This window comes from Actinoplanes sp. NPDC021490 (genome assembly GCF_055562135.1).
The window spans coordinates 54,596-109,999 of sequence record NZ_JBVHFW010000011.1; the positions used below are offsets into that span (position 1 = coordinate 54,596).

Sequence of the window (55,404 nt, forward strand, 5' to 3'; positions counted from 1 at the left end):
TGATCCGATAGCGGCGTATCGGTCACGCTACGTACATGGCCGGGAATGCGGGCACAACGTGCGCTTCTTTCCGCCCGATCCATCGGTATAGTGGCCCGGTCCCACGTTTCCGCGGCGCGGCTTTCCTTCGAACCCGTCGCGGTGCGTAATCTTTTCCGGATGCGGGAGGACGTAGGCGAGGTGACCGCTAGCCTGCATCGCCCGGTTACCGACAGCAGCCGGAGCAAACCCGTGCCGTACGACAGCTTCGAGTGGCAGCAGGAGCCGCCACCGAGCAACGGCGTACCCCGATCCGCGTGGAACCGGCAGCACAAGCGCCTGTCGCGCTGGCACCGGCCGTACACGCTGGCTCTGCTCTTCCTCGATCTCATCTCGGTCGTCCTGGCCAGCCATCTGGCCGCGACGTACATCGAGAAGTCCCGCTCGGGTTTCTACGGCAAGAGCCTGTTCTTCCTGCACAACGAAGAGCTGTTCATCTTCTTCGCGTACGTCGTGCTGCCGCTCGGCTGGATGATCCTGCTCTGGGCCAACGGCACCTACGACCGGCGATATCTGGGCCTGGGCAGCGAAGAGTTCAAACGCGTCGTGCGCACCTCGGTCACCGTGGTGGCCTGCGTGTCGCTGCTCGCGTTCGCCACCAAGGCCCCGCTCTCGCGTGGCACGGTCGCCGCGGTCTCGCTGATGGCCGTGGCCTTCCTGATCACCGGCCGCGTCGGCGCCCGGCAGGTGCTGCACTTCGCCCGCCGCAAGACCGGCCATGGCGCCCACCGGATGGTTCTGGTCGGCACGCTGCCCGAGGCGCTCGAGGTCTACACCGCGGTCACCCGCAGCCCGGCCGCCGGCCTGATCCCGGTGGCCATCCACATCACCGACGGGTACGCGGCCGCCCGCGGCATCGAGACGCCCGTGCCGGTCTACGCCGCCCGTGACGTGCTGTCGCTGGTGCGCGAGGTCGGCGCCGACACCATCGCGGTCTGCGGGTCGGCCAGCGCCGAGCCCGGCGAACTGCGCCGCCTGGCCTGGCAGCTCGAGGGCACCGGCGTCGACCTGGTCGTCGCTCCGCAGCTCACCGACATCGCCGGCCCCCGGGTGCACATCCGCCCGATCGAGGGCCTGCCGCTGCTGCATGTCGAGGAACCGACCCTGTCGGGCCCCGGCTGGCTGGTGAAAAACCTGATCGACCGGGTCGCCGCCGCCCTCGGCCTGCTGGTGATCAGCCCGATCCTGATGGCCATCGCGATCGGCATCAAGCTCTCCGACCCCGGCCCGGTCTTCTTCCGCCAGCCCCGCGTCGGCCACGAGGGCCGCACGTTCCGGGTGTGGAAGTTCCGGACGATGTATGTCGACGCCGAGGAACGCAAGCGCACGCTGGAGGAGCTCAACGAGTCCGACGGCATGCTCTTCAAGATGAAGAACGACCCGCGGATCTTCGCGTTCGGCGCCAAGCTGCGGGCCACCTCGCTCGACGAGCTGCCCCAGCTGATCAACGTGCTCAAGGGCGAGATGTCGCTGGTCGGCCCGCGCCCGCTGCCCGCCGACGACGGCGACTACCTGGGCGACGTGCGGCGCCGGCTGCTGGTGCGCCCGGGCATCACCGGCCTGTGGCAGGTGTCGGGCCGTTCCGACCTGTCGTGGGACGAGGCCGTACGCCTGGACCTGTACTACGTCGACAACTGGTCCCTGACGTACGACCTCGGCATCCTCTGGCGAACGATCTTCGTGGTGCTCAAGCGCAAGGGCGCCTACTAGCTATACGGGCAGGTGCTGCGCCACTCCTGGATCGCCGAGCCGGACGGGTTCGGGCACAGGAACTGGTCGTAACGGGTGTCGTCGTCGATGAAGCGCTTGAGCCACGAGATGCTGTACTTCGCGACCGTCACGTTCGTCGAGGTCGGCGCCGAGTGCGAGGCGTTGTTGAGTTCCAGGTACGCCTTGTCCGAGGCCGCCGGCAGGCTGGTGTAGAACGGCTCGGAGTGTGAGCTCACGGGGGCCACGGTGTCGTTCTCGGCCCCGATGATCAGCGTGGGCACCCGGTCGCTCGACCAGCTCTTGGTGCCGTGCCACGGGGTGAGCGGGACGGCCGCCTGCAGGGACGGGCGGCTCACCGAGGCCGACAGGCTGCCTCCGCCGCCCATCGAATGCCCCATGACGCCGAGCCGGGCGGCGTCGATGCGCGTACGGACGCTGCTCGTGCGGGTCAGGTAGTCGAGCGCGGCCAGCAGCTGGCTGCCCCGGCTGGCCGGCTGGTCGAGCGTGCTCAGCGTGTCGATCGTGATGACCACGAAGCCCTGCGACGCGATCCGGGGACCGAGCCACGCGACGCTGGACTGCGAGGCGGTGAAGCCGGGCGAGATGGCGACCGCGCCGAACGTGCCCGCCGTGGTGCTGGTCGGGTAGTAGATCGTGCCGCCGCCGAACCCGCTGACCGCGGAGCGGGCGACGGAGGTCTGCGCGGTCGCGAAGGAGCCGCGGGAGGCCTCGATGCTGCTGGTGGTGGGGGCGGGACCGCGCTCGTACGGGTTGGCCGCGAGGGTGGATGCGGCGAGTTGGTGGTCGGCGGCCAAGGCGGGGGATGCGGACGATGCTCCGGCCAGGCTGATCGCCAGGACGGCGGCGGCCAGACCGGCACGGAGCGAGGGAACGGATCTGATCATGGAACTCTCCCTGGGTGTGGGTGAGCCTCGTATTGATGGTTGTCACATTGTTGATCGGTCTGTTACCGGCCGGTAATACCAATTGACACCCTGCCAATACGTTATGGCCGCTGGACGCCGGCTTGCGAACCGGCCACTATCTCCTGCGTGACCGGACAGGTGGGCAGCGTGCTGGCGGTCGTGGCTGTGCTGGCCGCGCTGGCCGCCGCGGTGGTGGCCGTCGTACGCCTGCGGGCCCGCCGCGGTATCGCCACCGCCATGCAGCGGGCCACCTACGACGTGCTGCACACGGCCGCGCTGGCCGCCGACCCGCTGCGCGCCGGCCTCAGCCCCGGAACCGCCGCCAAGGCCGTCCGCCCGCTGCGCACACTCGTCGGCGCGGCCGGGCTGACGATCACCGACGGGGACAGCTGCCTCGCCTTCGACGGCCGGGGAAGCCACCACAGCGAGCAGTTCACCGCGGCCGCCGTACGGGCCCTCGACACTCAGCGCTCGATCGTGCTCTCCGCCTCCGACCTGCCCTGCGACCGGGTCGACTGCGTCGTGCGGGGCGCCGTGGTGGCGCCGCTTCCCAACCCCGACGGGCGGGCCGCCGCCGCGATGGTGGCGGTGGCCGACGACCAGCCCGCCCCCGGTCTCGTGCAGGCCACCCTGGAGGCCGCCCGCTGGGCCGGGTCGCAGCTGGCGCTGTCCGAGCTCGACTCGTCGCGCGAGCGGCTGGCCAAGGCCGAGGTGCGGGCGCTGCGGGCCCAGATCAGCCCGCACTTCATCTACAACGCGCTCACCGCGATCGGCTCGTTCGTGCGCACCGACCCCGAGCGGGCCCGTGAGCTGATCCTCGAGTTCGCCGAGTTCACGCGCTACTCGTTCCGCGCCCACGGCGACTTCACCACGCTGGCCGAGGAACTGCGCTCGATCGACCGCTATCTCACGATCGAACGCGCCCGCTTCGGCGACCGGCTGCAGGTCCGCCTGCAGATCGCCCCCGAGGTGCTGCCGGTCGGCCTGCCCTTCCTGTGCCTGCAGCCGCTGGTCGAGAACGCCGTCCGCCACGGTCTGTCGCGCAAGCCGGGCGTCGGTATGGTGAGCATCGAAGCCCGGGATTCCGGAGCCGAATGCCACATCACGGTGGAGGACGACGGGGTCGGCATGGATCCGGCGGTGTTCGCCGCGGGCATGCCCGAGACAGACGACGGGCAGCACGTGGGCCTGGCAAATGTGGACGAGCGACTGAGGTCGGTCTTCGGCGACCATTTCGGCCTGGTGGTCGAGACGGCGCCCGGAGCCGGTACGAAGGTGAGCATGCGAGTGCCGAAGTTCCACCCCGGAGTACGCGCATGACCATGCGAGCGCGCGCCGCCCGCCGACGCCCGGGAGCCCGGGCGTGAGCCTTGTCGTGCTGGCCGTGGATGACGAGCCGCCCGCCCTGGACGAGCTGGCCTACCTGCTCAACGCGGACGGCCGGGTCGCACACGTGCACCGGGCGGGCGACGCCACCGAGGCCCTGCGCGTCCTGCGCGACACCGAGGTCGACGCCGTCTTCCTGGACATCCGCATGCCCGGCCTCGACGGCATGGAACTGGCCCGCATCCTGCGCCGTTTCGCCCGCCCCCCGGCCATCGTCTTCGTCACCGCCTACGACGACGGCGCCGTCGACGCCTTCGACCTGGGCGTCACCGACTACGTCCGCAAGCCCGTCCGAGCCGAACGCCTGGGCGAGTCCCTGCGCCGCGTGGCCGGCACCCGCCCGGCGCCCACTCCCGCCGCTCCGACCCCACCGGCCGACGAGCCCACCATCCCGGTCGAGCTGGCCGGCACGACCCGCATGCTCCCCCGCTCGTCGGTCCGCTGGGTCGAAGCACAGGGCGACTACGCCCGCCTGCACACCTCCGACGCCTCCCACCTGGTCCGCGTCTCCCTGGCCACCCTGGCCGAACGCTGGGCCGACGCCGGTTTCGTGCGCATCCACCGTTCCTACCTGGTGCAGATCCGCCTGATCGCCGAACTACGCCTGACCGGCTCCGGCTACGTGGTCTCGGTCGACGGCATCGAGCTGCCAGTCAGCCGCCGCCACACCCGAGAGCTGAAGGACCGCCTGATCAGAGCCGTAAAACACGACTGGACCCGCTAGCCGTCCACACGGTTTTCCACAGCCCAACCGAGTTCTCCACAGACTTATCCACAGGCAGGGGTCACGATCCACTTTTTTGACTTAGGTCTGTTCCTACATTGACCTGAAGGCACTATGGTTTAGGCGTCTGAGCACTCCACTCGTCAGCAAGTGCCCCTATGGTGAATCCAGGATCCTGGCTGGACCCGGGTCGGCGGCATGATCTGTCGAGCGGGCTACCGGAGGGGCGGTGTGAATCTTGAACACCAACGTTCACCAGGGCCTTCATGGAGAAGGTTTCATCTATGCCTTGGCCGGCGCGGCCGGTCTCACCACGACAAAGATGAACCTCGACCATGATGGCGTCGACTGGCAGATCGCAACGTCGGGACCTCGGGGCACACAGCGGTCACCACGGCTGGAATGCCAGGTGAAATCCAAATCGAATCCAGACTTCCGCGAAGGCCACTATCGGGTCCGCCTACCCATCAACAACTACAACAAGATCGCTGGGACCGGATTTCAGGTGCCCCGCTTCCTGTTCACCGTTGTCGTTCCGGCCCAAGCGTCCGGCTATGCCAGGTGTGAACACGAAGCGATGACGCTCGGAACGGCCGGATATTGGCTGTCAATGGCCGATCTTCCGGTCGAGCCCACCACGGCGGACGATCCGAAGAGCGTTGTTCTGGCGGTTCCCAGGCAGAATCTGCTGACGACGGACACCTTGCATGCCCTGATCATCGGCGACCTGGAGGGGGCAACGACATGATCGATGTCCATGTCACCGATCGACATGCCCTCGCATCTCGGTCTCCGTTCGAGCTCGCCATGTACCTGCGGTCGAGGGGTTGGGAGTCGCGCGAGCGCAACGGCCTCGGCGTCCAATGGGTCAAGACTGTCGACGGGGAGGAGTTCGAGGCGGTCCAGCCCAGCGAGCCTGACCTTCGCGACTACAGCCTTCGAGTACTCGACGCTCTGCGAGTACTCGCGATAGTGGAAGACCGTTCGGAATTGGACGTCCTGCGTGACATCTCGAATGTATCCATGGATGTTCATACTATTCGCGCGTTCCCTGCTGAGAGCCCGCCCGGGATGATCGGTCTGGAGGATGGGGTCCAGGCTTTCGAGAGCCTCCGGAATCTCATTCTCGCCGCGGCCTATTCCGTCAGCGTCGAACAGGCGAGGGCGGTGCAACCGGCCAGAAAACCCACCGAGGTGTTGAAGCTTCTCAGGGACGTTTTGATCGGACCGGCAACCGAAGGCAGCTATGTCATAACCGCACACACGCCGATTCCGCCTCGCTTGACGCCGGGGCCCACCCCACTCTTCAACGGTGATCAGGTTGACGCTCTCGAGCCGCTGGAGCCCTTCGAGAGGCGGGTGTCGCTCCGCATCTATGACGCGGTCCATGCGGCCCACAACGCGGCCAACGACGCGCTGACCAGTGCCGACGGCCTGGACGCCTTCACCGCGGCAGTAACTCGCGGCGTCAGCGCCAACCTGTGTGAAGCCCTGGTCGGGCTCGGCGGGGACACGGGACACGCGTTCGAGCTGGACCTTTCCCTGGCAGCCTCACGGCCTCTTGCGCGACGGCAACTCAAGCCCATCCGCTTCCGCCACGACCACTTCCCGGTGCTGGAAGCAGCCGCCCAAGAGCTACGGGAAAGGGTGGCCGAGGACGCTGTGTCAGTGATCGGCAACGTCGTACGGCTCCATCGGGAAGGATCAGGACCGGGCGAAATCAGCGTCGCCGGAACAGTCGAGGGCGATGATCGCCTACGGCGGATCTGGATGGACCTGCCCGAAGACGATTATTTGCAGGCGACGCGGGCGCACGAACAGATGCTCAACGTCTTCGTGCGAGGCGACCTGATCCGGCGGGGTAACCGCCTCGTCCTGAGAAATCCGGGTGGGTTCCAGGTCGTGCCCGACAGCGGCGGCGACTAGCCGGCCTTCTCGGCCTGAGCTGTGCAGCCGACAGCGGGTCGGGCGAGGACGACCTCCACAGGTCGTTCACAAAGTCGCCGCCACGCCTGCACCCATGGTCAATAGGCTCATCGCCGTACGGTCGGTGGGTCACGGGGGGCCACCGGCCGCCTGGGTGGAGAGGGTGCGGGCGTGGAGACGGAGCGGCGCGTTCTTGTTGTCGAGGATGAGCGGACCATCGCGGAAGCGGTTGCGGCCCGGCTGCGGGCCGAAGGGTTTCTGGTCGAGGTGGCCGGGGACGGTCCGGGGGCGGTTGAAGCCGCCCGCCGTACGCCGCCCGACGCGATCGTTCTCGATGTCATGCTGCCCGGCTTCGACGGCCTCGAGGTCTGCCGCCGCATCCAGGCCGAGCGGCCGGTCCCGATTCTGATGCTGACCGCCCGCGACGACGAGACCGATCTGCTCGTCGGCCTGGCCGTCGGCGCCGACGACTACATGGTCAAGCCGTTCTCGATGCGGGAACTGGCCGCCCGGGTGCACGCGCTGCTGCGGCGGGCTCAGAAGATCACCGTGGCGCCGAAGGGGCCGCCGACGTTGCGGTTCGGCGACCTCGAGATCAACCAGGCCGAGCGGCGAGTTCTGCGGGCCGGTGTCGAAGCCCACCTGACGCCGACCGAGTTCGACCTGCTCGTGCACCTGGCCGCCCACCCCCGTACGGTGCTCCCCCGCGAACGGCTGCTGGCCGACGTCTGGGGCTGGGCCGACGCGTCCGGCACCCGCACGGTCGACAGCCACATCAAGGGACTGCGCCGCAAGCTCGGCTCCGACCTGATCCGTACGGTCCACGGCGTGGGGTACGCGCTGGAGGTCGAGCGATGAGGGAACGCATCGTACGGGCGCTGCAGTGGCTGCCCCGGCCGCTCGACCCGGTCCGGTCGATCAAGATGAAGATCGTCATGGTGCTGCTGGCGGGCGGTCTCAGCGGTCTCATCTGGTTCTATCTGTGGCTGGGCTGGTTCCCGATCTGGACGGGCGTCACCGCCACCATCATCGGCGTGACGATCGTGCAGTTCCTGGCCCGGGGCATGACGTCGCCGCTGCGGGAGATGACCGCGGCCGCCCGGGCGATGGCCGAAGGCGACTACGACCGCCGGGTCCGCGCCACCTCGGCCGACGAGGTGGGCGAGCTGGCCGCCGCCTTCAACCACATGGCGGCCGACCTGGCCGCCGCCGACCGGCAGCGACGCGAGCTGATCGCCAACGTCTCGCACGAACTGCGTACGCCCATCACCGCCCTGCAGGGCCTGCTCGAGAACATCGTCGACGGGGTGGCCAAGGCCGAACCCGAGATGATGCAGACCGCGCTGGCCCAGACCGAGCGGCTCGGCCGGCTGGTCACCGAGCTGCTCGACCTGTCCCGCATCGACGCGGGCGTGGCCCCGCTCAGACGCCATCCGATCGACGTGGCCTCGTTCCTGGACGGCGTCGTCCGCGAGGCCGAGGTCAACGCGGCGGGCAGCGGCCGCGACGTCCGGTTCAAGGTTTCCGCGCCCGAGATCGTCGTGCCCGGCGACCGGGAGCGGCTGCACCAGGTCTTCGCCAACCTGCTCGACAACGCGGCCCGGCACAGCCCGCCCGGCGGCACCGTGCAGGTCCGCGCCGAGCGCCGCGACGATCACGTGCTGATCGCCGTGGCCGACGAGGGCGAGGGCATCCCGCCCGAGGAACGCGACCGGGTGTTCGAGCGGTTCACCCGCGGCGAACGGCCGGGCGGTGGCGGCACCGGTCTGGGGCTGGCGATCGCCCGCTGGGTGGTGCAACTGCACCACGGCACGATCGCCGCGGTCGACCCCGAGCGCCCAGGCTGCCAGATCAATGTGGAGCTTCCGCGCGCCCTGAAGTAAGCCGCCGAAAACCCCGCAACCCGGAATTGAGGTACGTCGTGACGATGCCCCCTGCCCAAAAAACGATGAGCCAGGCCGCATCCGCCCCACCGACGCCGGCCCGGCAAGGCCCGTGGCCGTCGACCGCCCCGTGGGGCCGGTTCTGGTCCGGCCCCGGCCGCCCGGCCTCGATGATCACGGTTGCGGCGGTCGCGGGGGCCGCCGCCGTCGCGGCTCTCTGCCTTCCGATCGACAGCCCGGGCGTGGGCTGGCTGCTCACCGCGATCGCGGCGGTCGCGGCCGTCTCCGTGGCCGGCGTCGCCCGCGTCACCGGCGGCCCGGCGCCCCTGGTCAACCGGCCGGTTCCCCGGTTCCGGGCCGAGCAGCTCGGCTGGGCCGCGGCCACGATCGCCCTGCTCGCCGTGGGCACGTTCCGTTCGGCGGGCTGGCTGTTCGCCCTGTGCGTGGTGGTGGCGACCCTCACCGCGGCGCTCGCCCTGGCCGGCGGGCGCTCGATGCGCAGCATCTTCGTGGCGTACGCGATGCCGTACCTCGCCGCCTTCCGAGCCGTCCCGTGGCTGGCCCGCGGCCTGTCCCGCCCGGGTGACGAGCGGCTGGGCAACGGCCGCGTCCGCATCGTGGCCACCGCCGTCGTCTCGGCAATCCTGCTCTTCGCGTTCGGTGCGCTGCTGGCCTCGGCCGACAGCACCTTCGCCGATGCCCTCGAGCGGCTCGTGCCCGACCTGGGTGTCGACACCGTGTTCCGGTGGATCTTCCTGGGCGGTTTCGCGGCCATGGGCATCGGCGGCGCCGCGTTCCTGCGGGTCGCCCCGCCCGACGTCTCCCGGCTGGACCGCACCGAGGGCCGCAAGGTGCACCGCTGGGAATGGGCCGTTCCACTCGGCCTGCTGACCGTCCTCTTCGGCCTGTTCGTCGCCGTTCAGGCGCTCACGCTGTTCCGGGGGGACTTCCGCGTGCAGGAGTACGCCGACGAGGCGCGCAGCGGGTTCTGGCAGCTCAGCTGGGTTGTCGGCCTGACCCTGCTGGTGCTGGCCGGTGCGGCTCGCTGGGCGCCGCGGGCCGAATCGGCCGACCGCCGGCTGATCCGGATCATCCTGGGCGCGCTGACCGGCTTCACGCTGGTGATCGCCGCGACCGCGGTCCACCGCATCGTCCTCTACACCGCCGAGTACGGCCTGACCCGCCTGCGCCTGCTGGTCTTCTGCTGCGAGTTGTGGTTCGTGTTCGTGCTGCTGCTGGTCCTGATCGCGGGTCGCCGGATCCGGGCGCCGTGGCTGCCCCGGGTGGCCATCGCGGCCGGTGTCGCGGCCCTGATCGGCCTGGCCGTGGCCAACCCGGACGGGATGATCGCCGAACGCAACGTCCAGCCGCACGGTGACCGCCCGGTTGACCTGAGCTATCTGGGTGACCTCTCGCCCGACGCCGTGCCCGCGCTCACCGAGTCGGGCAGGCTGACCAACAACCAGCTCCTCTGCGTGCTCGGGCGGCTCAACACCGGTTCGATGAGCATGTCGGACGACTGGCGTAGCTGGAACGTCGGCCTGGCCCGGGCCCGGGTCCTGATCGCCACCCACGGCAACCCCACGTACGACTGCACCCCTTGACATCCTGCCGTCGGCGGCCAGACTCCGGGCATGGCCGCCGACGACCGGAGCACGCCGAGCACGGGGGAAGATCCAACAGTTCCCCGGCGTACGCGTGTGGTCCTCGGTGAGGCGGCGGCCCGCAGGCGGCCCGCCGACCGGGCCGGCACCGACCTCGCGGAGCAGACGCCCGTCGGCGAGGCGCTGGTCAAGGGGCTGATGCGGGCCCAGCTGGCGCTCGCGTTGCGGCTGGCGCTGGTGGTCGTCACCGGCCTGGGCGCCCTGCCGCTGCTGTTCGCGGTGGCCCCGGGCGTGGGCGGCATCAAGATCTTCGGTGTGTATCTGCCGTGGCTGCTGCTCGGCCTGCTGTCGTTCCCGTTCCTGATCGGCGTGGGCTGGGCCTACGTCCGCTGGGCCGAACGCAACGAGCAGGACTTCGTCGCGCTGATCCGCCGGCCCGAGCCGTGATGAACCCGTACCTCGTCCCCGGTCTGGTCGTCGTGGTGCTGGTGACCGTCGGCATCGGGGTGTACGGCCTGCGGTTCGCCCGCACCACCTCGGATTTCCTGGTCGCGTCGCGTTCGGTCAGCCCGGCCTGGAACGCCGCGGCGATCAGCGGCGAATACCTCTCGGCGGCCTCGTTCCTGGGCGTGGCCGGGCTGATCCTGCGCTACGGCGTCGACGTGCTCTGGTACCCGGTCGGTTTCGCCGCGGGCTATCTGGCGCTGCTGCTGTTCGTGGCCGCGCCGCTGCGCCGGTCGGGCGCCTTCACGCTGCCCGATTTCTGCCAGGTACGCCTCGGCTCCCCCTTGCTGCGCCGGCTGGCCAGCATGTTCGTGGTGTTCATCGGCTGTCTCTACCTCGTGCCCCAGTTGCAGGGCGCGGGCCTGACCTTCACCACGGTCACCGGCGGCTCGTACGCCTGGGGCGCCCTGCTCGTCGGCGCCGTGGTGACCGCCAACGTGGCCCTCGGCGGCATGCGCGCGATCACGTTCGTGCAGGCCTTCCAGTACTGGCTCAAGCTCACCGCGCTCGCCGTCCCGGTGATCTTCCTGGCGCTGCAGTGGCAGTCGGACGGCCGCCCACCGGTGACCCCCGACGTCGGCGCGACCTTCCCGGTGGCGACCACGGTCGTGCTCGAGCAGGACGCGCTGGTCGACGGCGTTCCCCTGGAGAAGGGCCAGCAGCTCAGCTATGACGCCGGCGCCCCGGTGCCCGAGGTGAGCACTGTGGACGCCCACTTCGGCGCCGACTGGCTGCTCCCGGGCGGCGACGGTTCCCTGTTCGCCACGTATTCGCTCATTCTGGCCACGTTCCTGGGCACCATGGGTCTGCCGCACGTGCTCGTCCGGTTCTACACCAACCCGGACGGCGCCTCGGCCCGCCGGACCACGCTGGTCGTGCTCGGCCTGGTCGGCACGTTTTACCTGCTTCCGACCCTGTACGGCGTCCTCGGGCGGATCTATACCCCGCAGCTGCTGATGACCGGTCGCACCGACGCCGTGGTGCTGTTGCTGCCCGAGGCCGCGCTGGGCGGCGGCCACCTCGGCCAGTTGCTCGGCGCCCTGGTCACCGCGGGTGCGCTGGCCGCCTTCCTCTCCACCTCGTCGGGCCTGCTCACGAGCGTGGCCGGGGTCGTCTTCACCGATGTGCTGCGGGCCGGCCGCGGCGGCTCGATCCGGGACTTCCGCCTGGCCACGGTTCTGGCCGCCTCGGTTCCGGTGCTGCTGTCGCTGTACGTCTCCAACATGGACGTCTCCCGCGTGGTCGGCCTGGCCTTCGCGGTCGCCGCCTCGAGCTTCTGCCCGCTGCTCGTGCTCGGCATCTGGTGGCGCCGGCTGACCGACGTCGGCGCGGTGGCCGGTCTCGTGGCCGGTGGCGGCGCCTCGATCGCGGCCGTGCTGATCACCGTGCTCGGCCCGCCGCTGGACGGCTGGCTGGCCGACGCCGTCGGTCAGCCCGCCGCGTGGACCGTCCCGCTGGCCTTCCTGGTGATGATCAGCGGTTCCCTGCTGACCAGCCGGCGCGTCCCGCCCGACGTCGGCGCGACCATGCTGCGGCTGCACGCCCCGGAGGCCCTGCGGCTCTGATTGCGCTGGTCACGGCCGGGGGCAAGCCGATAGGTTGCTCACCATGACGGTGCCGGCTCCACGCGAGGGGGACCAGGCCGCGGCGATGTCGCTCCGCGGTTTGGTCAAGCGGTTCGACACCAAGCTCGCGGTCTCCGGGGTCAGCCTCGAAGTGCCCGCCGGTTCCTTCTACGGGTTGCTCGGGCCGAACGGCGCCGGCAAGACCACGACGCTTTCGATGGCCGTCGGGCTGCTGCGGCCCGACGCCGGGCACGCCGTCCTGCTGGGGTCGGACGTGTGGGCCGATCCGGCCGCGGCCAAGGCCCGTCTGGGGGTGCTGCCCGACGGCGTACGCCTTTTCGACCGGCTGACCGGCCCCGAGCTGCTGGCCTATCACGGGTTGCTCCGCGGCATGGACGCGGCGACCGTCGACCAGCGGGCCCGCGAGTTGCTCGATGTGCTCGAGCTCGGCACCGGCAACCGCACGCTGGTCGTCGACTACTCGGCCGGCATGCGCAAGAAGATCGGGCTGGCCTGCGCGCTGCTGCACGCGCCGCGGCTGCTCGTGCTGGACGAGCCGTTCGAGGCCGTCGACCCGGTCTCGGCCGCCCGCATCCGCGACATTCTGCAGCGGTACGTCACCGGCGGCGGCACGGTCATCTTTTCCAGTCACGTGATGGAGGTGGTCGAGCGGCTCTGCTCGCACGTCGCGATCCTCTCCGACGGCGTCCTGCGGATGCACGGCACGCTGGAGGCCGTACGCGGAAACCGGTCTTTGGAAGAGGTGTTCGTGCAGGTCGTCGGGGGTCGGGTCAGCACCGGCTCGGAGCTCGCGTGGCTGTGACGGCGGCCCCCGGCGTCGGCCGGTTCGTGCGGCTCAAGCTGCGGCTGATGATCAACGGCATGCGTGGCCGCCCGGCCCGGGTCGTGCTGTTCGTGCTCGGCGCGGTGATGGCCGGTTTCATGGCGATCGCCGGTTATGCGATCTTCGCGATCCCGGGGGTGGCCGGTGACGAGCGGGCCGCCGGGATGCTGCTCCAGCTCGGGGGCTCGGCCCTTGTGGTGGGCTGGCTGGTGCTTCCGCTCATCTTCTTCGGGGTCGACGAGTCGCTCGACCCGGCCCGGTTCGCGCTGTTTCCGCTGCCCCGCCGCACCCTGATCACCGGGCTGTTCGCGGCCTCGCTGGCCGGTCTGCCCGCGCTGTCCACACTGGCCGCCACGGCCGGGATGGTCAGCACCGCGGCCGACCTGGGCGGCACCGGCGCCGCGCTGGCCCAGCTGGCCGGCATCCTCGGCGGCCTGCTGATCTGCGTTGCTTTGAGCCGCGCGGTGACCAGCGCGTTCGCCACCGGTCTGCGCTCGCGCCGGTCGCGCGACCTGGCCGTGGTCATGTTCGCCGTGCTGGCCGCGCTGCTCGGTCCGCTGCAGCTGGCCCTGCTGGCCGGGGCCGAGCGGGCCGACTGGAACGCGTTCGCCGTGCTGGCCGACGTGCTGGGCTGGACGCCGTTGGGCGCGCCCTATTCGGTGGGGCTCGACGTGGCCGACGGACGCCTGTGGGCCGTACCGCTGAAGCTTCTGATCGTCGCCGGGACCATCGCCGGGCTGCTCTGGTGGTGGAGCGCGACGCTGGAGAGCGCGATGGTCGGCACCGAGAGCCGGGGGCGCACCGGCAATGAAGGGGACATCGCCTCGCCGACCGATCTGCTGCTCGGACGGCGGCTGCCGCGCACCCGGTTCGGCGCGCTGGTCGCCCGCGAGACCCGGTATTGGTGGCGCGAGACCCGGCGGCGGGCCGCGCTGATCACGTTCTTCGTGGCCGGGCTGTTCCTGCCGATCTCGATCTCGCTGAGCGGTGGACCGGCGGGGCCGATGGCGGTCTTCGTCGGCGCGATCGCGGCGATCGCGATGGCCAACCAGTTCGGGTACGAGGGCAGCGCGTACGCGGCCAACATCACCGCCGGCGTTCCGGGCCGGGTCGAGATCCACTCCCGGGCGACGGCCCACGCGCTGTTCGTGCTGCCGCTGTTGCTGCTGGTCGCCGTGGTGGTGGGCGCGGTGTCGGGGCGGCCCGAACGGATCGCGGGTGACCTGGGGCTGCTGATCGCCACCTACGGCACGGGCCTCGGGCTGGTGCTGCCGATGTCGGTGCGGGCGGCCTATTCGCTGCCCGAGTCGACCAGCCCGTTCGCCGTCTCGTCGGGCGGCGGGATGGCCAAGGGCCTGCTCACCATCGCGGTCATGTTCGGCACGCTGATCGCCACCGTGCCGCTGCAGATCCTGGCGTACGCGCTGGGCGACGTGTGGTTGTGGATCGGGTTGCCGGCCGGGGCGGCGTTCGGCTGCGGGGCGTACCTGATCGGCTCGGGTGTGGCTGGCGACTGGCTCGACCGGCGCATGCCCGATCTGCTGGCCGCCGTGACCGCGGGTCGCTGACGCGTCTCACCGGGCCGGGCGCAGGCCATCCCGGCGTACGAAAATGCGGCGTCTCTGCAACGCGGCGCCGCCCGGGCCGAGCACATAGCCTTCGAGCCACAGCCACCCGTCGTAGGTGCTGCGCTGGTCGACCCGGATCAGGCGGAAGGTCAACGCCCGTCCGCCGTCGAACTGGACGCTCGCCTCACCGTCGATGTGCAGCACCACTCCCGGGTCCAGCTGCACTTGCGAATGCACGGGCGACCTCCTTCCGGACGAAGATAATTGTTGATCAACGCAGAGGGATAGCTATGTGCACCTTCTGTAACCAAAGCGAGAATGGTGCCCGTGACGATTCATTCCACTGACCCCTTCGCCACCCCGGACGAGGAGAAGTCCGCGGTGCGGCGGTTGCGCGGGCGCCTGGCCGCCCCGGTCACGCTCTGGACCACCGCCGGACCGGCCGGACTCACGGTGTCGTCGGCGCTCGTCGCGGACGGTGACCCCGGCCGGATGCTCGGGCTGATCGACGACGAGAGCGACTTCTGGGAGGCGGCGGAGCGGAGCCGCCGGTTCGCGGTGGTCGCGCTGACCCCGGCCGACCGGCAGCTGGCCGACCGGTTCGCCGGCCTGATGCCCGCGCCCGGCGGCCTGTTCGCCGGCGACGACTGGGCCGACACCGACTACGGCCCGGTGCCCTCGGGCGCCCGCACGTGGGCGGGCTGCCGGCTCGAGTCCTCGCGGGTCGTGGGCTGGGCATTGCTCGTCGAGGCGGTGATCGAGCGGGTCGAGGCCGGACCCTCGGCCGACCCGCTGATCCACTATCGCGGTCGATATCACACGCTGGGTGGTTGACCTTCGACCCGCTCAGCGCAGTCAGACGGCCACTTGGCGCAGGGGCTGACCGGTCGGTCTCAGGTGGCCCGAGTTCTTCATAGGTTGCCGGAAAGTCCGCCCTCACCTTCGAAGGTGGTGAACCCCGGTGACTACCGAAGTGCCCTCGTCCTCCTCCACGGAGGGGTACCAGGCCGTCCAGCAATCCGAGGAATTCGGCCGGCTGCGTCATGCCGTACGCAGTTTCGTCTTCCCGATGACGGTCGCGTTCTTCCTCTGGTATGCCCTCTACGTCCTGCTCTCCGCGTACGCACGCGGTTTCATGAGCGCGAAGATCGTCGGCAACATCAACGTCGCGCTCGTCTTCGGCCTGCTTCAGTTCGTCTCGACGTTCCTCATCGCCTGGTACTACTCGCGCTACGCGGCCCGCAAGATCGACCCGCTGGCCGAGAAGATCCACGCCGAATTGAGCACCGGTGACAAGAAGGTCGAGGACTGATGGAACCCCACTTCCTTGCGGCCGAGGTCTCCACCTCCACCTCCCGCGGCCTCACCATCACGCTGTTCCTGGTGTTCGTGGCCATCACGCTGGCCATCACGATCTGGGCCAGCCGGCAGACCAAGACGGCCACCGACTTCTACGCCGGCGGCCGCCAGTTCTCCGGTTTCCAGAACGGCATGGCCATCGGCGGCGACTACATGTCGGCGGCGTCCTTCCTCGGCATCGCCGGCCTGATCGCCCTGTACGGCTACGACGGCTTCCTCTACTCCATCGGCTTCCTGGTCGCCTGGCTCGTCGCGCTGCTGCTGGTGGCCGAGTACCTGCGGAACTCGGGCCGCTACACGATGGCCGACGTGCTGGCCTTCCGGATGCGTCAGCGCCCCGTGCGTACGGCGGCCAGCGCCTCCACCATCGTGGTGTCGATCTTCTATCTGATCGCGCAGATGGTCGGCGCCGGCGCCCTGGTGTCGCTGCTGCTGGGCATCAAGGCCGACACCACGTTCCTCGGTATGGACGCGGGCACGGCCAAGGTCGCCACGATCATCATGGTCGGCGCCCTGATGATCGTCTACGTCATCGTCGGCGGCATGAAGGGCACCACGTACGTCCAGATCGTCAAGGCGTTCATGCTGATGACCGGCGCCCTGGTGATGACGCTGCTGGTGCTCGCGCACTACAAGTTCAACCTGTCGCAGCTGCTCGGTGACGCCGCCGCGCAGTCGGGCAAGGGGGACGCCTTCCTCGAGCCGGGCCTGCGCTACGGCGTCGAGTCGGCCAGCGCGTCGGCCACCTTCTACAGCAAGATGGACCTGCTCTCGCTGGGCATCGCGCTGGTGCTCGGCACGGCCGGCCTGCCGCACATCCTGACCCGGTTCTACACCGTGCCGACCAGCAAGATCGCCCGTAAGAGCGTGCTCTGGGCGATCGGCATCATCGGCACGTTCTACCTGTTCACCCTGGCCCTCGGCTTCGGCGCGGCGGCCCTGGTGGGTGGCGCGAACATCACCGCGCAGGACAAGGCGGGCAACACGGCCGCACCGCAGCTGGCTCAGGTGCTCGGCATCGACTACTTCGGTGGCGAAACGGGCGGCGCGGTCCTGCTGGCCATCATCGCGGCGGTCGCGTTCGCCACGATCCTGGCCGTGGTGGCCGGCCTGACCCTGGCCTCCTCGTCGAGCGTGGCGCACGACTTCTACGCCAACGTGATGCGCCGCGGCGAGGCGTCGGAGCGCGACGAGGTTCGGGTCGCCCGGATCTCGGCGCTGGTCATCGGCGCGGTGGCGATCGCCCTGTCGATCTTCGCCCAGAGCCTGAACGTGGCCTTCCTGGTCGCGCTCGCGTTCGCGGTGGCGGCCTCGGCCAACCTGCCGGCGATCCTCTACAGCCTGTTCTGGCGGCGGTTCAACACCTCGGGCGCGCTGTGGTCGATCTACGGCGGTCTGATCGCGGCCGTGGTCCTGGTGTTCTTCTCGCCGGTGGTCTCCGGCTCGGCAACCGCCATGTTCCCGGACAGCGACTGGCACTTCTTCCCGCTGTCCAACCCGGGCATCATCTCGATCCCGATCGGCTTCCTGTGCGGCTGGATCGGCACGGTGATCTCGAAGGAGGACGACACCGCGAAGTACACCGAGCTCGAGGTCCGGTCGCTGACCGGGCACGGCGCGCACTAAGTCTGGATTAATTCGACATGCGGGGCCGGCCATCGCCGGCCCCGCATTTTTCCTGCTGAGGGTTCTCCCGACTTCGTGCCGTGTCGGTTTGATGGCAGGGCGTTCGGGCGTGGGGTACGTAATCTGGTTTCATGTCAGCGCCTACGTCCCCTTACGGGAGTTCCGGTTCCGGTCGAGCCTCTGTCCCGTCGTCGGGCCGGGCCTCCGCCCGCCCTGCGGGTGCATACCGAGGCAACGCGTCGCCTCAGCGCGACGACTGGCCTCCCCGTGGGGGCGCGGGCGGCGGAGGCGGCGGCGGCACCCCTCCCGGCGATCCCGGCCGCGGCACCTCTTATCGCGGACGCCGTCCCAAGCCCCGCTGGGGACGGATCGCCCTGCTGGCCGGCCTGGCTGTCCTGATCATCGCGATCATCGCGGGCATCTCGCTCTACGGTTACGCCTCGGGGCTCGACAAGGACCTCAAGCGCACCGACGCCTTCAGCGGCATCAACCCGGACCGGCCGGCCAAGCCCATCGAGGGCGCGCAGAACATCCTGCTGGTGGGCAGCGACTCGCGCGACCCCGACTCCAAGGACGACGGCGCCGGCAAGTGGCGGGCCGACACGCTGATCCTCATGCACGTCCCCGAGGACCACAAATCCGCGCAGCTCATCTCGATCCCGCGTGACCTGTGGGTCGTCGTGCCGCGCAGCAACGAGGCCGAGTGCGGCGACGGCGGCCGGGCCAAGATCAACGCGGCGTTCGCCTTCGGTGGCCTGCCCCGCGCCGTGCACACGGTCGAGTGCCTGACCGACGTCAAGGTCGACCACGTCATGGCGATCGACTTCGGCGGCTTCAAGGAGGTCACCGACGCGCTCGGCGGCGTCGACCTCAAGGTCGAGCAGACCGTCACGTCGATCCACAAGCCGTACCGGGTGTTCAAGAAGGGCACCATGCACATGAACGGCGAGCAGGCCCTCGACTGGGTGCGTCAGCGCAAGCAGTTCGCCCGGGGTGACTTCGCCCGCATGCAGCACCAGCAGGAGTTCCTGAAGGCGCTGATGGACAAGGCGGCCAGCGGCGGCACGATCACCAACCCGGCCAAGCTCAACTCGTTCCTCAAGGCGGTCACCGCGGCTGTCACGGTCGACAACGATTTCTCGCTGACCGACATGGCGACCGAGATGCGCGGCGTCCGCGGCAACAACCTCACCTTCATCACCAGCCCCAACAAGGGCAGCGAGAACATCGACGGCCAGTCGGTGGTGGTCTCCGACAAAGAGAAGGCGCTCGCCCTCTTCAAGGCGGTGGCGGCCGACAAGATGGACACCTGGATGGCGTCCAACCTCAAGAAGGGGTCGGCGGCCACGGCCGGCAACTGAGCCCCGTACGCTTGGGAACGTGTTCGGACCCCAAGTGCCCAGCGTGACCCCCGCCGACGTCGGCGACGACGCTTATCTGCTCGACGTGCGAGAGCCCGACGAGTGGACGGCGGGGCACGCACCCGGCGCCCACCACCTGCCGATGATGGAGATCCCGGCCCGCATGGCCGAGGTCCCGACCGACCGGGAGGTGGTGGTCGTCTGCCGTTCCGGCGGCCGCTCCGGCCAGGTCGTCTCCTATCTGATGGGCAACGGCTGGGACAACGTGCGCAACCTCGACGGCGGCATGCAGTCGTGGGCGTTCGCCGGCCGTGAGGTCGTCAGCGAGAACGGGCAGCAAGCACAAGTTCTGTGAACGACTACCGCCCGCTCGTCTTCGCGCACCGCGGAGGCGCCGACGCCCTGCCCGAACACACGCTCGCCGCCTATCTGCGCGCCCTGGAGGACGGCGTGGACGGGCTGGAGTGCGACGTGCGGCTCACCCGCGACGGCCACCTGGTCTGCGTGCACGACGGCCGGCTCGGCCGCACCAGCAACGGCCGCGGCCGGGTCAGCACCAAGACGCTGGCCGAGCTCGACTCGCTCGACTTCGGCTCGTGGCACCCGGGATATCCGGCCGACGAGGAGCCGCTGCCGGAGTTCTCGCGCCTGCTCACGCTCGACCGGCTGCTGGCGGCGGTGCGTGACAGCGGACGGGCCGTCAAGCTACTCATCGAGACCAAGCATCCGTCACGCTACGGAGCCGAGGTCGAGCGCCGGCTCGTGAAGCTGCTGCGCCGCTACGGTCTGGCCGACCCGAAACCCGACGATCCCGTCCAGGTGACCGTGATGTCGTTCGCCGCGCTGGCGCTGCGACGCGTACGGGCTCAGGCGCCGGGACTGCCCACGGTCTATCTGCTCGAGATCCTGCCGCCCGGGATCGGCCGGGGGCGTCTGCCGTTCAGCGCCCGCATCGCCGGGCCGGGGGTCACGCTCGTGCGGTCCCGCCCGGGGTTGATCCCGGCCATCCGGGCCGCGGGGCACAAGGCGTACGTGTGGACGGTCAACGACAAGGCCGATCTCGACATGGTCCTCGAGCACCGGGTCGACGGCGTCATCACCGACCGGCCCAAGTTCGTGCTGGACCATCTGGCTTCCGTCCACCAAAGGGACTGAGCCGCCTGTTTGTGACGTCCGACACTATCGGGGACCGAGGAAGCGAGGCAGACTCGCAGTCATGCCGGAGCGTCCCGACTACACCGCGCTGACGCGCGGGCAGATCGCGGTCCTCGACCGGATAAACGCGGGCGAGGCCGAGCTGCCCGTGCTGCAGCAGATCGTCCGGCTCGCTCAGGAGACGCTGGGCGGCCGCGGCGCCGGCTTCGCCGAATACGCCGCCGACCACGGCCGCATCGTCGCCGCCACCGGAGCGTGCACGCCCGCAATCGGCCGCCGGGTCGACCGCGCCGACACCCGCCTGCGCGACGGCCGCACGCTGCTCATCCCGCTCGACTCGCTCAACGACGAGTTCGCCAAGCAGGTGCAGGGCGGCGACGTGCATCGCATGCTGGGCGCGCGATGCGAGGTCGGCGAGACGATCGTGGGGTCGCTGCACGTCTATTTCGGGGACAGCGACGACGAGCCCGGGCCCGAGCATCACGCCGTCCTCGAGCTGCTCGCGGGTTACGCCGGGCGGCTCTACGCGGCCCGCGACGGTCTGACCGCGCACACCGGCGAACAGGTCCGCCGCCAGGAAAATCGCGATCTCTGGGTGGCGGTGACCAGCCACGAGCTGCGCACCCCGGTCACGGTGATCAAGGGGTATGCGGACACGCTGTCGAACCATTGGGACACGCTCGGCGATCTCGGCCGCCAGGAAGCGGTGCGGATCATCAACACCCGCGCCGGCGAACTGGCCCGGCTGGTCGACCGGCTGCTCTCGGCGGCCAGCGAGGACGGTGACGTCGGCGCGTCCCCCGCCGGCCCGTTCGACCTGCCCGAGGCGCTGCGCAACGCGGTCGAAGAGCTGCCGGCCGACCTCCGCCGCCGGATCGTGCTCGACAACCTGCCGGGTGAGCTGCCGAAGGCGTACGGGGAAAGGGATTCGATCGCGACGATCCTGACCGAGCTGGCCACCAACGCCGAGAAGCACTCCCCGCCGGGGTCGATCGTCGAGCTGTGCGCGGGCGCCGACGAGGAGACGCTGCGTTTCCGCCTCTCCGACCGGGGCGCGGGCATCCGGCCCGAGCACGTCGAGCGGGCGTTCGAGCGTTACTGGCAGGCCGAGGGCGGCGACCGGCGGCACCACCCGGGGGCGGGTCTGGGGCTCTATCTCGTACGCCGGCTGGTCGAACGCCAGCACGGCTGGGTGTCGTTGCGTCCCCGGGAGGGTGGCGGCACCACCGCCGAGGTCCGTCTTCCGCGCGCCTGACCCTCCCCCTTCCGCGCTCATGGTGCGGGCTTCCGCGCTCATAGTGCGGGGCGGAGTGTCCCTTTCGGGCGCGCACCGCCTAGGCTGTCTCGCCGTGAGCAAGCGTCGCAACCAACGCCCGTCCGCACCCAAGCGCGAAAAGGTGCGGGACATCTTCGTGGCCCGGCCCTTCGAGGGGCTGACCGACGAACCGGAGTGGATCGCGCTGCGCGAGCTGGTGCCCGCCGCGTCGGCGCCGCTCACCCTCCGGCCCGAGATCATCGAGGAGTACGGGGACCGTCCGGTCACCCTCTCGACGGTGCTGCCCATGGCCTGGCCGGCGATGACGCGCCAGGACGGCCGGGTCTTCATCGGCCTGCAGCGGCACGTGCAGTCGGGCGACGTCTCCCGCGACCTCGCGGTGGCCATCCTCAGCGCGCTGCGCACCGACCCGGGCGACACGGTCTCCGTGCCGGCCCTGCCGGGTCAGGGTCCCCGCCTGCAGGACGTGCTGGTCGACGGCCCGCTCGAGATCACCATGCACGACGGCTTCGAGTACTGGCTCGACGCCGAGCAGGCCGAGGACCCGACGGTGAAGGCGTCCCTCGAACGGGCGAACGCCTCGATCTATCCGACTCTGCGGTTGTCCGCGGGCCGGGCGGCGTACTGGTGCCGGGTCGCCCCCGACAAGGGTCACGTGCGCTGGGTGCTCCCCGACGGCGAGGACCGCGCGCTCGACACGCTGGCCCGCCTGTCCGCCTCGGGCGACCTGCTGCTGGGCGAGCAGACCAAGTTCGCCGGCATGTTCCGGGCGCACGGCCTGCTGGTGCCGGTGTGGGACATCCCGGGCGAGCCCGAGGGCGCCGACTGGGAGGCGCCGCTGGCCGACTTCGCCAAGCGGTATGCCGACACGCTCGCCGAGACGGGCCCGCTCGACGCGGACGCCCGCCGGGCCAAGCAGGGCTTGATCGGCCGGCAGCTCACCCTCCGATAAATGGCGCGCTGTTACATGGCCTCGCTCCGCTCGGCGTGCAGTGCGCCCTTTGAGGTCGGGCGCACTGCGGGTAGGGCCCTGAACAGGAGCAATAGGTGCTGGACGAGCGGTTTCAGGCGGGTGAGTTGGACCGGTCGGTCTGGGTGCCTTGGTATCTGCCGCACTGGAGTTCGCGAGCGGCCTCGGCGGCGACGTACGGGGTCGGGGGCGGGGAACTGCGGCTCAGCATCCCCGCCGACCAGCCGCTGTGGGCCGAAGGCGTGCACGAGACGCCGCTGCGGGTGTCGGGCATTCAGAGCGCGAACTTCTCGGGGCCTGTCGGCAGCACCGTGGGCGGTCAGCCGTTCCGGCCCGGGCAGCGGGTGCTCGAGGAGCAGGGCGAGTTCTGGGGTTACACGCCGCTCTACGGCGACCTGGAGATCCGGATGCGCGGCACGATCACGCCGCGGTCGATGGTCGCCTTCTGGCTCTCCGGCATCGAGGACACCCCCGAGCGGTCCGGCGAGATCTGCGTGATGGAGGTCTTCGGCTCGGCCCCGCAGGCGGTCGGGATGGGGTTGCACCGCTTTCGCGATCCGCGGCTCGCCGAGGACTGGGCGACGGTCACCCTGCCGATCGACGTTTCCGCCTTCCACACGTACGCGGTGAGCTGGCGCCCCGATTCGCTGGTGTTCTCGGTCGACGGCGAGGTGGTCAAGCGGGTCGGCCAGGCCCCCGACTACCCCGTCCAGCTCGAGATCGCCGTCTTCGACTTCCCCGGCCGGGCCGATCAGGTCGAGGGGCCTGTGCCGGTGCCCGAGCTGGTCGTGTCACACGTCAGCGGCCGCCCGGCCGAGTGAGACCCGTTCGATCGGGCAGCTCATGCAGCGCGGCCCGCCCCGGCCGCTGCCCAGTTCCGAGCCGCTGATCCGCACGACCTCGATGCCGGCCCGTTCGAGCTGGGCGTTGGTCTCGACGTTCCGCTCGTACGCGACACAGAGCCGCGGCGCGATGGCCAGCGTGTTGTTCCCGTCGTCCCACTGCTCACGCTCGGCGGTGACCGGATCGAGGCCGGTGTCGATGATCCGCAGCCGGTCGATGCCCATCGCCTCGGCCGCCGCCTCCAGGAAGGGCCGCGGCGCGGTGGCCCGAGGCTCACCGTCGGCGTCCGCGGTCACCGTGTACGCCCGCAGCGTGTCCGCGACGTTCGGATACATCACCACGGCGTCCACGTCGACCATCGTGCACACGGTGTCGAGGTGCATGGTGGCGCGTTCCTGCGCGATCGGCACGGCCAGGATGGTGCGGGCCAGGCCGGCCGCGAACACCCGCCGGGCCAGCCGCTCGGCCCCGGCCGGGGTGGTGCGCTCGCCGACCCCGATGGCCAGCACCCCGGGCGCCAGCAGCAGCACGTCGCCGCCCTCGAGCAGTTCGAGCGAGGGGTCGTAGAGCAGGTCGGTGCCGGCAAAGCGGGGGTGGTATCGGTAGATCGCCCGGGTCAGCGTCGTCTCGCGGCTGCGGGCGGGCATGGCCAGGCTGGTGACCGCCACCCGGTCGCCCACCCAGACCGACGAGTCGCGGGTGAACAGCAGGTTGGGCAGCGGGTCGATGACGAAGTCGAGGCGGTTCATCATCTCGTAGACCAGACCGCCCGGCCCCGGCTTGAGCTCCTCGTGCGCCAGCCCGGCCATGAGCACCCCGGCCAGCCGGCGCGGATCCTGGTCGGCCAGATAGCGGCCCACGCTGTCGCGCAGGGTGTCGCCCAGGCGGCGGTCGGCCAGCACGCCCGCGGTCAGCTCGGCCCGGGCGGCCTCGACGGCGAGCGTCTCGGCCAGCAGGTCACCCAGATAGAGGACTTCGACGTCGCGCTCGCGCAGGGCGGCCGCAAAGGCGTCGTGCTCCTCTTGAGCTCGGCTCACCCACGGAATACCGTCGAAGAGCAGGCTGTCGTTGTTCCGCGGAGTCAGCCGGGCCAGTTCCGGCCCGGGGCGGTGGAGCAGCACCGTCCGCAGCCGGCCCACTTCACTGTCGACATAGTGCGCCACGAGCCGACGTTAGCCCACTCGTCGATCTCCCGGCACCCGCCGGGCACTCAACGCTATCGGCCGATGACGTTCTGCCTAGATCATGAGACATCTGTGCACGAGCGCGGCACGCCGACTAACTTGGTCTTGAAACTCTTTCGACCGGGGGAACAGGCGCCGAGATGCACCATCCGCAAGAAGTCGCGATGCGTGAATGCGGCATTCATCCCCTCATTCCACTTTCTTGACACGCCTACGTCTTGCTTCCGTATGGGGTCGAGCACTTACGGTAGTGAAAAGAGAGCCCGAAGGACCTTTTGCCGGAGGTCGCAGTGACTGTCTTCCCAGCACGCCCTGCTCTTCCCGTCCCACCGAACAGCCAGAGGGTCATCGATCGCCGCCCGGGCGAAACGCAGGCCCTCGAGCCCGCCCGCCAGTCGCCCGCCGACTGGGCACGCCGCCGCCGCGCCGAGCGTGAGGCCCGCCGCCTCGAAGCCGCCGGCGCCCGTGCGCTGACCCGTCTTGACCGTCTCGGACCCAACTGGCACATCGTGGACTGGCCGCGCACCGACGCGCTGAGCTACTACGAGCCCGACCCCGCCGACGACCGCGCCGGGTTCCTGGCGATCGGCCCGGGCGGCGTCTACGCGGTCACCGTGGCCGACCACGGCCGCGCCCGGGTGCTCATCGCCGGTGACGTGGTGCAGATCAACGGAAAGCGCCCGCACTACATCGCGGAGGCCCGTCGTGAGGCCCGCCGGGCGAGCAAGGCGCTCTCCGCCGCCGTCGGTCTCAGTGTGCCGGTCACCCCCGTGCTCACCTTCGTCGGATCCGGTGTGATCAGCGTGCACGGCCTTCCCAAGGAGGTGCTCGTGGCCACCGACAAGGAACTCGACCGGTTGCTGATCGCGGGCGGGGCCCGCATCTCGCCGGCCACCGCGGGCAAGCTTTCGGCCGTGGCCAACCATCCCGCGACCTGGGCAAACGCTCCGTATCGCCCGGCCGGCGACTATCGCTGGCACGCTGACGGACAAACGGCCGCTGACAAGCGGACAGCACGCCGGTAACGTTCCTTCCGGTTGTAGTCGACGGCTGGCCGCCGCGGCGGGCACTCGGGTCATCCGGGTGCGGTCGCGGCGCCGCCCGTCGAACGGCAAGAGCGAGGAGGACCGGGTGGCGCACGTCGAACTCTCACTTTCGGGAGCGTTCGTACCGCAGGCGCGCACGCCGTCCGAGGCCGAGTTCGTCCCGAGCCTGGAGAGGTGGACGGCGACCGTCGCCGCCGCTCCGGAGCCGTGCCTCATCATCGACGCCGCGACCGCGATCATCGCGATGTCGGCGTCCTGCGGCGAACTGCTCGGCGTCGGCAAGCCCCCCGAGGTGATCGGCAAGGCGCTCGGCTCGGTGCTCCGCCTGATCGACTTCACGGCGACGGCCGGTGAGCTCGAGGAATCGGACGCTGACAAGATCCCGCCGTTGCTGGCCCTGCGCAGCGAGCGCCTCGCGCGTGGCCTGTTGCGCGTCGTCCCGGCCCCGGGTGAGACCCCGCTGACCGTCGACGCGATCGCCACTCCGCTGTTCGACAACGAGCGCCTGGCCGGCTCGATGACCTTCTTCTCCGCAGTCCGGTACTGACCAGCCGTTATTACGAGCGCGTTTCGCGTTTTGTGGTGTTTGACGCACCCCACGGGCATTGGGCAACCCTGATCTCGAACCGTAGTCTGCCCTCATGCTCGATCTAGATCTGCTACCGGCGGAGTACGCGGTGTGCCGGCTGCCTGCCGGTTCGCCGATCCCTGCTTCGCTGAGCGGGGGTCCGGACGAGAAAAGCGTCATTTCGCTCAGCTGGGACGCCGACGAGTTCTCGATCATCTGCCCGGCCGACCGGGTGCCCGCGGGCGCCGAGGCCGACACCGCGTGGCGCTGCCTGCGGGTGGTCGGCCCGCTCGACCTCGCGCTGACCGGTGTGCTGGCCTCCCTGATCGGGCCGCTGGCCGAGGCCCGCGTGAACATCGTCACCTTTTCGACGTTTTCCACCGATTATCTACTGGTGCCGACCGTGCGGCTCACCGAGGCGGTCGACACGCTGCTCGCGGCCGGCCACCGGATAGCGTCCTGAGCCTGGTCACATCGGGCACTGCCGGACCTAATATGTGCGCGTGTCCCCCCGCACACAACTGATCACCGTCGCGCTCGCCGGCGCGGGCCTCCTGCTGGGCGCCTGTGGCGAGCCGCCGAAGCCGATGCCGACCTCACCGCCGTACGCGACCCCCAGCGCGGGCCCCATCTCGATCGGTCCCTCGGGCGGGTTCCCGCTGCCGACGGCCCCCGGGTTGCCGACCGGCCCGACCCCCTATCCGACCGGCCCGGCCTACCCGACCGGCCCCGCCTATCCCACTGGCCCGGCCTACCCGACCCGGCCGGCTTATCCGACCGCGCGGCCGACCACCTTGCCGACGACGGCGCCCGAGACTGTTCCGGCCACGCCCACGCCGTCGCACGCTCCCAAGTGCACCTCCCAGCCCACCGGCGCCCAGATCCTGGCGCTGATCAAGGGACAGCCCGGTATTCCGAACAAGCCGATGCGGATCTACCAGGGCCCGTTCTGCGCGGGCACGTGGTCGTTCACCACCGTCGAGGTCACGGGCGAGGGCGCCGACGAGCTCGAGCCGCTGATGGTCGTCGCGACCGGCACCGGAACCACGCTCGCACTGGTCGCCGCGGGCACGGAGGTCTGCATCGACCGCGTCCAGACCACCGCCCCGCCCGGCATCCGAGTGCTGGCCTGCGGCTTCTGAGAGGGTTGGGCCTAGACTCCGCGTATGCCGGGAACGCCGCCTACGCGCTTCGTCTACCTCGGGCCGGAGGGCACCTTCACCGAGGCCGCCCTTCGCACCATCTCCGCCGCCGAGCACGGACTACGCACTCCGGCGCGCAGCGTGCCCGAGGCGCTCGAGGCCGTCCGGGCGGGCGACGCCGACGCCGCGCTGGTGCCGCTGGAGAACTCGGTGGGCGGAGCCATCCCGGTCACGCTGGACGAACTGGTCACCGGCAGCCCGCTGGTGATCACCCGTGAGGTCGTGATCCCGGTCGAGTTCGTGCTCGCTGCCCGCGCGCTGACCCCGCTCGGCGAGATCCGGTCGATCGCGGCCCATCCGCAGGCCTCGGCCCAGTGCCGCAACTGGCTGCTGGCCAACGTGCCCGACGCGGTGATCGTCGACGTGCTCTCCAACGCGGCCGCGGCGATCAGCGCGGCCGCCGGCGAGCACGACGCGGCCCTCTGCGCGCCGATCGGGGTGCCGCGCAACGGGCTGACCGTGCTGGCCGGCAAGGTGGCCGACCACGCCGACGCGGTGACCCGGTTCGCGCTGCTGACCCGGCCCGGGCCGACCGGCGAACCGACCGGCGACGACGTTACGTCGCTGGCCGTGTCGATCCGGCACGACCAGGTGGGTGCGCTTCTCGCGGTGCTCACCGAGCTGGCCGTACGCGGCATCAACCTCTCCCGCATCGAGTCCCGCCCGACCGGCGTGCAGCTGGGAACGTACGTCTTCTTCCTCGACTGCACCGGCCACGTGGCCGAGCCCCGCCTGGGCGAGGCGCTGCAGGGCCTGCGCCGGATCTGCGCCGACGTCCGCTTCCTCGGCAGCTATCCCCGGCACAGGCTCACGCCCGAGGCCCCCGTGGCTTCCCCGCGAGGCCTCTCGAACACCGACTTCGCCGACTCCGCCACGTGGCTGGCCCAGCTGAGAGCCGGCAACTTCGTCTAGTTACCGAAGATGTTGCCGAGGAGGCCGCCCTCCTGCTGGCTGTTGCCGCCGCCGGTGCCGGCCAGACCGGCCGGGGGCTCCTCGGAGGGCTGCACGACCACGAAGCCCTGACCGGCGAAGCTCATCGTGAACCGCTCGCCCGTGGTGCGGCCCAGCAGCGTGCCCAGGCCGAGCTGCTCGGCCCGGTGATAGCCGGTCTGCAGGCTGGCCGACCAGCAGATCGCGGCCTGCGGGTCGACAAAGGTCGGCTGGTCGACCGTGAGCACGACCGGGGTGCCCTTGGTGGTGACCGCGATGCGCCCGTGCCCGCTGAAGACGCAGTTGAACAGGCCGGCGTTCGACATCATGCCCGCGCCCTGCACCATCTTGATGTCGTAGTTGAGCGAGGCGTCGAAGGCGAGCACGTTCGACCCGTTGATCGAGAGCGCGTCGCCGGGCTCGAGGTCGATCAGGTGGACGTCGGCCGCGTTGTCGGCCAGAAAGACATCACCGTTTCCCCGTACGCGCATCAGCGGCACACCCTCGCCGGTGAGCTTCTGCTTGAGGAACTTGCCGAGGCCGCCGGACCCGAGGGCCTCGAACTGCACCTGACCCTGGTAGGCGACCATCGAGCCGACGCGGGCCATGAACTCGCCGTTCAGCTCGGCCTTGAGCAGCTTGGAATTTTGAAGACGGAGTCCGGGCTGGGCCGACTCCTTCTCGAGGTTGTCGGCGGAGAAAAGCTCGCTACGCATGCACGTCCTCCTGCTAGCTATTTGCCATCAGGGTAGGAGGGTCTGCCAACCCGGGTATCGGCTTTCAGCCCCATCCCAGCTCGTGCAAGCGGTGGTCGTCGATGCCGAAGTGGTGGGCGATCTCGTGCACCACCGTGATGGCCACCTCGTCGATGACGTCGGTCTCGGTGTCGCAGACGCGCAGCGTGGGGTTGCGATAGATCGTGATGCGGTCGGGCAGCACACCGGCGTAGTCCCAGCCGCGATCGGTCAGCGCCGTGCCCTCGTACAGGCCGAGCAGATCCTCGCCGTCCGGCGGATCGTCCTCGACCACGATGACCACGTTGTCCATGACCTTCAGGAGCTCGGCGGGCACCTCGTCGAGCGCCTCGCCGACCAGGTCCTCGAAGCGTTCCCGACTCATCTCGACCGGCACACGAGCAATTGTGCACCGGCCACCTGAGAGCGGCCGGTGCACGGGATGACGCGGGTGGGTCAGGACAGCTTGGCGCTCAAGGTGATCTCGGCGCCCGGCGAGAGCAGGCGGGAGATCGGGCAGTTCGCCTTGGCGTCCTCGGCGATCTTCTGGAACGTGCCGTCGTCGACGCCCGGAACATCGCCCACGGTCTCGAGGTCGATGCGGGTGACGCTGAATCCGGCGTCGGTCTTGTCCAGGTGCACCTTGGCGACGGTCTCGACCGAGGTCGGCGTGAAGCCGGCGTCGGACAGAGCCTTCGAGAACGCCATCGAGTAGCAGCCGGCGTGCGCGGCGCCGATCAGCTCCTCGGGGTTGGTTCCCTCGCCCTCCTCGAAACGGGACTTGAAGGAGTAGTTCCCCTGGACGCCACCCTTGCCGGTCTTGATCGTGCCGGAACCCTCGGTGAGGTTCCCCTGCCAGCGGGCCGAAGCAGAACGAATAGGCATAGCCAAACGCTAGTCCATCCCGCGGTTGCTGGCCGCTCGACCTGGCACAGGGCACCATGGTTGCCATGCCCTCGCAGCATCCGCCCGTCCCCCAGCCGGCCGAGATCGATGTGACGCCGCACGAGGCCGTGGTCGAGTTCGGCCCGGCGCCCAAGGAACGCCGCCGCCGCTGGGACTTCTCCGGCTCGGGCCGCGACCTTCTCGCGGACCGCCGCACGGTGCCTCTGGCCGCGCTGCTGGCCGCCCTGGCCGCGTTTGTCTCGGCGCTGTCCGAGTGGCAGGTCACCACGCTCGACGCGAACTCGCTCGGGAGCGATGCGGGCGAACAGGTGCTGCCCAGCGGCATCGACGATCTCGGCGTCCTCGGCACCGGCTACCTGCTCGGCCTGTTCCTGATCGTGCCGGCCGTGGTGCTCACGCTGTTCGGCCCGCCCTCGACCCGCCGCGTGTTCCGCCTGGCCGGACTGAGCGTGGCCGGCACCCTGGCCGGGGTGCTGCTGGCGCTGGCCGCCCGGTTGAACTCGGTGAGCTTCGTGATCGACCCGGTCTACCGCGTCGCCCTCGACGACCCCAGGATCACCCTCGCGTACGGGCGTGGGTTGTGGTGTGGCTTCGCCGCGGTGCTGCTGGCGCTGGCCGCGCTCTACCTCGCCGGGCGGCACCTGGCCGACGACCGGGCGGCTCCCGGGGTGACCGGGGCCGGCGCCGACGAGGTGCCGCCGGCCGACATCTGGTCGTGGCGCCGGCCCGCGACCGGCCGGGAGGAGCAGCCCGACAGCGGGGCGCTCGACCTCACCGTCACGTCGTCGCAGCCGTTCACGACGTTCAACGACGACCGCGATCGCCCGAACTGACCGGTTCCACCCCCTGCGAGCCGGACTCGGGGGATATCCGGGTGCTGACCGGACTCGGCCGCCGGTAGGCTCGACTCTCGTGATTGACCTGCGTCTGCTTCGCGAAGACCCCGACCGGATCCGCGCCAGCCAGCGACTGCGTGGCGAGTCCACCGAGGCGGTGGACGAACTGCTGCGCGCCGACGAGTCGCGCCGATCGGCCACCCAGCGGTTCGAGGCGCTGCGGGCCGAGCACAAATCGCTGAGCAAGCAGGTTCCCAAAGCCTCCGGTGACGAGCGGGCCGCCCTGCTGGCGCGCACCAAGGAACTCGCGGGCGAGGTCAAGGCGGCCGAGGCCGAGACGACGGCGGCCGACGAGGCGCTGCGCACGGCCCACCTCGCGGTGTCGAACGTGGTGCAGGACGGCGTGCCGCCCGGCGGCGAGGACGACTTCGTCGTGCTGCGCGAGGTCGGCGACATCCCGCAGCTGGAAAACCCGAAGGACCACCTCGAGATCGGCGAGGCGCTGCGGGCGATCGACACCGAGCGCGGCGCCAAGGTGTCGGGCTCGCGCTTCTACTTCCTCACCGGGGTCGGCGCGCTGCTCCAGCTGGGTCTGCTGCAGATGGCGATCGCCCAGGCGGTGGAGCACGGGTTCATCCCGTCGATCACCCCGTCGCTGGTCAAGCCGGAGTCGATGGAGGGCACCGGGTTCCTCGGCGCCCACGCGAGCGAGGTCTACCGTCTCGAGGCGGACGACCTCTATCTGGTCGGCACGTCGGAGGTGCCGCTGGCGGCCTACCACTCCAACGAGATCATCGACCTCGAGCGCGGTCCCGAGCGCTTCGCCGGCTGGTCGTCCTGCTATCGCCGCGAGGCCGGGTCGTACGGCAAGGACGTGCGCGGCATCCTGCGGGTCCACCAGTTCGACAAGGTCGAGATGTTCTCGTTCTGCAAGCCGGAGGACGCGGCCGCCGAGCACCTGCGCCTGCTGGCGATGGAAGAGGAGATGCTGGCCAAGGTCGAGATCCCGTACCGGGTGATCGACGTGGCCGGTGGCGACCTCGGTTCGAGCGCCTCGCGGAAATACGACTGCGAGGCCTGGGTGCCGTCGCAGGGCCGCTACCGCGAGGTCACCTCGACGTCGAACTGCACGACGTACCAGGCCCGGCGGCTCAACATCCGCTACCGCGACGCCGACGGCAAGCCGCAGACGGCGGCCACCCTCAACGGCACGCTGGCGACCACCCGGTGGCTGATTCCGATCCTCGAGAACCACCAGCAGCCGGACGGTTCGGTGCGGGTGCCCAAGGCCCTCCAGCCGTACCTCGGCGGCCGGGATCTTCTCGAAGCTTCCCGCTAACGGTGAATACATCCACCGGCTACCAGAAGTCATAGCCGCTGGTAGCAGGTGGGTGTACCGTTTTCCTTCCGCCCTCCGCGGGGGTTGCACAACCCTCGGAGGCATCTGTGGTCAAGCCTGGACTCCCCAAGCTCATCGCGACCGACCTCGACGGCACTCTGGTGCGCAGCGACGACACCGTGTCCGCCTATACCCACGAGGTTCTCGAGCGGGTGCGGGCGGCCGGCATCCGTGTCGTCGGCGCCACCGGCCGGGGCCCCCGGCTGACCTCGCTGACCCGCAACGACATCCGCGACGCCGACTTCCTCGTGATGGCTCAGGGCGGCTGGGTGCTCGACCAGGCCGAGTCCACCTACCTGCTGCGTTCGCGTCTGCCCGGCCCCGCACTGGGCCGGGTGCTGGCCGGCCTCGAGGCCGAGGTCGGCGAGCTTTCGGTGATGGTCGAGGCGCTGGAGCACGACGAGTCCCCGCTCTGGGGCGACTACGACCCGACCTGGCGTTACCCCGTGGTCGTCGAGCGGCGTAACCGCGCCGAGTGCTGCTCCGGTGATGTGATCAAGGCGTTCGCGCGTTCGTTCGCGTACGACGTCGACGATCTGCTCGCGGTGGCCCGCCGGATCGTCCCGCCCGAGGTGGCCTCGGTCACCCAGGCCGGCCTCGACTACGTCGAGATCTGCCCGGCGAACGTGGACAAAGGCACCGGCCTGGCCGTGGTCGCCGAGGCGGTCGGCGTCGACCCGGCCGACGTGCTGGTCTTCGGCGACATGCCCAATGACCTGCCGATGTTCGCCTGGGCCGGGTGGGGACGGGTGGCCGTGGCCAACGCCCATCCCGAGCTGCGGGCGGTCGCCGACGACGTGACGCTCACCAACGACGAGGACGGCGTGGCGGTCTATCTGGACCGGCTAATGTCGAGGTGATGTCCACGCCTTACAAGCTGGTCGCCAGCGATATCGACGGCACCCTGATCCGCACCGACGGGACCCTGAGCAAACGCACCATCGAGGTGCTCGACGCTCTTCCGGTCCCGTTCGTCGTCGTGACCGGGCGGCCGGTGCGCTGGCTTCACCAGCTCTTCGAACAGATGGCCGCGCCGGTCCCGGCGATCTGCGCGAACGGCGCCGTGATCTACGACGCCGACCGCGACGAGGTGCTGCGGGCCGACCCGCTCTCGGCCGAACTGCTGCTCGACGTCAGCAAGCGGCTGCGCGAGGCCGTGCCCGACATCGCGCTGGCCGTGGAGGTCGAGGACGGGCGCTCCTTCTGGTACGAGGAGGCCTGGCCGGTGCGCTGGGAGGCCGACAACCGGGCCGTACGCGTCCTCGCCACCCCGGAAGAGCTGACCTCGGCGCCGGCCGTCAAGCTGCTGGCCCGCTCGGCCAACCACGGGCCGGACGACTTCTTCGAGTTGGTCAGCCGCACCCTGGGCGACATCGCCACGACCACCCACTCGTCGTCGAGCGCGCTGGTCGAGATCAGCGCGGCCGGCGTGACCAAGGCGGCCGGGCTGGCCTGGCACTGCGAGCGTTACGGCATCGACAAGTCCGAGGTGGTGGCGTTCGGCGACATGCCCAACGACATCCCGATGCTGACCTGGGCCGGTCACTCGGTTGCGATGGGCAACGCCCACCCCTCCCTCAAGAAGGTGGCCGACGAGATCGGACCCACCAACGACGAGGACGGGGTGGCGCTTTACCTGGCCGGCCTCTACGACCTTTAGAGGTATTGCCCCGTGCGGCCGTCGCTGCCCTCGCGCGGGACGGGCATGCCGGGCATCGCACCCATCGGCAGCGCCGGTCGGCCCGGGTTGCCGCCGCGCATCTGCTCGAGCTGCAGCCGGGCGGCCATCTGCTGGGCGACCAGCGCGGCCTGGATGCCGTGGAAGAGCCCCTCGAGCCAGCCGACGAGCTGAGCCTGCGCGATGCGCAGCTCGGCCTCGCTGGGCGGCGTCTCACCCTCGAAGGGCAGCGAGAGACGCTCGAGCTCGTCCCGCAGCTCGGGGGCGAGACCGTCCTCGAGCTCGGTGATCGAACGCTGGTGGATCTCGCGGAGCCGGCCCCGACTGGCCTCGTCGAGCGGCGCCGCGCGAACCTCCTCGAGAAGCTGCTTGATCATGCTGCCGATGCGCATGACTTTGGCCGGCTGCTCGATCAGGTTGCCGGGCTCCTCCGGGTTGACCGTCCCGTCGGCGTCGATCGTGCCCATCGGCCGCCCGTCGGGGCCGACCACCATGACAGAGCCGTCTTCCTGCTTCTCCGCGTTGCGCTGTTCGTCGGTCATGCGATCCATCTTCCCGCACGCTGCCTAGTCATTCGCCAGTGCCCGTGCCGTTGTCGGCCGAGACGACCGTCACGCCCGGAGCTCAGCTACGGCGCATTTCACACTGCCGCCGCCCCGCTTGAGCTCCGACAGGTCGACGTGGACGGGCTGATAACCGGCCGCGCGCACCTTGTCGCCCATGGCCGTGGCCTCGGTGTTGAGAATCACATGACGGCCGTCGCTGACCAGGTTGAGCCCGAACGCCTCGGCATCGGCCCGGTCGGCCCGGACCGCGTTCGGGAAGAGCTGCGCCAGCACCCGCTGCGAGGACGGCGAGAAGGCCTCCGGGTAGTACGTGACGTTGCCGTCGTCGAGGGCGGCCAGCGCGGTGTCCAGGTGATAGAAGGCCGGGTCGACCAGGCGCAGCGACACCACCGGGCGGCCGAGCACCTCCTGGGCCTCGTCGTGCGCGGCCGGGTCGGTGCGGAAGCCGTAGCCGGCGAGGACCATTCCCCCGTACGCCCCGGGAAGGTACGCGAAGTCGCCCTCGCCCTCGTTGACGTGCTCCGGACCGGCGAACTCCCAGCCCTGCCCGGCGTAGAACTCGCGGTGCGCGTCGGCCTCGGCGCTGCGCTCGGGATAGCGGAAGCGGGCGCCGTAGACCATGCCGTCGACCGAGAACGCGCCGTTCGCGGCGTAGACCATGTCGGGCAGCCCCGCCACGGCGTCGAGCACGTGCACCTGGTGGCCGAGGTCGGCGAGCGTGTCCCGCAGGACCTCCCACTGCTTGAGCGCCAGGGCGGCGTCGACCGGCACGGTCGTGTCCATCCACGGGTTGATGGCGTACTCGACCGTGAAATGCTTCGGAGGACACATGAGATATGTCCGGTTTCGCGGTAGGCGCTCGGTGTCGGTCACGAGTTAGAGCGTAGGTAGGCTGCGGTGCACGAAACAGCCAGAAATCTTGTCCGTTGGGGGCGAATCGTTGCAACTGGACGCCGTGGATCAGCGAATCGTTGCGCTGCTCATCGCTGACGCGCGATCCTCGTACGCCGAGATCGGCGCGAAGGTCTCACTGTCCGCTCCGGCGGTCAAACGCCGCGTCGACCGTCTTCGATCGAGTGGAGTGATCAAGGGCTTCACCACGGTCGTGGACCCGGCCGCGGTGGGCTGGACGACCGAGGCGTTCGTCGAGCTCTTCTGCACCGGGCGCACCACGCCGGCCCAGATCACGGTGGCCACCCGGCGGCATCCCGAGGTGGTCGGGGCGTACACGGTCTCGGGTCAGGCCGACGCCCTCGTGCATCTGCGCGCGGCCGACATCGGGCACCTCGAACAGACCCTGGAACGGCTGCGGGCCGAGCCGTTCGTCACCTCGACCCGCAGCATGATCGTCCTGTCCCGGTTGGTCGAGACCCCCGCCCCGGTCCCCGCCATCGAGTGACCTTGGGAACCCGGTCGCGGCCCGGCCCGTCCAACCGGCATGTCGCGTCGCTCCTGGTTCTGGTCCGCGCTGGCCGTGATTCCACTGGCCGGGTGCACGGCGTCGCCGGCCGCGCCGTCACCACCGGCCCCGGCCCCTCCGCTGAAACTCGTCGCCTTCGACTCGTGTGCGCAGCTCGAGAAGGAGTTGCGGGCGGCCACCGAACTGAGCAGCACGGCCGAGACCGGCGGAGCCCGGCTTGCCCTGCCCGACGGTGCCCGTGCCGCCGCCGCAGCACCTGACCAGGCCTATTCGGGCACCAACGTGCACGAGGCGGGCGTCGACGAACCCGACATCGTCAAGACCGACGGTAAACGGATCGTCGCCGTCTCGGGTGGCGTGCTGCGAGTGGTCGACACGGCCGCACGGGCGCAGACCGGCCGGCTCGACCTCGGCCTCCGGGCGTACGGGGAACCGACCTTGCTCCTCGCCGGTGATCGCGCGCTGGTGCTGGCCGACGGCGGTGGCGGCCCGATGCTGCGCGAGGACACCCGGATCATGCGCCCGTCGTCCGGCCGCTCCGAGGTGCTGCTGGTCGACCTGTCGCAGGCCCAGCCCCGGCTGATCAGCCGTTATCGCGGCGACGGCCGGATCGTCGACGCCCGGCAGCAGGGCAGCACGGCCCGGGTCGTGATCAGCAGCGGTCCCCGGTTCCAGCTGCCGTTCGGCCCCGGCGAAGTCCCGGAGAACGTGACGCAGGACGACGGGGCCGCGATCGCCGCCACCCCGGTCGACGCCTGGCTGCCGGACTGGGAGATCACCACCGGCGGCGCCACGACCAAGGGACAGCTCGACTGCTCGGCCGTGAGCCGGCCGGAATCGTTCTCGGGCCTGACGATGCTGCGGGTGCTCTCGTTCGACCTGACCGCGGCGGAGCTGGGCGCGGGCGATCCGGTCGCGATGATGGCCGACGGGGACGCGGTCTACGGCACGAGCGACAGCCTCTACATCGCCAACAACGAGAGCTGGCGGTTCAACACGGCGCCCTCCGACACGTCCCGGATCGCTCCGCCCGACGGCACCGACATCTACCGCTTCAGCCTGCCGCCGGTGGGCAAGCCGGCGTACGTGGCCTCGGGCAAGGTGCCGGGCCGACTGCTCAACCAATATTCGATGTCGGCCTGGGAGGGTCACCTGCGGGTGGCCACCACCAGCTGGACGGACGACGCCTCGGCGGTGCGGGTGCTGGCCGAGCGCGACGGCAAGCTCGTCCAGGTGGGCGCGGCCGAGGGTCTCGGCCATGGCGAGCGCATCTACTCCGTACGCTTCCTCGGCTCGCGCGGCTATGTGGTGACCTTCCGCCAGACCGATCCGCTGTACAGCCTCGACCTGTCCGACCCGGCGAAACCGCGGGTCACCGGCGAGCTGAAGATCACCGGCTACTCGTCACATCTGCAGCCGGTCGGTGAGGACCGGCTGATCGGCATCGGGCAGGAGGCGGACGCCCAGGGCCGGCCCCAGGGCATGCAGGTGTCCCTGTTCGACGTGACCGACCCGGCCGCGCCACGGCGTCTCGACCGGCACGTCGTGCCCGGCGGGCAGTCCGAGGCCGAGGCCGACCCGCACGCGATTCTCTGGTGGCCGGCGACGAACCTGCTGGTCCTGCCGGTCGCCGACGTCAAGGCCGACGGCGCGCTGGCCCTGTGGGTGACCGGTGACCGCCTGCAGCAGACGACCCGGCTCGCCGCGGGCGAAGCGTCGGCCGGTCCGATGCGCCGGGCTCTGGTCGTCGGCGACGTGCTCTGGTCGATCACCGGCGAGGGACTGCTCGCCACCAATGCGTCCACCCTGGACCGCGTCGCCTGGGTGGATCTGAAGTAGTCCGCGACGCCGTAGCCAGGGTCTGCCCCGACGGTCCGCCTCAGCCCCGCGTGGCCGGCGGGACAGACCCTGCCAAGCCGCTCGGTTCCGTCCGCCCCGGCGGGCCGGGCGGCTTCCGGCGTCTACAGATACATCCCCGTGCGGTGCTCGTCGGTGGCCGCCTTGCTCGGGGTCGGCTTGTCGCCCTCGCCGAAGAACCGCTTGCCGCCGAACTCGCCGTGCAGCCGGTCGTCAAGCTCGTCGGCCAGCCCGGTCATCACCTGCACGGCCAGCATCAGGTGGGTGGCCTGGAAGTTGCGGCCGAAGACCGGGATGGAAGCCCACACCGTGTCCTGCGCGCAGTACAGCCGGCCGATCGGCATCCGGTTGGTCAGCTCGGACAACTTCACATAGAGCTGCTCGGTTGGCTCGACCTCGGTCAGAATCGGCGAGAACACGTCGACGAGCGGCGGATTGTCGCGCACCCGGACGAACACCATCGCCGACCCGGCCCGGATGCCGATGTCGCCGTCCGCGTCCACCTGCAGCTGATCGGTCGTCGTCTTCGACATGGTCGCGACCACCGTGCGCACCCGCTCCTCGAGCGGGACGACTTCGTCGGCCGCGTCGGCCAGGGCGGCCGACAGCACACCGTCCTCGTCGAGGTCGTCGAGGCTGAGGTCGCCGTCGATGCTCGGCTCGTGCCGGGCCGTGGCCAGCGGAGTCGACTCGATCGGTTCGTCGTTCTCGTCGTGCACGAGATAGACCAGGAACGCCGGGTGCGGCGCGCCGTAGACGTCCCGAAGCGTGCGCGTGACCACGGTGGCAAGCCGGTTCGCGCTGTCCTGACTGGAGCTGAGCCCGAACGAGTCGCCCGAGCCCGGCAGCACCCCCGGCGGCGACCAGCCCAGCGCGACCAGGTCGGCGATCGAGGCGCGGTCCATCCGGTAGCCCTCAGGCAGGCCCGCGTTACCGATCGCCAGTGCCTCGACCACGCCACCCTCGAGGACCCGGATGCTGACCGAATAGACGGCTATGCCGGTGCCGGAGGCGGTCGGATCGAGGGTCAGATCGACGTGGGCCCCGGGCGCGAGCGTCGGCAGCAGGCCGGCCAGGGCCCGTGCGAACTCCCGCCATGCCTCGCCGACCTTGGCCCGAAGATCGGCCGTCGTCGGCTCGTCGAGGAGCACACCCTCGTTGGACTCGCCGGCTCCGGCGTTCTCTACCGTCATGATCGTCACCTCCGCTCCCGCCACCCTATCGAGCGGCGTCCGCCCCTCTCGCCCCCTCTCTCAACCGATGGGCGTTTCTTTCCCTCGGCCGGCCTCTTCCTGAACGACGGCCTGTTCCTGAACGACGGCCTGTTCCTGAACGACGGCCTGTTCCTGAACGACGGCCTGTTCCTGAACGACGGTCTCTTCCTGACCGTCGGCCTCGGACGGCCAGTCGAGGGCGAGGTCGCTGAGCTTCTCGGCCACCTCGGCCGGGTCGGCCCCGCGGCCCACGGCGAGTCCCAGCACGTACGCGGTCACCGGCGCCCCCGGCCGCACCACCCCGTGCGCCACGTCGCGGGCCAGGTCCAGCACTGTCTTGACCGGGACGTCGGCCGGATCAATGCCCACTTCTCCAGCGGCGGCGATCAGCCAGGCGTCGAGCTCGTTCATGGCGTTCCTTGTTCCCGTCGGCTCATCCTGCGAATTTCTCGCCATCTTTCCGGTCGAGCGCCGAGTTGATCATCGTGTTTCCGGCCACTCGCGGGGAATCATCGCGCCCATTCCTCGGCGGTGCGCAGATCGTCGTCGGTGTCGCAGTCGAACCACGGAGGCGGGCCCGGCCGTCGCCAGGACACCTCGGCCACCCGCAGATGGTTCATCAGCTCGCGCACCGAGGCGCCGTCGAGACTGCCCCGCTCCTCGGCCAGCCGGTCGACCGCCTCCCGCAGCGCCGCCGTCCGCCAGACGCCGCAGAGCATCTGCCGCCGGCCGTCGGCGTCGCGATAGACCGCGCCCTGCATCGGCGCCGACTCCGCGGTCAGCCGCAGCACGTCGATCGCCTCGCCGGTGAGAAGCGGCAGGTCGGCCGCCAGCAGGGCCGTGTAGGTGATGTTGTCGGGCACCAGCGCCAGACCGGCCGCGGTGGCCGCCACCGGGCCACTGCCGGGCGGATCCTCCCGGGTGGAATGCACCGGCACGGGCAGGTCGGGCGGGACCTTGCCGACGACTATGCGAGGGTCGGCGTCGTGCACCGCGGCGAGCACGCGGGTCAGCATGGACTGGCCGGCCACGGGCAGGGTCGGCTTGTCCGCACCACCCATTCGCCGCGCAGCTCCGCCGGCCAGCACCACCGCAGCAAATCCCCCCACGTACGTACCGTATCCCGACCGCGTGTCGAGCGTGACCGCGCGCTCAGTAACCCGTCGCGGATCACTCCCCGTCCCGGCCGCCCCACCGGCCCCGAACCGGCCTACGCTCGATCCATGGCGAGGACAATGACCCGGCGGCCGGTCGTGAAGATCAACCTCGAGACGTCCGGTGACCCACGCCGCCGCCCCGACGACCTCGCCGCCGAGGAACCGCTGGAGATCCGGGTGCACAAGGCGCCGCTGGCGGTCACGATGCGCACCCCCGGGCAGGACATCGACCTGGCCATGGGCTTCCTGCTGACCGAGGGCGTGATCAGCGGCGCCGACGACGTGGTCACCGCCCAGCTCTGCGCGGGCACGGACACGCCGAACACCTACAACGTGGTCGACATCGTGCTCGGCGCGGACGTGCCACCGCCGGTCACCGACCCGAGCCGCAACTTCTACACGACCAGCTCGTGCGGGGTGTGCGGCAAGGCCAGCATCGACGCCGTACGCACCCGCTCGCGCTTCGACGTCTCGGCAGACCCGCTGCGTGTGCCGGCGACCACCCTGGCCGAGCTGCCCGACCGGCTGCGCGCGGCTCAGCGCACCTTCGAGCGCACCGGCGGACTGCACGCGGCGGGATTGTTCACGGCCGAGGGCGAGCTGCTGGTGCTGCGCGAGGACGTGGGGCGGCACAACGCCGTCGACAAGGTGATCGGGTGGGCGCTGCGCGAGGGCCGGCTGCCGCTGACCGGGCATCTGCTGCTCGTGTCGGGCCGGGCCAGCTTCGAGCTCACGCAGAAGGCCTGGATGGCGGGCCTGCCCCTGCTCGCGGCCGTGTCGGCGCCCAGCACGCTGGCCGCGGAACTCGCCGACGAGGCCGGCATGACGCTGGTCGGCTTCCTCCGGGGCAAGAGCATGAACGTCTACACAGCACCGGAGCGTGTGACCGTCTGAGCCGATCACGGCGTCACCTCGGCGGATCTCCCGGGCCGGGCGCTGACGGCCTTGTGCAGGTCGTCGACGAATTCGTGGCCGATGCCGGCGGCGAGCAGGCGATCGAGTGACCACGCGAAGCGGTGGGCCGGGTTGTGCAGCAGCGCCCGGTCGATAGCGACCCGGGCCAGCGAGCCCAGACCGGCCCGCCAGGCCGAGTAGGACAGCAACGCGGCCGCCGGGGCCACATAGGGCGGCTCCACCCGGCGGGTCACCTCGGTCCACAGGGCGACCCGCCAGTACTCGTCATGAGTGCGCTCCACGGCGTAGTCGAACACCGCCGAGTCGGCCAGCGTCAGGCCCAGCTCGGCGGTCTCTTCGAAGGTCAGCGTCCGGCCGGAGGCGTACCGTCTCTCGGCCATCTCGACCAGTTGAGGACCGGCCCGCCCGATCACGACGCCCCGCGCGCGGACCTGCGCGGTCACCGCCCTCATCCGTACCCGCTGCTCCCCCTCGACCCCGGCGATCTGCGCGACCAGCTCCTTGCGGTTCGGCAGCGCGACCTGACCCTGGAACACCGCCGAGGCGGCGATCGAGCTGTGCGGCGAGGGAACGGGATTGCCCTGCGGCGGGCAGCAGGCGGGGTCGGTGCAGTCGTACGACCACCAGCGCCCCGCGGTGATGCGCACGCGTTCCAGAACCCGTACGCCGTTGTCGTGGAGGTCGCCGGCGAGCGCCCGGACAGTGCGGTCGACCGGGCCGGGCGGACCGAACCCCAGGATCGACACCGCCTCGACCTCCTGGGCGGCGACCAGCGGCGCTATCGATTCCGTGCCGTCATCGCGCGGCGTCAGCAGGTCATGCCGCGCGACGAACCCCACCGCCGGGCCCACCGTGCCGATCACCACGACGCTGTCGGAAGGGTGGAACCCCAGCAGGTAGGGCGTGACGGCGATGAGATCCGAGGTGTTGCGAACGGTGATCCGGCAGTCGGGTTTCATGCCGGGCAGCCTGGACCCTCAGACGTCCCTCCGGAGGGGCCTGTGGACGACACGCGGAGTTATCCACCGGCCTCATTTGCCGAGGCGCAGGTGGGGCCGGTTCGGCCGCTACGAACGGAACTGCAGTTCGTGCAGTTCCAGGCTGTCGTGCTGGCGGTCCCGGTCCGCGCTCCTCAGGTCGAGGGTGAGCTCGATCGACGAAAGCACGTCGTACCCGGCCGCGTGCAGGCTGCGGATCGCCTCGATGTTGCGCGACTCGGGCGAGATCGTCAGCGAGGTCATGCTGCGGCGGCGCGCCTCGTTGGCCACGTGCCGAAGCAACTTGCGCCCCACCCCTTTGTGCCGGTGCGAGATCGTCACCACGATCGGCTCGACCTCGCCGGCCCGGCCGCGGATCACCAGCCCGACCATCCCGATCACTCCGTCGTCGGCGTGGTCGGCGACCCACAGGCCACCGAGATCGAGCCGCGTGAGGTATTCCTCGAAGCCCTCGCCGGCGTCCCGATCGGCCACGCCGTACATCTGGTTGTGCTGATTGGTCAGCTCGGACCACAGCTGACGGCCCGCGGAGTGGTCACTCGGGCGGTACGAACGCACCGTGACAGGGCTCATGCCGACATTTTGACTCCGATTTCGGGCAGCCGTAAGCCGAAGCGCAAGATAAGGCCGTGGACCAGGCGTACTTGCGCGCGCACCCCGAGCACCTCCCGACATTTCTCACCCACCAGCGCATCCGCGAGACGCCGGTGGGCGGCGGCAGTGTGTCGTCGGCCAGCCGGCTCACGCTCGACGACGGCAGCTCGGTGTTCGCCAAGACGTGGCGGTCGGGTTCGGGTTCGGTCGCGCCGCCGCCCGGCTTCTTCGCGGCCGAGGCGTCCGGTCTGTCCTGGTTACGCGAGGTCGGAGCCCCGGTTCCCGAGGTCATCGTCGCGCTGCCCACCATGATCGCGACCGAATGGATCGAGCCCGGCGAACCGTCCCGGGCGGCCGCCGAGCAGCTGGGACGCGATCTGGCCGCGCTGCATCGCTCCGGCGCTCCGGCGTTCGGCGCCGACTGGACCGGCTACATCGGCCCGCTCGAGCTCGACAACACCCCGGCCACCGGATCGTGGGGTTCATGGTTCGCCGAGCGCCGGCTCCAGCCGTACCTCAAGACGGCGGCCGATCGTGGGGCGCTCACGTCGACCGAGATTGCGCTGGTCGAGCGGGTCATGCAGAGCCTTCCCACGTACGGGGGGAACGAGGCGCCCAGCCGCACCCACGGCGACCTGTGGCCCGGGAACGTGCTGTGGGCAGCCGACGGACAGGCCCGGCTCGTCGATCCGGCCGCGCAGGGTGGCCATCGCGAGACCGACCTGGCCGAACTGGCCCTTTTCGGCGGTGTGCCCTATCTGTCGACGATCCTGGCGGCGTACGGGGAAATGCACCCCCTCGCCGACGGCTGGCCGGCTCGGGTGCCGTTGCACCAGCTGCATCTGCTGCTCGTGCACGCGGCGGCATTCGGCGGAGGCTACCGCGCCGATGTGCACGCGGCCGCGTTGTCCACAGTCCGTGGAATGTGATCGAGTCGGTTGTCCACAGGACGTTCTCGGTTGAGGCCGCCGCCGCGCGAAGCGGCTAGATTCGATCTGTGAACACGCGTGGAGGATCGAAGGCGTCGATCCCGCTCGCCGACAGGTTCGGGCGAGTGGCGACTGATCTGCGCGTTTCGCTGACTGATCGCTGCAATCTGCGCTGCACCTATTGCATGCCCGAGGAGGGCCTGGCCTGGATGCCGCGTGATCAGCAGCTCACCGACGACGAGGTGAACCGGCTGATCCGGATCTCGGTCGAGACGCTCGGCATTCAAGACGTGCGTTTCACCGGTGGTGAGCCGTTGCTGCGGCGCGGGCTGGTCGGCATCGTGCGGGCCGCGGCCAGTTTGTCGCCCCGGCCCCGATTGATGCTGACCACCAACGGCATCGGGCTCGAACGGCTGGCCGAGCCGCTGCGTGACGCCGGGCTCGACCGGGTCAACGTCTCGCTCGACACGCTCGACCCCGCCCGGTTCCAGGCCCTGACCCGCCGTGATCGGCTCGCCGACGTGCTGCGCGGGCTGGCCGCGGCGGCCGCGGCCGGGCTCACTCCCGTAAAGATCAATACGGTGCTCATGCGGGGCATCAACGACGACGAGGCGCCCGAGCTGCTGCGGTTCGCGCTCGATCATGGCTATCAGCTGCGCTTCATCGAGCAGATGCCACTCGACGCCCAGCATCAGTGGGACAGGCACACGATGGTCACCGCCGACGAGATCCTCGAGTCCCTTTCCCCGTACGCGCTCCGGCCCGATTCGGTTTCACGTGGAACGGCGCCGGCCGAGACGTGGCTGGTGCCGGGCCACGTCGACGCCGCCGGCGAACCAGCCCGGGTCGGCATCATCGGCAGCGTGACCAGGCCTTTCTGCGGCGACTGTGACCGCACGAGGCTGACCGCCGACGGCCAGATCCGCGATTGCCTGTTCGCCACCGACGAGAGCGACCTACGCAAGCTGCTGCGCGGCGGCGCGACCGACGCCGAGGTGGCCGAGGCCTGGCGGGTGGCCATGAGCGGCAAGCGAGCCGGCCACGGCATCGACGACCCAACTTTCCTGCAGCCCACCCGGCCGATGTCGGCCATCGGCGGCTGAGATGCCATTCTCCGCCACTTCCTACCGACAGCCCCCGGCGAAGTGGCCAGGGTCGAGCCGAACCGACGATCCGCCCCGCCCAGGTGGGCCATCTGGGGCCAAGATGCCGCTTCCCGCTGCTTCCTGCCGAGCGGCCACGTCGAAGTGGCCAGGCCCGAGCCGGGACGCCGATCCGCGAAACGCGACTCAGCTCCCGTGGGCGTCTGGTCGCCGCACCGCCGTGATTCCGTCAGCCGCCCGCCAGCAGGGAGCCCGGCCGACGACACGGGGGGCGCGAGCTGGGTTGTCCGACATCGGCCGTCGGGTACTCGCCGATGTTCCTGCGCCTGCGCTGCTGTTCGTGGCCGACGCGTCGAACCGGAGACATCCATGGCCACGCTGACTGTCCGCTACTTCGCCGGAGCCCGCGCCGCAGTTGGTGGCACGCGGAGCGAGGTTGTCGAGGCCGCGACGTTGGAAGGCTTGAAACAGCTCCTGACCAACCGCCATGGTGAGCGCCTCGGCGTGGTTCTCAAGGCCGCCAGCTTCCTGGTCGACGGTCTGACCTGCCACGACCAGACTTCACCCCTACCCGCCGGAGCTACGGTCGACGTCCTCCCGCCCTTCGCCGGCGGCTGAGGATCACCGACGCGCTGATGGAGTGGTCGGGGCCTTGAAGCGGTAGGCCCGCGCTTCCCCGCCCTGCTCGTGCCGCCTGGCGGAGGTGGCCGGCTCCTCGAGGCCAGCTTCGCGGGTAAGACCTACCTGCCGATAAAGGCGCACTCTCCACTGCCTACGCCTCGGACCGCGAGCGCCGAGCAGCATGAACGACAGCGGCTTGCCGTCATCGCGACCGGCCAACTCACGGCGAATACGACCACTCAGCGGCTCTGGACGACCGCATCGCCGGGCTGCACGAGCGCTCGCCGGGTGTCCGGATCGTTCGGCAATGTGTGGCGGCCCGCCACGGAGGCTAAGCCATTCCGAGGCTGGTTTCGGCACAAGACGCGCTGGCCGGTGACGAGACGCCGGCGTTGTGCCGCTGGAGGATGTGCAGGACGCGATGGGGCATGCCGCTGGCCGGGTTCGCGGCGGTGCAGGAGCGGGCGGGTCACCGTGCGGGGCAGTTTCGAGGGCCGAGGCGGGGATTCCGGGCGCGAAGGTGGATCGGACGGTGCGCGGTTCGCGGCTGGACGGGCTGGCCGCGCCGGTCATTTCGTGCCTGCTGCCGACGTCGCAGGCGGCTGGGCCGCGGGAGAAGACCTGCTGACCTATGGCCGTCGGTAAAGCTCAGCGACGTGCCCGATGCCCGTCAGGCCGGCACGGGCGCTTGACCCCACGCGGGCTACGCAGCGCCGCTGAGCCGACACGGGCGCTCGGCCAAATGCACGCCGCACGACGCTGCTTTGGTGGACACGGGCGCTTGACCCGACGCGGGTTACTCAGCGCAGCCGAGGCTGACACGGGACTCGGCGAGGTTGAGAGCCCGTGCACGGTGCGCGGTGGAGAGCCAGAGAGCGGCGCAACGCGGTGGGCGGCGGCCAGGGGTCAAGGCGCGGCGCCACGTGGTCGGTCGGCGCGCGGCCTGCGGGCCAGCGATCGGCGTCGGACGGTGGAGCCGGAAGGCCAGAATGGACGGCTTCGGGGCTCGGAGACGGGGGACTCAAGTGGCTGGCGGGCTTGAAGTGGGAGTTGGGGCCGGGCGGGCTGTGGCGGGGGCCTTCGGGCTGGGGGCGGTTCGGGGCGAGCTTCAGCCCGTGGCGTTTCGCAGCTCGCGGACCTGGCGGCTTGATACCGGGGACGGGTCGGTGCTGGTCAAGCACGTCGCGGCCGAAGACTGGCTGGAGGACTTCGGGCGCGCCATGGCCTTTGAGCGCACGGCCCGCAACGCCGGGATCGACATGCCACGGGCCGTCGAGCCGGTTGAAGCGGCCGTGGGATCTGCGGCCTTCGTGGCGGGGATCGGGCTGGTTCGGGTCTACGAGTGGGTGGACGGGCGGGAACTCGAGGACGGCGACGACGTCTCCGAATGGCTGGGGGAAACGCTGGCCCGGCTGCACCAAATCGCGCCGGTGGAGGACAGCCGCGGGGCGCTGGAGTGGTATCGGCTTGATGATCGGGGGCTCTGGGAAGGGTGGCTCCGGCAGGGCGAGCAGGCCGGGAAGACCTGGGCGGCGGGGCTTCGGGCTCGGCTGGAGGATGTCGTGGGGGCGGCGGAGTGGGTGGCCCGGGGCTTCGTGGGGGCCGGGGACTACGTGGTGACGCACCGGGATGTCGAGCCGTGGAATGTGATGGTCACGGCGGGCGGGCCGGTGCTGATCGACTGGGACGGGGCGGGGACGGACAGCGCGGGGCTCGAGGCGGCGCAGGCGACGGTGGAGTTTGCCCGGCGAGGTGCTGCGGTGCCGGATGAGCGGCTGGTGCGGCGCGTCCGGGATGCGTATGTCGCCGCGGGTGGGGCCTCGTACGGTGGGCCGGATGTGCTGGTGCGGCGGGTCGGGCTGCGGCTGGGGCGGCTGGCCGAGCGGCTGCGGATGTCGCTGGGTGAGCAGGAGCTCGGACCGCGCGACCTGGCGGAGGTCGAGCGGCAGGCGGCGGAAAGGATCGCCCAGACGCCGGCCTTCGTCGCCTATTTGCGGAGCTACCGGCTCTGAGGCGACGGACACTGCGGTGAGAGACGGCACCCCGGGAGGGCTCGTCAGTCTGCTCTCAGGAAGAGCCTGGACACTGTGCGGCAAGTAAAGCTGGGGAGGACGTCTTGGTGGTATTCGTCGGGCTGATCATGGTGGTCATCGGCCTGATCCACTTCTACCTGTGGAAGCGGCTCGTCAAGGATCCGCTGCCGCCGGGGCGGGCCCGCCGGATCGGGGCGGTGATCGCGGTCGCGCTGGCCGTTCTGGCGCCGGCGACCCTGATCGGGGTGCGGTCGGGGGCGTTGCCGTGGCTGGCCTGGCCGGGCTATCTGTGGATCGCGCTCATGTTCTATCTGCTGGTCACGCTGGCCGTGCTCGAGATCCCCCGGCTCGCGGTGGTGCTCTTGTGGCGCTCCAGGAGGCGTACGGGGAAAGGCAGCGCAAGCGGCACCGCAAAGAATGACCCGGTGCAGCCCGCGACGGTGCTGACCCTGGACAAGGACGGCGGCGACGACGACGGGATCGAACGGCGGGTGCTGCTGGCGCGGGGGGCGGCGATCTTCGCGGGGCTGACGGCGGCCGGCGTGACCGGCTACGGGGTCAAGACGGCGCTGGGCGGGCCGCAGATCGCGCGGATCCAGATTCCGCTGGCCAAGCTGCCCCGGGCCATGGACGGGACCCGGCTGGCGGTCGTGTCGGACATTCACCTCGGGCCGCTGACCGGCATGAACCACGCCCGGCGCATCGTCGACGTGATCAATTCGGTGCAGGCGGACATCGTGTGCGTCGTGGGTGACCTTGTAGACGGCAGCGTTGCGGAGCTGGGGCGGTTCGCGGCGCCGCTGGCCGAGATCCAGTCGCGGCAGGGGGCGTATTTCGTGACCGGGAACCACGAGTACTACTCGGGCTTCCAGGAGTGGGTTGACGAGGTCGCGCGCCTGAACATCCGGCCGTTGCGCAACGAGCGGCTGGAGCTGGGCGGCCTGGATCTAGCGGGCGTCAACGACCTGGGTGGCGCCGACGCGGGCGACCCGCCGGACTTCGCCAAGGCGCTCGGCGACCGCGACACCGCCCGGCCCGTCGTGCTGATGGCCCACCAGCCGGTCGCTGTTCACGACGCGGCCCCGTTCGGGGTCGATCTTCAGGTTTCCGGTCACACCCACGGCGGCCAGATGGCACCCTTCAACCTGCTGGTCGGCCTGCAACAGCCCGTGACGTCCGGTTTGGGCACCGTCGACGGGGTTCCGGTCTACGTCACCAACGGCGCCGGCTTCTGGGGACCGCCGGTCCGGGTGGGAGCGCCGCCGCAGGTCAGCGTGATCGAGTTGCGCGCCCGGTAAGAACATCAAGATCCGTAATTTCGTCAAGGCGTGGCGATTCGTGCGAGCGACCGGGGGCGTGACAGGATGCAGCGCGTGCCCTCGGACAGCGCAGGGTCCTCGGTCGCCGCGGACACATACGTCGCGGATCTTCACATCCACTCGCGCTTCTCGCGTGCCTGCAGCCGTGACCTGACGCTGCCCAATCTGGCCTGGTGGGCGCGGCGCAAGGGGATCGCCCTGCTGGGCACGGGCGACTTCACGCACCCGGCCTGGTTCGACCACCTGCGCGAGAGCCTGGTGGAAAAGGAACCGGGCCTCTTCGGGTACGCCGACGAGCCCGAGGTCACCAAGCGGCTGCCCGGTTCGCTGCAGGCCGCGACGACGGCGACGTTCATGCTCAGCGTCGAGATCTCGACGATCTACAAGCGTGACGACCGTACGCGCAAGGTTCACCACCTGATCTACATGCCCGACTTCGCGTCGGCCGCGAAGTTCAACACCGCGCTGGGCCGCATCGGCAACCTGACCGCCGACGGCCGGCCGATCCTCGGGCTCGACTCGCGCGACCTGCTCGAGATCACCCTGGAGGCGGGCGGCTATCTGGTGCCCGCGCACATCTGGACCCCGTGGTTCTCGGCGCTGGGCTCCAAGTCGGGCTTCGACGCGATCGCCGACTGCTACGCCGACCTGGCCGAGCACGTCACCGCGGTCGAGACCGGGTTGTCCTCCGACCCCGAGATGAACTGGCGGGTGTCCAGTCTCGACCGGTACCGCCTGGTCTCGAACTCGGACGCGCACTCCCCGGCCGCCCTGGCCCGCGAGGCGACGTTGTTCACCGGCACGCCGAGCTACGACGCGGTCCGCAACGGCACCGGGCTGGCCGGCACGCTCGAGTTCTTCCCCGAGGAGGGCAAGTATCACGCCGACGGCCACCGCGCCTGCGGCGTGAACTGGGAACCGGAGCGCACCCGCGAGCACGGCGGCCGCTGCCCGGAATGCGGCAAGCCGCTGACCGTGGGCGTGCTGAGCCGGGTCGAGGATCTCGCCGACCGGCCGCTCGGGTTCCAGAAGGGCATCCACGTCGAGCACCTGATCCAGCTGCACGAGATCCTCGGCGAGATCAACGGTGTCGGCCCGAAGTCCAAGACGGTCGAGAGCCAGCTCAACCACCTGGTCGCGACGCTCGGGTCCGAGCTCGACATCCTCCGCCGGATTCCGCTCGACGCGATCGGTCAGGCCGGTGGCGACGAATTGCGCGAGGGCATCTCGCGGCTGCGGCGCGGCGACGTTCGCCGGGTGGCGGGCTACGACGGCGAGTACGGGGTGATCACCCTTTTCGAGCCGGGTGAGCTGCGCAACCGGGCCAGCGCGCCGCAGGTCGAGACGCTGTTCGACGTGCCGCAGCAGCGCAAGCCCGAACCGGCTCCCCGGCCCAGGGCCGTCAAGTCCGCCAAGGCGCCCAAGAGGCCCGAGGCGCCGCCGCCGATCACCGTGCCGGCCAGCCCGCACGAGCCGTTCGAGCCCATGCTGGCGGGGATGGAGGAGGTCGGCACCGGACTGCTCGACCGCCTCGACGCGATGCAGCGGGTGGCGGCGTCGGCTCCCGGCGGTCCCCTGCTGATCGTGGCCGGTCCCGGCACCGGAAAGACCCGGACGCTCACGCACCGCATCGCCTATCTCTGCGCCGAGCTCGGTGTCTTCCCGCATCGCTGCCTGGCCATCACGTTCACTCGGCGCGCCGCCGGGGAGCTGCGCGAACGCCTCGACTCGCTGCTGGGCGACGTGGCCGAGGACATCACCGTCGGCACGTTCCACTCGGTCGGGCTGGCCATCCTGAAGGACAACGCGCGGGCCGCCGGCCTGGGCGCGACCTGGCGGATCGCCGACGAGGGCGAGCGGGCCGAGGCGCGCGAGCAGGCCGGGGACGACGACCACGCGTACGCGAAACTGCTGCGCCAGCAGGACCTGGTCGACCTCGACGATCTGATCGCCCTGCCGGTCGCCCTGCTGCGTGACGAGCCGGCCCTGGTCGAGAAGTACCGCAAGCGCTGGCAGTGGATCTTCGTGGACGAGTACCAGGACGTCGACGAGACCCAGTACGAGCTGTTGCGCCTGCTCAGCCCGGCCGACGGCAACCTCTGCGCGATCGGCGACCCCGACCAGGCGATCTATTCGTTCCGCGGCGCCGACGTGAAGTACTTCCTGCGCTTCAACGAGGATTTCGTCGACGCCCGGCTCGTACGGCTGACTCGCAACTACCGTTCGTCCGCGCCGATCGTGGCCGCGGCCGTTCAGGCGATCGCCCCGACGTCGCTGGTCAACGGCCGCCGGCTCGATCCGGCCCGGCTCGACCCGGAGGCGCCGCTGGTCGGCCGGTATTCGGCGGCGAGCGTCGCCGACGAGGCCGACTTCGTCGTGCGCACCATCGACGACCTGGTCGGTGGCCTGTCACACCGGTCGCTCGACTCGGGCCGGGTCGACTCCCGCTCGATCGCGGCCGACAATCTGTCCTTCTCGGACATCGCCGTGCTCTATCGCACCGACTCGCAGTCGAGCGCGATCGTCGAGGCGCTGTCCCGGGCCGGTGTGCCGGTGCAGAAGCGCTCGCACAACCGGCTGCGTGACCGGCCCGGCGTCCAGGTGATCGCCCGCGAGATGCGGCATGCCGGCGGTCCCGGCGGGTCGCTGTCGGCGCGCATCAAGCTCACCGCCGAGATGCTGGCCCAGCGGTTCGCCGCGCCCACCCTGGACGGCGAGCAGCTCGCGCCCGAGGACATCTGGACCGCGGCCGACCTGCTGCGCCCGCTCGCCCAGCGGGTCGGCGACGACATGCCGGGCTTCCTGCAAGAGATCGAGACCGGGGCCGAAGTGGACGCGCTCGACCCGCGGGCCGGTGCGGTCAATCTGCTCACCCTGCACGCCGCCAAGGGCCTCGAGTTCCCGGTGGTGTTCCTGGTCGGCTGCGAGGACGGCCTGCTGCCGCTGCGCTGGCCGGGTGGCGCGCCCGAGCCGGACGACATCGCCGAGGAGCGCCGGCTGTTCTTCGTCGGGCTGACCCGGGCGCAGGACAGGCTCTATGTGAGCCATGCGGCCCGCCGGTTCCGGCACGGCAGCGAGCGCGAGCAGAACCCGACGCCGTTCCTCGACGTGATCGACTCCGGCCTCTTCGAGCGGCTCGGCGACACCGTGCCCTCCCGGCCCAAGGACCGGCAGCTCAGGCTGTTGTAACAGCCTCTCCCGGCCCAGAGACCGGCAGCTCAGGCTGTTGTAACGGCAACGAGCGCCCCGATCAGCAGGGCCGGGCCGAACGGCAGCGGGCGTCCGCGCCGGGCCAGCAGCATGACGAGGGCGACCGGTCCGACGATCAGGTGCGGCACGATCAGGCCGACCAGCACCGCGGGCCAACCGGCGAAGCCGAGCATGGTGGCGATCACGGCGGCCAGCTTCACGTCGCCCAGGCCCAGGCCGCGACCGGGCAGCAGAGCCACCATCAGGTACGCCGTGAGCACCACTCCCCCGGCCAGCAGCGCCGGGCCGATCCGCTGGGGATGCAACCCGGCCAGGGGCAGCACCGTGAGCGCCGCGAACACGGCGACGATCCGGTCGGGCAGGCGCAGACAGCGCAGGTCGATCAACGCCAGCAGCAGCCCCGGGACGGCGGCCAGCAGATAGAAGGGCAGCATCGGAGCCGGGCCGAGCGCCGCGGCCAGCAGCGCGCACACCGCCGCGCCGGAGAGCAGCCTCATCGCGTACGGGAAGAGGGAAGGACGACGGGGCAACAGGGCGGCCGTGGATCCGCCGAAAACGGCTGCGAAAACTACGATTGGTACGGACACGGATCGGCACCGTAGTGGCCGTACGGGCGTTGTACGGGTCGTGTTGTTGACACCAGCGGCGATTCCGTCCGGGTTTGTGTCGGCCCCGCACGCTACGGTGACAGCAGCGCAGCCCGCTTCCGGAGGAATCCTGATGTCGCAGAACGGCCCGTATTCCGGCCCGCCGTGGTCGCACGGGAACTCCGACGAGCCGTATGCGGAACCCGCCGACCCGTGGGGTGACCACGGCGCGGCCGTTCCGGAACAGCAGTCCTGGGGTGGCCATCCACCGTCGATCCCGCAGCAGCCGGTGAGTTTCCACTCGGCGCCCATCAGCGCGCCGGCGAACCCGCCGATGAATGTGCCGATGAATCCGGTGAGCGGCGGCAGCCCCTCGTGGGAACGCACCCCGCCCCCGGCCCCGTCGAAGCGCAACACCCCGATCATCGCCCTGGTCGTGACGCTCGGCGTGCTCATCGTGATCGGTCTCGGCACGACGGCCTGGCTGCTCAACCAGCGCGCCGACAAGCAGAACCAGCAGGCCTCGCCGACGGCCTCGGCCACCGAGCACGTCGCCGGCCCGGCCCCGCAGGGCAGCGAGGACGCCCGCTTCTATGTGAAGAAGGGCGACTGCGTCGTCAACGAGGGCACCGACGAGGAGCCCAACATGCGGGCCACGGCCTGCACGACGGGCACGTACGAGGTGCTCGCGCGCTTCACCGGCAAGACCACCGGGGAGCGGGACGCCGAGCGCAAGTGCGGCAAGGTCGGCGGCTACACGAAGTGGTTCTTCTTCGACAGCGCGCTCGACGATCTCGACTTCGTGCTCTGCCTCAAGGAGCACAAGTCCACCAGCTAGGCCCCTCTAGCGCTCTCTACCTTGAAAGCTAGATAGCGTTAGAAGCTCCTCGAGGTTTTGCTAGCGCACTCTAGCTATTTCGCTAGACGACCCGATACGGTGCTATCCGTGGATCCGGTGAGGAACCCGTACGCACCCGGCGCCGGCCAGCGCCCACCCGAGCTGGCCGGTCGTGACCGTGAGCTCGACGCGTTCGACGTGGTGCTCGAGCGGATCGCGCGGGGCCGCCCGGAACGCAGCCTGGTGCTCACCGGCCTGCGCGGCGTCGGCAAGACCGTGCTGCTCAACACGCTGCGCTCGGCGGCGATCGGCCGGCTGTGGGGCACCGGCAAGATCGAGGCCCGGCCCGATCAGTCGCTGCGCCGCCCGGTCTCGGCCGCGCTGCACATGGCGATCCGTGAGCTCGCCCCCCACCACCGCGACCCCGATCGGGTCGACGACGTGCTCGCCGTGCTCAAGGCGTTCGCGCTGCGGGCCAACGACAGCTCGTCCAAGCTGCGCGACCGCTGGGCGCCGGGCATCGACGTGCCGCCCGCCCGGGGCCGGGCCGACTCCGGCGACATCGAGATCGACCTGGTCGAGCTGTTCACCGACGCCGCCTCGCTGGCCACCGACGTGGGCACGGGCATCGCGCTGTTCATCGACGAGATGCAGGATCTGGGCCCGGCCGACGTCTCCGCGCTGTGCGCCGCCTGTCACGAGCTGTCCCAGCTGGGCGCCCCGCTGATCGTGGTGGGGGCCGGGCTGCCCCACCTTCCGGCCGTGCTGTCGGCGGCGAAGTCGTATTCCGAGCGCCTCTTCCGCTACCAGCGCATCGACCGGCTCGACCGGGTGGCGGCCGACTTGGCCCTCTGCGCCCCGGCCGCCCGCGAGGAGGTCGAATACGAGGCCAAGGCGCTCGACCTGCTCTACGAGAAGTCGGGCGGCTATCCGTATTTCGTGCAGGCGTACGGGAAGGCAACCTGGGACCACGCGCCGCAGTCGCCGGTGACCGATGCCGACGTACGGGTGGCTGCTCCCGAGGCCGAGGCCGAGCTGGCGGTCGGCTTCTTCGGCTCGCGTTTCGAGCGGGCCACCCCGGCCGAACGCGAATACATGCGCGCGATGGCCGCCCTCTCGGGTGATCCCGGCAACGACATGGACGCGGCCGTGCCCACGTCCGAGATCGCCACCGCGCTCGGCCGCAAGCCCGCGAGCCTCTCCCCGGCGCGTGACGCGCTGATCAAGAAGGGCCTGATCTACTCGGGCGAACGGGGCACGGTCGCGTTCACTGTGCCGCATTTCGGCCGTTACCTGCGCACCCAGCCGGTGTGAAGCCCGCCAGACGGGTATAACCAGATCCATGAAGCCCGTACGCACGGCCGCCCGCGCGATGCTCGCGTCGATCTTCGTCATCCAGGGCGTTCAGTCGTTCCTCAAGCCCGATGCCAAGGCCGACACCGCCGCCGGCGTGACCGAGAAGTTGAAGCCGCTCCTCGAGAAGGCTGACCCGCGCATCCCCACCGACGCCGCCACGCTTGTGCGCATCAAGGGCGCGAGCGACGTGATCGCCGGACTGGCCCTGGCCACCGGCCACTTCACCCGTCCCGCGGCGGCCGTGCTGGCCGCCGGACTGGTGCCGACGACGGTCGCCGGCCATCCGGTCTGGGATCGTTCGCGACCGGACGCCAAGATGCAGGAGATCCAGTTCCTCAAGAACCTGGGTCTGCTCGGCGGCCTGCTGCTGGCCGCGGTGGACACCGAGGGACGCCCGGGCCTGGGCTACCGGGCCAGCACCGCGGCCGATCGCTCGCAGCGTTCGATCAAGCGGTCGCAGCGGTCGGTGAAGCGGGCGGTCCGCACGGCCAAGCGCGAAGCCAAGATTGCGGCGATGAGCGCGGCGGCAGCGCGTAAGTTGCCCGGCTAACAACCTCCTCGCGATCTCTGCGTTAAGCGGACGAGGGGTCGCCATTCGCTCGGCCCCGCCATGACGCCGTAACCGGCTTCGTGGCCGGCATGGCGCCGCCGTGCCCGGGTGACGAGAGCGACGGGGGTCGCGCCATGCCGGCGATGGAACGCGTGCGGACAAGGTCCGTGGTTGGGCTCGGGTGCTTGGCCGCACTCTGGGCGGTCGGGTTCTTCCTTCGGGCGTACGGGGTCCCGGACCTCGCCGTGGATCACGCGGCGTTGCGGGGCTGGCTCGCCGGGGGCGACCTGTACGCGTACGGCACCGGCCGCCCGCCCGTCACCGCGGTCCTGATGTCCCCGGCCGCCGTCCTGCCGTTGACGGTCGTGGCCTGGCTGCTGGCGCT

At 70.4% G+C, this 55,404-nt stretch carries 58 protein-coding genes (2 of these 58 only partly in view); 44 read left to right on the forward strand and 14 right to left on the reverse strand.

Translation table 11 applies throughout. The annotated features are described in order from the left end of the window. Both ACZ3I4_RS26930 and ACZ3I4_RS26935 read left to right on the forward strand, forming a co-directional pair. Positions 1-11 carry the final stretch of an Fpg/Nei family DNA glycosylase gene (locus ACZ3I4_RS26930; RefSeq protein WP_465384803.1) on the forward strand. It extends 850 nt beyond the left edge of the window, so 11 of the gene's 861 nt are visible here — the last part of the coding sequence; its start codon lies off the left edge, out of view; its stop codon occupies positions 9-11. A gap of 148 nt (positions 12-159) precedes the next feature. Next, entirely contained in the window at positions 160-1,749 is a 1,590-nt protein-coding gene (locus ACZ3I4_RS26935) for a sugar transferase (RefSeq protein WP_465384804.1), read from the forward strand. Here ACZ3I4_RS26935 and ACZ3I4_RS26940 read toward each other — a convergent pair. Then, a complete protein-coding gene (locus ACZ3I4_RS26940) occupies positions 1,746-2,654 on the reverse strand; it encodes a poly(ethylene terephthalate) hydrolase family protein (RefSeq protein WP_465384805.1) in 909 nt (302 codons plus the stop codon). The genes ACZ3I4_RS26935 and ACZ3I4_RS26940 overlap by 4 nt on opposite strands. A 147-nt stretch (positions 2,655-2,801) precedes the next feature. On the opposite strand from ACZ3I4_RS26940, the gene ACZ3I4_RS26945 reads away from it, so the two are divergent. The 11 genes from ACZ3I4_RS26945 to ACZ3I4_RS26995 all read left to right on the forward strand — a co-directional run bounded on the left by ACZ3I4_RS26945 (position 2,802) and on the right by ACZ3I4_RS26995 (position 14,679). Next, complete coding sequence (locus ACZ3I4_RS26945; RefSeq protein ID WP_465384806.1) at positions 2,802-3,995, forward strand: sensor histidine kinase; 1,194 nt, start codon at positions 2,802-2,804, stop codon at positions 3,993-3,995. A 43-nt stretch (positions 3,996-4,038) separates the two neighbouring features. After that, positions 4,039-4,785, forward strand: a complete 747-nt coding sequence (locus ACZ3I4_RS26950) for a LytR/AlgR family response regulator transcription factor (RefSeq protein ID WP_465384807.1) — start codon at positions 4,039-4,041, stop codon at positions 4,783-4,785. 238 nt (positions 4,786-5,023) lie between these two features. Then, the gene (locus ACZ3I4_RS26955) at positions 5,024-5,533 is read left to right on the forward strand and encodes a DUF4365 domain-containing protein (RefSeq protein WP_465384808.1); all 510 of its coding nucleotides are present in this window, start codon (positions 5,024-5,026) and stop codon (positions 5,531-5,533) included. Beyond that, entirely contained in the window at positions 5,530-6,711 is a 1,182-nt protein-coding gene (locus tag ACZ3I4_RS26960; RefSeq protein WP_465384809.1) for a hypothetical protein, read from the forward strand. The genes ACZ3I4_RS26955 and ACZ3I4_RS26960 overlap by 4 nt, the downstream gene beginning before the upstream one ends. A gap of 171 nt (positions 6,712-6,882) precedes the next feature. Then, positions 6,883-7,569 carry a response regulator transcription factor gene (locus ACZ3I4_RS26965; RefSeq protein WP_465384810.1) on the forward strand — a complete coding sequence of 229 codons (687 nt, stop codon included), beginning with the start codon at positions 6,883-6,885 and terminating at the stop codon, positions 7,567-7,569. Then, the gene (locus ACZ3I4_RS26970; RefSeq protein ID WP_465384811.1) at positions 7,566-8,594 is read left to right on the forward strand and encodes a HAMP domain-containing sensor histidine kinase; all 1,029 of its coding nucleotides are present in this window, start codon (positions 7,566-7,568) and stop codon (positions 8,592-8,594) included. The genes ACZ3I4_RS26965 and ACZ3I4_RS26970 overlap by 4 nt, the downstream gene beginning before the upstream one ends. Before the next feature lie 65 nt (positions 8,595-8,659). Next, complete coding sequence (locus ACZ3I4_RS26975; RefSeq protein ID WP_465384812.1) at positions 8,660-10,198, forward strand: DUF4153 domain-containing protein; 1,539 nt, start codon at positions 8,660-8,662, stop codon at positions 10,196-10,198. 30 nt (positions 10,199-10,228) lie between these two features. Beyond that, entirely contained in the window at positions 10,229-10,645 is a 417-nt protein-coding gene (locus ACZ3I4_RS26980) for a DUF485 domain-containing protein (protein ID WP_465384813.1), read from the forward strand. Further along, entirely contained in the window at positions 10,645-12,267 is a 1,623-nt protein-coding gene (locus ACZ3I4_RS26985) for a sodium/solute symporter (RefSeq protein ID WP_465384814.1), read from the forward strand. The genes ACZ3I4_RS26980 and ACZ3I4_RS26985 overlap by 1 nt, the downstream gene beginning before the upstream one ends. A gap of 43 nt (positions 12,268-12,310) precedes the next feature. Continuing rightward, positions 12,311-13,090: an ABC transporter ATP-binding protein gene (locus ACZ3I4_RS26990; protein ID WP_465384815.1), complete on the forward strand. Its 780-nt coding sequence runs from the start codon at positions 12,311-12,313 to the stop codon at positions 13,088-13,090. A 47-nt stretch (positions 13,091-13,137) separates the two neighbouring features. Next, positions 13,138-14,679: an ABC transporter permease gene (locus ACZ3I4_RS26995; RefSeq protein WP_465385049.1), complete on the forward strand. Its 1,542-nt coding sequence runs from the start codon at positions 13,138-13,140 to the stop codon at positions 14,677-14,679. Between the two features lie 6 nt (positions 14,680-14,685). Here ACZ3I4_RS26995 and ACZ3I4_RS27000 read toward each other — a convergent pair whose 3' ends face one another. Next, positions 14,686-14,916, reverse strand: coding sequence for a hypothetical protein (locus ACZ3I4_RS27000; RefSeq protein ID WP_465384816.1), 231 nt, complete (start codon positions 14,914-14,916; stop codon positions 14,686-14,688). 90 nt (positions 14,917-15,006) lie between these two features. Here ACZ3I4_RS27000 and ACZ3I4_RS27005 point away from each other — a divergent pair, with 90 nt between their 5' ends. The 9 genes from ACZ3I4_RS27005 (at position 15,007) to ACZ3I4_RS27045 (ending at position 23,247) form a co-directional block, all read left to right on the forward strand. Beyond that, complete coding sequence (locus ACZ3I4_RS27005; protein WP_465384817.1) at positions 15,007-15,513, forward strand: flavin reductase family protein; 507 nt, start codon at positions 15,007-15,009, stop codon at positions 15,511-15,513. A 127-nt stretch (positions 15,514-15,640) separates the two neighbouring features. Next, the gene (locus tag ACZ3I4_RS27010; RefSeq protein ID WP_465384818.1) at positions 15,641-15,991 is read left to right on the forward strand and encodes a DUF485 domain-containing protein; all 351 of its coding nucleotides are present in this window, start codon (positions 15,641-15,643) and stop codon (positions 15,989-15,991) included. After that, positions 15,991-17,664 (forward strand): solute symporter family protein, encoded by a 1,674-nt coding sequence (locus ACZ3I4_RS27015; RefSeq protein WP_465384819.1) that lies wholly within the window; start codon positions 15,991-15,993, stop codon positions 17,662-17,664. Before ACZ3I4_RS27010 ends, ACZ3I4_RS27015 begins: the two co-directional genes overlap by 1 nt. 131 nt (positions 17,665-17,795) lie before the next feature. Further along, positions 17,796-19,025 carry an LCP family protein gene (locus ACZ3I4_RS27020; protein WP_465384820.1) on the forward strand — a complete coding sequence of 410 codons (1,230 nt, stop codon included), beginning with the start codon at positions 17,796-17,798 and terminating at the stop codon, positions 19,023-19,025. A gap of 19 nt (positions 19,026-19,044) precedes the next feature. Next, positions 19,045-19,380 (forward strand): rhodanese-like domain-containing protein, encoded by a 336-nt coding sequence (locus tag ACZ3I4_RS27025; RefSeq protein ID WP_465384821.1) that lies wholly within the window; start codon positions 19,045-19,047, stop codon positions 19,378-19,380. Next, positions 19,377-20,180 (forward strand): glycerophosphodiester phosphodiesterase, encoded by an 804-nt coding sequence (locus ACZ3I4_RS27030; RefSeq protein WP_465384822.1) that lies wholly within the window; start codon positions 19,377-19,379, stop codon positions 20,178-20,180. Before ACZ3I4_RS27025 ends, ACZ3I4_RS27030 begins: the two co-directional genes overlap by 4 nt. A 61-nt stretch (positions 20,181-20,241) precedes the next feature. Beyond that, the gene (locus ACZ3I4_RS27035) at positions 20,242-21,435 is read left to right on the forward strand and encodes a sensor histidine kinase (RefSeq protein WP_465384823.1); all 1,194 of its coding nucleotides are present in this window, start codon (positions 20,242-20,244) and stop codon (positions 21,433-21,435) included. A gap of 94 nt (positions 21,436-21,529) precedes the next feature. Beyond that, the gene (locus tag ACZ3I4_RS27040; RefSeq protein WP_465384824.1) at positions 21,530-22,408 is read left to right on the forward strand and encodes a DUF5926 family protein; all 879 of its coding nucleotides are present in this window, start codon (positions 21,530-21,532) and stop codon (positions 22,406-22,408) included. A gap of 95 nt (positions 22,409-22,503) precedes the next feature. Continuing rightward, complete coding sequence (locus ACZ3I4_RS27045; RefSeq protein ID WP_465384825.1) at positions 22,504-23,247, forward strand: glycoside hydrolase family 16 protein; 744 nt, start codon at positions 22,504-22,506, stop codon at positions 23,245-23,247. On the opposite strand, the gene ACZ3I4_RS27050 is transcribed toward ACZ3I4_RS27045, so the two are convergent. Continuing rightward, positions 23,218-24,432 carry an arginine deiminase gene (locus ACZ3I4_RS27050; RefSeq protein ID WP_465384826.1) on the reverse strand — a complete coding sequence of 405 codons (1,215 nt, stop codon included), beginning with the start codon at positions 24,430-24,432 and terminating at the stop codon, positions 23,218-23,220. The two genes, ACZ3I4_RS27045 and ACZ3I4_RS27050, sit on opposite strands and share 30 nt — an antisense overlap. A 311-nt stretch (positions 24,433-24,743) precedes the next feature. Between ACZ3I4_RS27050 and ACZ3I4_RS27055 the strand changes: the two genes are divergently transcribed. The 5 genes from ACZ3I4_RS27055 to pheA all read left to right on the forward strand — a co-directional run bounded on the left by ACZ3I4_RS27055 (position 24,744) and on the right by pheA (position 28,181). Beyond that, positions 24,744-25,478 (forward strand): hypothetical protein, encoded by a 735-nt coding sequence (locus ACZ3I4_RS27055; protein WP_465384827.1) that lies wholly within the window; start codon positions 24,744-24,746, stop codon positions 25,476-25,478. 106 nt (positions 25,479-25,584) lie between these two features. After that, positions 25,585-26,046, forward strand: coding sequence for a hypothetical protein (locus ACZ3I4_RS27060; RefSeq protein ID WP_465385050.1), 462 nt, complete (start codon positions 25,585-25,587; stop codon positions 26,044-26,046). 94 nt (positions 26,047-26,140) lie between these two features. Beyond that, positions 26,141-26,530: an ACT domain-containing protein gene (locus ACZ3I4_RS27065; RefSeq protein WP_465384828.1), complete on the forward strand. Its 390-nt coding sequence runs from the start codon at positions 26,141-26,143 to the stop codon at positions 26,528-26,530. A 40-nt stretch (positions 26,531-26,570) separates the two neighbouring features. Then, positions 26,571-27,209: a hypothetical protein gene (locus tag ACZ3I4_RS27070; RefSeq protein ID WP_465384829.1), complete on the forward strand. Its 639-nt coding sequence runs from the start codon at positions 26,571-26,573 to the stop codon at positions 27,207-27,209. Positions 27,210-27,233: 24 nt separating this feature from the next. Further along, the gene (pheA, locus tag ACZ3I4_RS27075) at positions 27,234-28,181 is read left to right on the forward strand and encodes a prephenate dehydratase (protein ID WP_465384830.1); all 948 of its coding nucleotides are present in this window, start codon (positions 27,234-27,236) and stop codon (positions 28,179-28,181) included. Here pheA and ACZ3I4_RS27080 read toward each other — a convergent pair. The 3 genes from ACZ3I4_RS27080 to ACZ3I4_RS27090 form a co-directional block, all read right to left on the reverse strand. Beyond that, positions 28,178-28,915, reverse strand: coding sequence for an AIM24 family protein (locus tag ACZ3I4_RS27080; protein WP_465384831.1), 738 nt, complete (start codon positions 28,913-28,915; stop codon positions 28,178-28,180). The two genes, pheA and ACZ3I4_RS27080, sit on opposite strands and share 4 nt — an antisense overlap. A 64-nt stretch (positions 28,916-28,979) precedes the next feature. Continuing rightward, positions 28,980-29,318, reverse strand: a complete 339-nt coding sequence (locus tag ACZ3I4_RS27085; RefSeq protein ID WP_184957077.1) for a metallopeptidase family protein — start codon at positions 29,316-29,318, stop codon at positions 28,980-28,982. A 71-nt stretch (positions 29,319-29,389) separates the two neighbouring features. Beyond that, on the reverse strand, positions 29,390-29,818 hold the full coding sequence (locus ACZ3I4_RS27090; protein ID WP_465384832.1) for an OsmC family protein: 429 nt from the start codon (positions 29,816-29,818) through the stop codon (positions 29,390-29,392). A gap of 65 nt (positions 29,819-29,883) precedes the next feature. Between ACZ3I4_RS27090 and ACZ3I4_RS27095 the strand changes: the two genes are divergently transcribed. From ACZ3I4_RS27095 to ACZ3I4_RS27110, 4 genes are all read left to right on the forward strand, one after another. Continuing rightward, positions 29,884-30,672, forward strand: coding sequence for a hypothetical protein (locus ACZ3I4_RS27095; protein ID WP_465384833.1), 789 nt, complete (start codon positions 29,884-29,886; stop codon positions 30,670-30,672). A 79-nt stretch (positions 30,673-30,751) separates the two neighbouring features. Continuing rightward, positions 30,752-32,014, forward strand: a complete 1,263-nt coding sequence (gene serS, locus ACZ3I4_RS27100) for a serine--tRNA ligase (RefSeq protein ID WP_465384834.1) — start codon at positions 30,752-30,754, stop codon at positions 32,012-32,014. Positions 32,015-32,121: 107 nt separating this feature from the next. Then, the gene (locus ACZ3I4_RS27105; protein WP_465384835.1) at positions 32,122-32,934 is read left to right on the forward strand and encodes an HAD-IIB family hydrolase; all 813 of its coding nucleotides are present in this window, start codon (positions 32,122-32,124) and stop codon (positions 32,932-32,934) included. Next, positions 32,934-33,734 carry an HAD family hydrolase gene (locus tag ACZ3I4_RS27110; RefSeq protein WP_465384836.1) on the forward strand — a complete coding sequence of 267 codons (801 nt, stop codon included), beginning with the start codon at positions 32,934-32,936 and terminating at the stop codon, positions 33,732-33,734. The genes ACZ3I4_RS27105 and ACZ3I4_RS27110 overlap by 1 nt, the downstream gene beginning before the upstream one ends. Here the strand turns inward: ACZ3I4_RS27110 and ACZ3I4_RS27115 are convergent. Both ACZ3I4_RS27115 and ddaH read right to left on the reverse strand, forming a co-directional pair. Next, positions 33,731-34,294 carry a bacterial proteasome activator family protein gene (locus ACZ3I4_RS27115; RefSeq protein WP_465384837.1) on the reverse strand — a complete coding sequence of 188 codons (564 nt, stop codon included), beginning with the start codon at positions 34,292-34,294 and terminating at the stop codon, positions 33,731-33,733. The two genes, ACZ3I4_RS27110 and ACZ3I4_RS27115, sit on opposite strands and share 4 nt — an antisense overlap. 69 nt (positions 34,295-34,363) lie before the next feature. Further along, positions 34,364-35,191 (reverse strand): dimethylargininase, encoded by an 828-nt coding sequence (gene ddaH, locus ACZ3I4_RS27120; RefSeq protein ID WP_465384838.1) that lies wholly within the window; start codon positions 35,189-35,191, stop codon positions 34,364-34,366. A gap of 67 nt (positions 35,192-35,258) precedes the next feature. Between ddaH and ACZ3I4_RS27125 the strand changes: the two genes are divergently transcribed. After that, entirely contained in the window at positions 35,259-35,717 is a 459-nt protein-coding gene (locus ACZ3I4_RS27125) for an Lrp/AsnC family transcriptional regulator (RefSeq protein ID WP_465385051.1), read from the forward strand. Positions 35,718-35,756: 39 nt separating this feature from the next. After that, entirely contained in the window at positions 35,757-37,577 is a 1,821-nt protein-coding gene (locus tag ACZ3I4_RS27130) for a beta-propeller domain-containing protein (RefSeq protein ID WP_465384839.1), read from the forward strand. A 122-nt stretch (positions 37,578-37,699) separates the two neighbouring features. On the opposite strand, the gene ACZ3I4_RS27135 is transcribed toward ACZ3I4_RS27130, so the two are convergent. The 3 genes from ACZ3I4_RS27135 to mobA all read right to left on the reverse strand — a co-directional run bounded on the left by ACZ3I4_RS27135 (position 37,700) and on the right by mobA (position 39,918). Then, a complete protein-coding gene (locus ACZ3I4_RS27135) occupies positions 37,700-38,788 on the reverse strand; it encodes a T3SS (YopN, CesT) and YbjN peptide-binding chaperone 1 (protein ID WP_465384840.1) in 1,089 nt (362 codons plus the stop codon). Between the two features lie 60 nt (positions 38,789-38,848). Continuing rightward, positions 38,849-39,220: a DUF6457 domain-containing protein gene (locus tag ACZ3I4_RS27140; RefSeq protein WP_465384841.1), complete on the reverse strand. Its 372-nt coding sequence runs from the start codon at positions 39,218-39,220 to the stop codon at positions 38,849-38,851. A 98-nt stretch (positions 39,221-39,318) separates the two neighbouring features. Beyond that, positions 39,319-39,918: a molybdenum cofactor guanylyltransferase gene (mobA, locus tag ACZ3I4_RS27145; protein ID WP_465384842.1), complete on the reverse strand. Its 600-nt coding sequence runs from the start codon at positions 39,916-39,918 to the stop codon at positions 39,319-39,321. Between the two features lie 114 nt (positions 39,919-40,032). Between mobA and fdhD the strand changes: the two genes are divergently transcribed. Next, entirely contained in the window at positions 40,033-40,860 is an 828-nt protein-coding gene (gene fdhD, locus ACZ3I4_RS27150; protein ID WP_465384843.1) for a formate dehydrogenase accessory sulfurtransferase FdhD, read from the forward strand. Positions 40,861-40,865: 5 nt separating this feature from the next. Here the strand turns inward: fdhD and ACZ3I4_RS27155 are convergent, their stop codons facing one another. Further along, positions 40,866-41,840 carry a DUF4192 domain-containing protein gene (locus tag ACZ3I4_RS27155; protein WP_465384844.1) on the reverse strand — a complete coding sequence of 325 codons (975 nt, stop codon included), beginning with the start codon at positions 41,838-41,840 and terminating at the stop codon, positions 40,866-40,868. Positions 41,841-41,948: 108 nt separating this feature from the next. Further along, on the reverse strand, positions 41,949-42,452 hold the full coding sequence (locus tag ACZ3I4_RS27160; RefSeq protein WP_465384845.1) for a GNAT family N-acetyltransferase: 504 nt from the start codon (positions 42,450-42,452) through the stop codon (positions 41,949-41,951). Between the two features lie 56 nt (positions 42,453-42,508). On the opposite strand from ACZ3I4_RS27160, the gene ACZ3I4_RS27165 reads away from it, so the two are divergent. The 6 genes from ACZ3I4_RS27165 (at position 42,509) to ACZ3I4_RS27190 (ending at position 51,667) form a co-directional block, all read left to right on the forward strand. Further along, positions 42,509-43,402 (forward strand): fructosamine kinase family protein, encoded by an 894-nt coding sequence (locus ACZ3I4_RS27165; RefSeq protein ID WP_465384846.1) that lies wholly within the window; start codon positions 42,509-42,511, stop codon positions 43,400-43,402. A 68-nt stretch (positions 43,403-43,470) separates the two neighbouring features. After that, positions 43,471-44,505, forward strand: a complete 1,035-nt coding sequence (gene moaA, locus ACZ3I4_RS27170; protein ID WP_465384847.1) for a GTP 3',8-cyclase MoaA — start codon at positions 43,471-43,473, stop codon at positions 44,503-44,505. Between the two features lie 369 nt (positions 44,506-44,874). Next, complete coding sequence (locus ACZ3I4_RS27175) at positions 44,875-45,123, forward strand: MoaD/ThiS family protein (RefSeq protein WP_465384848.1); 249 nt, start codon at positions 44,875-44,877, stop codon at positions 45,121-45,123. Positions 45,124-46,241: 1,118 nt separating this feature from the next. Continuing rightward, a complete protein-coding gene (locus ACZ3I4_RS27180) occupies positions 46,242-47,138 on the forward strand; it encodes an aminoglycoside phosphotransferase family protein (RefSeq protein WP_465384849.1) in 897 nt (298 codons plus the stop codon). Positions 47,139-47,266: 128 nt separating this feature from the next. Next, positions 47,267-48,457 carry a metallophosphoesterase gene (locus ACZ3I4_RS27185; protein ID WP_465385052.1) on the forward strand — a complete coding sequence of 397 codons (1,191 nt, stop codon included), beginning with the start codon at positions 47,267-47,269 and terminating at the stop codon, positions 48,455-48,457. 75 nt (positions 48,458-48,532) lie between these two features. Continuing rightward, complete coding sequence (locus ACZ3I4_RS27190; protein WP_465384850.1) at positions 48,533-51,667, forward strand: UvrD-helicase domain-containing protein; 3,135 nt, start codon at positions 48,533-48,535, stop codon at positions 51,665-51,667. 29 nt (positions 51,668-51,696) lie between these two features. Here the strand turns inward: ACZ3I4_RS27190 and ACZ3I4_RS27195 are convergent, their stop codons facing one another. After that, positions 51,697-52,275, reverse strand: a complete 579-nt coding sequence (locus ACZ3I4_RS27195) for a prepilin peptidase (protein ID WP_465384851.1) — start codon at positions 52,273-52,275, stop codon at positions 51,697-51,699. A 133-nt stretch (positions 52,276-52,408) separates the two neighbouring features. Between ACZ3I4_RS27195 and ACZ3I4_RS27200 the strand changes: the two genes are divergently transcribed. The 4 genes from ACZ3I4_RS27200 to ACZ3I4_RS27215 form a co-directional block, all read left to right on the forward strand. Next, positions 52,409-53,113: an LppU/SCO3897 family protein gene (locus ACZ3I4_RS27200; protein ID WP_465384852.1), complete on the forward strand. Its 705-nt coding sequence runs from the start codon at positions 52,409-52,411 to the stop codon at positions 53,111-53,113. 108 nt (positions 53,114-53,221) lie between these two features. Continuing rightward, positions 53,222-54,427: an AAA family ATPase gene (locus tag ACZ3I4_RS27205; RefSeq protein WP_465384853.1), complete on the forward strand. Its 1,206-nt coding sequence runs from the start codon at positions 53,222-53,224 to the stop codon at positions 54,425-54,427. A gap of 28 nt (positions 54,428-54,455) precedes the next feature. Continuing rightward, complete coding sequence (locus tag ACZ3I4_RS27210) at positions 54,456-55,019, forward strand: DoxX family membrane protein (RefSeq protein WP_465384854.1); 564 nt, start codon at positions 54,456-54,458, stop codon at positions 55,017-55,019. A 185-nt stretch (positions 55,020-55,204) separates the two neighbouring features. Next, positions 55,205-55,404, forward strand: the beginning of a protein-coding gene (locus ACZ3I4_RS27215) for a glycosyltransferase 87 family protein (RefSeq protein ID WP_465384855.1). Its footprint extends 1,048 nt past the window's final position; the window shows 200 of its 1,248 coding nt (coding positions 1-200); its start codon is at positions 55,205-55,207; its stop codon lies beyond the right edge, outside the window.

What these genes read in the sequence shown, in the direction of transcription:
- ACZ3I4_RS26995 (WP_465385049.1), top strand. Translation starts at nt 13,138, where the DNA reads ATGATCAACGGCATGCGTGGCCGCCCGGCCCGGGTCGTGCTGTTCGTG.
- ACZ3I4_RS26975 (WP_465384812.1), top strand. Translation starts at nt 8,660, where the DNA reads ATGAGCCAGGCCGCATCCGCCCCACCGACGCCGGCCCGGCAAGGCCCG.
- ACZ3I4_RS27085 (WP_184957077.1), bottom strand. Translation starts at nt 29,318, where the DNA reads ATGAGTCGGGAACGCTTCGAGGACCTGGTCGGCGAGGCGCTCGACGAG.
- ACZ3I4_RS27115 (WP_465384837.1), bottom strand. Translation starts at nt 34,294, where the DNA reads ATGACCGACGAACAGCGCAACGCGGAGAAGCAGGAAGACGGCTCTGTC.
- ACZ3I4_RS27185 (WP_465385052.1), top strand. Translation starts at nt 47,267, where the DNA reads ATGGTGGTCATCGGCCTGATCCACTTCTACCTGTGGAAGCGGCTCGTC.
- ACZ3I4_RS26970 (WP_465384811.1), top strand. Translation starts at nt 7,566, where the DNA reads ATGAGGGAACGCATCGTACGGGCGCTGCAGTGGCTGCCCCGGCCGCTC.
- ACZ3I4_RS27140 (WP_465384841.1), bottom strand. Translation starts at nt 39,220, where the DNA reads ATGAACGAGCTCGACGCCTGGCTGATCGCCGCCGCTGGAGAAGTGGGC.
- ACZ3I4_RS27175 (WP_465384848.1), top strand. Translation starts at nt 44,875, where the DNA reads ATGGCCACGCTGACTGTCCGCTACTTCGCCGGAGCCCGCGCCGCAGTT.
- ACZ3I4_RS27110 (WP_465384836.1), top strand. Translation starts at nt 32,934, where the DNA reads ATGTCCACGCCTTACAAGCTGGTCGCCAGCGATATCGACGGCACCCTG.
- ACZ3I4_RS27135 (WP_465384840.1), bottom strand. Translation starts at nt 38,788, where the DNA reads ATGACGGTAGAGAACGCCGGAGCCGGCGAGTCCAACGAGGGTGTGCTC.
- ACZ3I4_RS27095 (WP_465384833.1), top strand. Translation starts at nt 29,884, where the DNA reads ATGCCCTCGCAGCATCCGCCCGTCCCCCAGCCGGCCGAGATCGATGTG.
- ACZ3I4_RS27155 (WP_465384844.1), bottom strand. Translation starts at nt 41,840, where the DNA reads ATGAAACCCGACTGCCGGATCACCGTTCGCAACACCTCGGATCTCATC.
- ACZ3I4_RS27210 (WP_465384854.1), top strand. Translation starts at nt 54,456, where the DNA reads ATGAAGCCCGTACGCACGGCCGCCCGCGCGATGCTCGCGTCGATCTTC.
- ACZ3I4_RS27015 (WP_465384819.1), top strand. Translation starts at nt 15,991, where the DNA reads ATGGAACCCCACTTCCTTGCGGCCGAGGTCTCCACCTCCACCTCCCGC.
- ACZ3I4_RS26940 (WP_465384805.1), bottom strand. Translation starts at nt 2,654, where the DNA reads ATGATCAGATCCGTTCCCTCGCTCCGTGCCGGTCTGGCCGCCGCCGTC.
- ACZ3I4_RS27200 (WP_465384852.1), top strand. Translation starts at nt 52,409, where the DNA reads ATGTCGCAGAACGGCCCGTATTCCGGCCCGCCGTGGTCGCACGGGAAC.
- fdhD (WP_465384843.1), top strand. Translation starts at nt 40,033, where the DNA reads ATGGCGAGGACAATGACCCGGCGGCCGGTCGTGAAGATCAACCTCGAG.
- ACZ3I4_RS27080 (WP_465384831.1), bottom strand. Translation starts at nt 28,915, where the DNA reads ATGCGTAGCGAGCTTTTCTCCGCCGACAACCTCGAGAAGGAGTCGGCC.
- ACZ3I4_RS26960 (WP_465384809.1), top strand. Translation starts at nt 5,530, where the DNA reads ATGATCGATGTCCATGTCACCGATCGACATGCCCTCGCATCTCGGTCT.
- ACZ3I4_RS27130 (WP_465384839.1), top strand. Translation starts at nt 35,757, where the DNA reads ATGTCGCGTCGCTCCTGGTTCTGGTCCGCGCTGGCCGTGATTCCACTG.
- ACZ3I4_RS27160 (WP_465384845.1), bottom strand. Translation starts at nt 42,452, where the DNA reads ATGAGCCCTGTCACGGTGCGTTCGTACCGCCCGAGTGACCACTCCGCG.
- ACZ3I4_RS26935 (WP_465384804.1), top strand. Translation starts at nt 160, where the DNA reads ATGCGGGAGGACGTAGGCGAGGTGACCGCTAGCCTGCATCGCCCGGTT.
- ACZ3I4_RS27090 (WP_465384832.1), bottom strand. Translation starts at nt 29,818, where the DNA reads ATGCCTATTCGTTCTGCTTCGGCCCGCTGGCAGGGGAACCTCACCGAG.
- ACZ3I4_RS26980 (WP_465384813.1), top strand. Translation starts at nt 10,229, where the DNA reads ATGGCCGCCGACGACCGGAGCACGCCGAGCACGGGGGAAGATCCAACA.
- ACZ3I4_RS26990 (WP_465384815.1), top strand. Translation starts at nt 12,311, where the DNA reads ATGACGGTGCCGGCTCCACGCGAGGGGGACCAGGCCGCGGCGATGTCG.
- ACZ3I4_RS27020 (WP_465384820.1), top strand. Translation starts at nt 17,796, where the DNA reads ATGTCAGCGCCTACGTCCCCTTACGGGAGTTCCGGTTCCGGTCGAGCC.
- pheA (WP_465384830.1), top strand. Translation starts at nt 27,234, where the DNA reads ATGCCGGGAACGCCGCCTACGCGCTTCGTCTACCTCGGGCCGGAGGGC.
- ACZ3I4_RS27065 (WP_465384828.1), top strand. Translation starts at nt 26,141, where the DNA reads ATGCTCGATCTAGATCTGCTACCGGCGGAGTACGCGGTGTGCCGGCTG.
- ACZ3I4_RS27035 (WP_465384823.1), top strand. Translation starts at nt 20,242, where the DNA reads ATGCCGGAGCGTCCCGACTACACCGCGCTGACGCGCGGGCAGATCGCG.
- ACZ3I4_RS26985 (WP_465384814.1), top strand. Translation starts at nt 10,645, where the DNA reads ATGAACCCGTACCTCGTCCCCGGTCTGGTCGTCGTGGTGCTGGTGACC.